Genomic DNA, 56,863 nt, shown 5'->3' on the forward strand with positions numbered 1-56,863 from the left:
ACGGCGGCGATCCGGTGGAGATGCTGCTGAATCCGCCGCAGCGCTTCGTCACCCGCACCCTCGCCGAGGGCGACGAGGTGGACGTGCTGATCCGCCTGACGCCCGGCGGCGGCTTCCCCGCCATGGGCATCACCTACGCCATCGGCCGCCCGCGCCGCGCCGACGACGAAGAGTTCGCCGCCGCGGTCGAATTGGCGCGCAACTCCGATGTCGCGGTGATCGTGGTCGGCACCACCGAGCAGATCGAATCCGAAGGCTTCGACCGCACCGACCTCGCCCTGCCCGGCCGCCAGAACGAACTGGTCGCGGCGGTGGCGGCGGTCAACCCGCGCACCATCGTGGTGGTGAATTCCGGTTCGCCCGTGGAGATGCCGTGGCGCGACGACGTGGCCGCGGTGCTGCTGGCCTGGTTCCCGGGACAGGAATTCGGCGCGGCGCTGGCCGATGTGCTCACCGGCGCGGCCGAACCCGGCGGCCGGTTGCCCACCACCTGGCCCAAGACCATGGCCGATGTGCCGGTGCTCAACACCAAGCCGAACCCGGACAACAGCCTGCCCTACGACGAGGGCATTCACATCGGATACCGGGCATGGCTGAAATCCGGTGTGGCCCCGGCCTATCCGTTCGGGCACGGCCTCGGCTACACCAGCTGGGAGCTGTCCGGGCTCACGGTATCGGGGCGCACCGCGACCGTCACGGTGCGCAATACCGGCGACCGTGCCGGGCGTCAGGTGGTGCAGGCGTACCTGTCCCGCGAGCACAGCGCCGTCGATCGCCCGGTGCGCTGGCTGGCCGGGTTCGCGCTGGTCGAGGCCGGAGCGGGTGAAACCGTCACCGCCACCATCGAATTGCCGCGGCGCGCGTTCGAGCACTGGACCGATGCCGGCTGGGCCGTCGAGCCCGGCGGCTTCACACTCCATATCGGCACCTCCGTCATGGAGCTACCGCTCACCGCCGACATCGGCTGAGCCGCGGCCGGTCCCGTGCCGCGTGCGGGACCGGCCGTTCGGAGCGGGCCGCGCGTGCGGCCCGCCATCCGGCCTGCCCGCGGCCGGAGTTCACGCTTCCGCTTCTCTCCGCTTGGGATTCACCGTGGCTGATTTCGATGCCGACGCCGTCGTCGGCGCACCACCCGTGGCCGCGCCGAACCGCGGGCAGCTGCCCCTGCTGTTCCTGGGCAACGCGGCCATGTACGCGGTGTACGTGGGCGTCGGATCGGTATTGCTGCCCTTGCAGATCGAGCACATCGATCCGGCCCACAAGGTGGCGAACCTGGGCTTGGTGGCCGGTGTGGCGGCCATCTTCGCGACCGTGTTCAATCCGGTCGCGGGCGCGCTGTCGGATCGCTCCGGGCGGCGCAATCCGTGGATCCTGGGCGGCGGACTGGCGGCGATCCTCGCCCTGGGACTGCTCGGCAGCGTGAATACCGTGCTGCTGGTGGCCATTTGCTGGTGCCTCGGGCAGGCCGTCATGAACATCTACCAAGCCGCGATCACCTCGGTGGTGCCGGACCGGGTGCCGTTGGACCGGCGCGGAACGGCCTCGGCGGCAGTGGGTTTGGGCCTGCCGGTGGGATCGATCATCGGCGTGCTGCTGGCGTCCGGCTTCTCCGACCATTACCGCACCGGATATCTCGCGCTCGGTGCGCTGGTCGCGCTGGCCGCGGTGGTGTTCACCACGCGTGCCAAGGAGCAGCGGCTGCCGCCGAAACAGGCTGCGCCACTGCGGGATCAGGTCGTCACTTTCCTGGGTGTACTGCGCGAGCACGACTTCCGCTGGGCGTTCATCGGCCGCGCGCTCATCGTGCTCGGCTACTTCGCCGTCAGCGGCTACCAGCTCTACATCCTGCAAGACCATATCCGGCTGCCCGGGAGCCTGGAACCCGCTGACGCCGTGGCGATCCTGACCCCCATCGCCGCCGTCGGCATGGCGATCTCCACCGTGATCGGCGGCGTCCTGTCCGACCGCCTGAACCGCCGCAAACTGTTCGTCGGCATCTCCGCCGGGCTCGCCGCCGGTGCCCAGCTCATCCCCGCCCTCAGCCCCACCTGGCCCGGCATGCTGGTCTTCGCGACCGTGAACGGTTTCGCCTTCGGCTGTTTCATGGCCGTGGACACCGCCCTGGTCACCATGGTGCTGCCCAAGGCCGAGGACGCCGCCCGCGATATGGGCGTGCTGAACATCGCCAATGCCGGACCGCAGATCCTCGGCCCGTTCGTGGCCTCGGCGGTGGTCGGTCTCGGCGGCTACACCCCGCTGTTCCTGTTCGGCGGCCTGCTCTCGGTGCTCGGCGCGCTCGCGGTCGCCCCCATCCGCTCGGTGCGCTGAGTCAGAACCGTTCGGCGGTCAGCGTGATGGTGGTCCAGCCGCCGACGTGAATCCGGTCGCCGGATTGCAACGGCAGCGGCCGGCGCGGCGGGATGGGCGTGGAACTCTCGTTGACGCAGGTGCCGTTGGTCGAACCCAGATCCGTCACCGCGATGCTGTCGCCGTCGACGTGCAGGATGGCGTGCGAGCGCGAGACCGCCACATCCGCCGGGGCGATGGACAGGTCGATGTGCGGGTGCACGCCCTGCGATTCGCTGCGCTTGCCGATCAGAATGTCGGTGTCGTGCAGGGGAATCCGGCGCTCCGGGTAGTAGACGGGGAAGTCGACGCGATCCAGGTCCGGGCCCTTGAGCGCGATCATGCGCTGATAGTGCGCCTGATCCGCGGTCACCGTGGCCACCCACAGCACCGTGCCCGCGGCGATGCCGTGGTCACCGGTCACCTCCGCCACGGATTCCGGTGGGGGAGCGGCAATCCGGGGCGCGGTGCCCAGCGCGGAATCGTAACCGCAGTACTCGCAGAACCGGCCCTCCAGGGGCGACCGGCACTGCGGGCACGGCGGCGCGAGCGGGGCGGCGGGCGGCGCGGCCGCGCCCATCGGCGATCCGCACACATCGCAGTAGTCGGTCGCCGTGGACGGGTGGCCTTCGGGGCAGGCGGGCATCAGTCGTCCTTTCGCACCCGGGCGGTCTTGGTGGAACGCACATCCAGGGCCATCTCGTCGGCCGGATCGATGGCCGAACGCAGCCGCACCGTGCCGGTCCGGTCATCGACTTCCACCACCGCCGCAAGGAGTTTGGCGGTGTTGTCGTTGCCGGACTCGGCGGCCAGCTGCACCGCGCGCTGAAGTTTCGCGGTGGCGGTGGTGAGATCGCCCGCCTTGCGCGCGGCCAGCCCCTCCTGCACCGCCTGCGCCAGCTCGGCCTGCCCGGTGTAATGCGCCACCCGGCGGCTGATCCGCGCCGACAGATCGGTGTCGGTGGTCCACACCGCCTTCACCAGACCCTGGCCCACCACCTCGTCGCCCAGCACCACGCTGATCCGCGCGGCCAGCTTCTCGCGGCCGGGCGCGGCCGGTTCCACCTCCAGTTGCACGTGATAGTCGCGTTCCTCCGCGCCCCACGAACCCAGCGGATACTCACCCACCTGCGGCCCCACTTGATGGCGGCGATCGGTGAGCACCTCGATGGTCGGCGCGACCTGCTTCACGAACCGGATCTGCGCCCCCACCGGTGTCCAGAGCCGCAGCGTCAGTTCGGGAATCGACTTGGCCATGGAGCTCTGCATCATGGCGGCGAAATCGGCGGCGAGCAGATCCGGGGTCTTGATCAGGTCCACGGTGCCGTGCAGCGCGGAGGCGATGGATCGCAATTCGTCCACCCGCCAATCGGTTCCGACGCCGCGGCAATCGCAGGTGAACACGCCTTCCGACGCCTGGATCTCACGGGCCAGCTGCTCCGGGGTCTCGTGCTCGTTCTGGCCGTCGGTGAGCAGGATGGCGTGCGCCATCGCCCCCGGATGATGCTGGGCGATGATGCGCGACAACCCCAGCCAGGTGCCGATGGCGGTGCCGCCGGAGGGCCGCAGCTTGTCCAGCGCGTGCCGGGCGGCGGCGCGGGTGTGCCGGTCGGCCACCGCGGACGCGCCGTCCTTGGGGAACACCACCTCGGCCTTGTCGGTGCCGGCCACGATGGCGAACCGGGTGCCGTCGGCGAGCACGTCCAGCGCGGCCAGGGTGGCGCGGCGGGCGCCGCCGAACTTGTCGTGGCCGCCCATCGAACCGGAACAGTCGATGATCAGGATCTCCACCCGCTGCTGCGGCGGGGCGGCCACGGTCAGCTCGTCGGTGGTCTCCACGGTGACGATGGCGTCCACCGTGCGGGCGCCCTCGGCCAGATATTCGTTCTGATCGACGGCGACCGAAATGCCTGCTGCGGTAACGGAACTCATCGGGCATCTCCTGCCTGTACCGGGTTGGGCACCGGAACCAGCGCCACACTGATGTTGTCCTTGCCGCCCGCGTGCAGCGCGTGATCGACCAGCGCCCGGGCGGCGGGTAGCGCCGGATACGCGGTGGCGATACGGGCCAGCGCGGCGGCCTCGGGAAGGTAGTTCCACAGGCCGTCCGTGCACAGCAGCAGCACGCCGGGATCGGTGACCCGCACGCTGCGCACGCAATCGGCGGGCCACGGTTTGCGTTCGCTGTCCGCGCCCAGCCAGCGGGTCAGCACATGCGCGTGCGGGGCGTCCATGGCGGCGTCCTCGTCCATCACGCCGGTGTCCACCAGCGCCTGGGCCAGGGAATCGTCGCGGGTGAGGCGGGTGGACTCGGCGAAGTCGGGGCGCAGCCAATAGGCGCGGGAGTCACCGATATTGACCACGGTGAGCTGGGCGCTGCCGTCCGGGGCGAGCTGGGCGACGGCCGACACATAGGTGCAGGACGGGGATTTGCCCTCCGGGGTGCCGATCTCGCGCACCGCCTGCGCGGCCGCGTCCAGCCCGGCCAGCACGGCCTCCTCGGGCGGGCGGCCCATGGTGAGCGCGGCCAGGCAGGCGTCCACGCCCGCGCGCGCCGCCGCACCCGACGCGGCCTGCGGATCCTCGGAGGTCGAGACGCCGTCGCAGACCGAGATCACCACGGTGCCGGCGTTCTCCAGCACCGCCGCCGCGACCGAATCCTCATTGTGCTCGTGCAGGATCCCGCGATCGGTGATGAGCACGGTGGCAGCCAGATCGGCCTCGAAGCGGTCCCGGCGCACGCTGAGCTGACCGCAGTCCACGCAATAGCCGTCGGTGTCGAAATGCTTGCCGCCGCAGGCTTCACACGCGGTGACACCCGAGTCGTAGGACATGGTGGTGCCGGTGAACGGCGGGATGGCGCCGCTGAGCGCGGTCGCCAGGGCCGGGGCTGCGGTGAGTTCGGGCAAGGTCTGATCCTCCGTGGACTGTGCGAGATCGGCGGGTTGCGGCGGCAGTGCGACGCGGCGGGTGCTCAGCCGGTGGCCGCAGGCCTCGCAGAAATGGTCGGTATCGGCCGCGAGCGCGCCGCAGGCCGGGCAGCGGGCGGTCACAGCGTGGTCCTGGGGCGCACCGAATTGGCCTGTTCGACCAGGGCGATGCGCTCCCACATATCGTCGGCTTCACGGGCCAGATCGCGATAGCAGCGTTCCAGGCCGGTGCGCACGCCCGGCTGATCGAGCGGGCTGCCCAGCAGCGGGGCCTGCCCGGTCGGGACGCGGCCCAGCGTGAGCCAGTGCAGGGCGGCGTCGAGGACGCGCAGACGAGCTTGGGCGGCAACGCGTTTGGAATCCAGGCGCAGTCCCTCGACGCGGCCGCCCGCGTCGCGCAGCAGCGTCTCGGTGAGCTGGCCGTCACGGTCGACGTCGAGGAGGATGCCGACCGCGGCGATACCGGCCTCGGTGTGCACGGCCGAGGCGCGATCGACCTGATCCAGCACGGTGATGGCGCCGGCGCGGTCCTGGGCCAGGCGGCGCAGGCGGGCCAGGCCGAAAGCCGCACTGGTGTAACCGCGATCGGTGCGCCACACCGCCTCGTAATAGGTGGCGGCGCGGCGGCGGGCGGGCTCCGGATCGGTGCCGTTGCCGTGATTGCCGAGGTTCTCCGCGGTGACCGCCAGCGCCAGTTTCGGCGCGGCCTCGCCGGGCAGCGCGGTGTACAGCGCGTCGAATTCGGCCGCGGCGGAAGTCCAGTCGCGTTGCAGCAGCCGGGCCAGGCCGCGATACCAGGTGAGGCGCCAATCGCCGGTCAGGGGATCCTCCAGTTCGTCCAGGCGGCGCAGCGCGTCGTCGACGGCGCCGAATTCCAGTGCGGCACGGACCAATCGGAGCGGGATCTCCACCGATTCGGCCTGGCCGGTCACCACCGAGCGCAGGCCGGCGGCGAGTTCGCGTTCCAGGATCTCCGGCTCGACCGCGCTGGTCGAGGCCAGCAGCGCCGCACCGGTGTCGTTCGGGTCCACCAGCGGGACCGGAAGGGCGGCAACGAGTTTCGCCGGATCGTCCGGCAGTTCGTCACCCACGCCGAAGACGCCGCGTGACGGGCCGAAGCGGGCGGACAGGCCGGGCCGGGGCAGGCCGTCGTCGGTGGCGAGCACCTCGCGCAGCACGCCGGTCAGCTGGTCGGCCATCTCCTCCATGGAGCTGAACCGGGCCTCCGGATCGGGGTCGGTGGCGCGCAACAGGAATCGGTACAGCGATTCGTGGCGGGCCAGCACCGGTTCGGTGGCGGGGGTGGGCAGCGGGCCCAGGCGGCCGTTCTCGGTCGGCAGGCTCATCAGCAGCACCGCCAGGGTGCGGCCCACCGTGTACACCTCGGTGGCGATGGTCGGGCCGGTCTCGGCGATCTCCGGGGCCTGATAGCCGGCGGTGCCGTAGATGGCGCTGTGCTCGTCGTTCATGGCGATGACCGCGCCCAGGTCGATGAGCTTGAGCTGTTCCTCGGTCTGCATCACGTTGTCGGGCTTGAAATCGCAGTAGGCCCAGCCGTAGGAGTGCAGATAGCCCAGGGCGGGCAGCATTTCGAGCACGTAGGCGATGGCGCGGGCGGGCGGCAGATGCGTGCCCTCGGTCTCGCGGTGGCGGCGCAGCAGCTGCTTGAGCGAGGTGCCGCCGACGTACTCCATCACGATGTAGCCGACCGGTTCCCCATCCGGTCCGGTCTCCTCCGCGAAGTTGTAGATGCGCACGATATTCGGGTGATCGACCTGCGCCAGGAAGCGGCGCTCGGCCACCGCGGCGCGCATGGCGTCGGCGTCGCCGGTATTGAGCAGGCCCTTGAGCACCACCGGGCGATCGTTCACCTTGTGGTCGACGGCCAGGTAGATCCAGCCCAGCCCGCCGTGCGCGAGGGGGCCCAGCACCTCGTACTGGCCGACCGCTTGGCCGCGGGACAGTTTGGGAGTGAAGGAGAACCGCGTGCCGCAATGGCCGCAGAAACCCTCCGCGCGCCCCGGCTGCCCATCGCGCCCCCGCCCGACCGGCCGGTCACACTTCCCGCAATAGCGCTGATGCTCCGGCACCTGCGCGTTCTCGAGCACCGCCGACACCGGCTGAATCCGGGGCACCCGTGGGACATTCACCATGCCCGCGCCCAGCCGGCCGCGGGTCGCACCCGAGGACCCCCGGCCGGTGCGGACCGAACGGCCGCTCCCACGTCCCGACCGGCTGCCGGTGCTCGCGCTCGAACCACCGGTCTGGGTGGTCGCGGACGGAGAGAAGGCGGCCGTCCCGACCGGCCCGGGCGCGGTACCGCACACCTCGCAGTAACCGTCGCTGATCTTCCCGCCGCACCCCGGTTCGGCACAGATATCGGCGGCGGTGGGCGAATGTCCGGGCGACCCACCGGCTCCGGCGGCGGAGTGGCGGGCGGCCGGATTCCCTTGCGCCCCAGCGGCTGCAACGGAGTGACCGGCGGCCTCAAATCCCGGTGTACTACCGGCTCCTGTGGCCGCGCTCATAGTGCCGGGCGTCGGCGGGGCGGCACCGCACACGTTGCAGTAGCCGTCCTCGATGACTCCCGTGCACCCGGGCTCGGTGCAGTTCACAATCCCCTCCCCGATTTCATCGCGATCAATTGGCGATAGTCCGATACGGCGCGGGTGACCGCACCCAGATCGCACGGCCGGCGCGACAGCAGCCCGGCGGCATTGCTACTGGCGGCGAGCACTTCCCGATCCTCGCTCACGCCCAGCCGCGCGGCCTTCGCCCGATAGGCAGCCAGCCGCCCGCTCAACTCCTGCCGGCGATCGAGCAGCCCCTGCGCGAGCCCCTCGGCGTCGCCGGCCACGCTCTGTGCCCCGGCGAGGCGACGCCGCAACTCCCACAGTGCGGCGGGATCGGGCGAATCGGCCTCGAGCGCAGTGAGTTCCGCACCGAACACCGCGCTGTCGTCCGCGTGCACAGGCAGCGCGGCCGTCACGATGGTGCGCTCGGCCGCGGCGCGCGCGTGATCGGCGCGCTCATAGGTGCGGTGCAGTGCCTCGACCTGCCCGCGCGTCCGCTCCACCGCGTCATCCCACCGCGCGGCAATGGCATCGAGCTCGGCGATCAGGGCGGCGGCGCGGCGCATCCGGTCGTGCAGGTCCGCGAGTCGGCGATCGATCTCGGCGGGCGGCAGCGACAAAGCGTCGGTGGCGGCACGGGTGGCCAGTTCGGCGAGATCGTGGGCCAGCTCGCGCAATTCGGGGAAGCCGGCTACGCCGTCGAAACGCGCGCTCGCGCCGCCGCCCGCCTTCCACATCCCGTCTGCCGCACCTCTGCCGGGCTCGGCCGACCGTCTCGCATCGGAGGTGCCCGCGCCCTCCGCGGGTCCGGCGCTCCTGGCGGGTGGCCGGGCGGTGCGGGTAGCGCCGATCGTGGCGAGTTGGGTTTGCAGCGGAGTGATTTCGGCCAGGACGCGGGTGTTGACGGTGTCCACGGCGTCGAGGATTTCGATGAGGGCGGGGAAGAGTTCGCGCATGCGGTCGAGGGTGTCGGCGAAACCGACGCGGGTGATCTGGTGGCTGGGGCCGGTCAGGGAGCGGCGGGACAGGGGGATGGCGTCGCGGGAGACTTCCAGGGGGCGGCCGCGCAGCAGGGCGGTGAGTTCCTCGCGGTCCAGGGCGTCCAGTCGGCGGCGGGCGCGGGCGGTGCGGACCTGATCCAGGATGGTGCGCAGGCGGCCGAAGTCCTCCCAGAGCAGATCCAGGTTCCGCTGGGCCGGGGCCCAGTGCACGGCGGTCTTGCCGGTCGGGGGGAAACGGCGCAGCAGGAGCAGGCCCGGATGTTTGTCCAATTCCACCAGAGTGGCGGCCACCGCCTCGATTTCGCGTTCCCGCTCGGCGATTTCGCGATCGATCTCGGCGACGGTGAGAATGTATCCGGAATTCCCCTGCATGACGGTCACTCGGAATACTTGGCGGCGGGCGGGCCGGGCGCGGGACCGAGCACGGTGAGGCGGGCATTGTAGAGCCGCGTCCAGGTGCCGTCGCCGCGAATGCGTTCCAGCACGCCGTTCACGAAACGCACCATATCCGTGGACTTCTTCTGCACCCCGATCGCGTAGGTGTCGAATGCCATGGCCTCGCCGACGATTTCGAGATTCGGATCCTGTTCCTTGAGCCCGTACAGAATCGGCAGATCGGTGCTGACCGCATCCACCTGACCCTGCTGCATTGCGGTCAGGCAGTCCAGCCAATTCGACATGCCGATCACCGTCGGCCGCGGGTTCAGCGCGAAGATGGCGTCCATGGTGGTGGTGCGGAATACCGCGCACACCCGTTTCCCGGCCAGATCGCCGGAGTTCCGGATACTGGAACCCTTGGTGGTCAGGATGCGCTGATCGGTCACGAAATAGGTGGTGGAGAACTGGATATCCTGCCGCCGCACACAGGTGGCGGTGAAATTCTGCACCACGATATCGACTTCGTCGCCGGTGAGCGCGGGCACCCGGTGCGCGGCGTCGATGGGATGCAGCTCGATCTTCTCCGGATCGCCGAACAGATCCTGCGCCACCTCGCGGGCGATATCGATATCGAAACCCTCGAGCTGACCGGTCACCGGATTGCGGAACCCGAACAGGTATTGGTTCTGATCCACCCCGACCCGCAACTTACCGCGCTGCACGATGGCCGCCATGCTCGAACCCGCCGGCATCGCTCCCGCGCGCGGCTGATTGCCCGGCCGCAGGCTGGCGGTGGGATCGCAGCTGATATCGCCGCGCTGGTTCGGCGCCTCGGTCACCTCGACGGCCCCCGACGGCAGCGGATCACCGGCGGGCAGTTTCAGCGACGGATCGCCCGGCCCGGCGGTCCCACAACCGCCCAGCAGCACGGCGGCCAAGGCCAGCACCGTGATTCGACCGCGCACGCTCACAGGAACTCCTTCAACCGCGGCCACACGCCGATCACCAGGGCGGCCGCCGCCGCCAGCAGCAGCGCCAGCACACCCCACGGGCTGAGCGTCAGCGCATCGCCCGCGGCGTCCACGCCGTCGCGGACATCGGTGCGCGCCGCCTCCAATTCACCGCGCAGGGTGTCGTCGAGGACGCCGAACTTGGTGGCGGAGGTGCCCGCCCCGGTGCCGATGGACTGGGCGACCGCACCCTTGTAATCATTGCCCTGATAGGCGGCGACTTCCAGCTTGTGCCCGTCCTGCCAGCTGGTCAGCGCCCGCATCGCCGGCGAATCCGCGCCCGCGGCGGCGGTGACCGCGGACTTCAGGTCACCGGTGCGGGCCTCGAAACGCTTCTCGCTCTCGGTCAGATCGCCGCGGGTGACCAATTGCAGGGTCTCCTCGGTGCGCGCCTGCTGGGCGAGAATCCGTGCCCTGGCCAGGGTTTCGAAACGCGTGGTGGCCCCGTGCGCGCCGGCGTCGATCGACTGCGTGGCGGCGACGGTGGCCACGCAGATCCACAGCAGCGCCAGCACGGTCAGGCCGAGCGCGGTGAGCACCCCGGCATTCACCCGGCGGTTGGTGCGGCGCAACAGCACCCACGACAGGTACCCGCACAGCGCGGCCACGATCAGCAGGGTCAGCAGGCCGGTGCCGGGCAGCGCGGTGATGTCGTCCTGGTCGGCGCGCAGCCGTGCCAGCCGATTCTGTTCCAGCTCTTCGGCGTTCTTCAGCACCGAGGTCTGCATGAGCGCGGACGCCTGCCGCAGATAGGCCGCGCCGACCGGCAACTGCTGGCGATTGTTGGCGCGCGCCGCCTCGACCAAGCCGGTGTAGGTGGGCAGTTCGGAGGAGATGCGAGCCACGATCTCGCGGGTCTTCGCATCGGAAGCACCGGTGGTGGCCTCGGACAGCGCCACCGCCGCATCGGTCAGCGCCTGCCGGTAGCGGGTGCGCACCTCCGGGGATTCGATGCCGCCGGAAAGGAAAGCGCTGGAGGCCGCCGCGTCGGCCGCGGACAAGGCCACGTACAAACGCTGTGCCGCGTCGGCCAATGGCTCGGTATGGCCGAGCACGGTATCGCGCCGATCGATCTTGGCATTGAGCTGATTCGCGCACACCAGACCCGATATCAGGCAGGCGATCACCAGGATCGCGGTGACCGCTCCGAGCACGCCCGGCGCGGTCCGCGCGAAACGGCGCACCCACTCCGCTGCATCGCGAGTGGCCGCCGGTAGACGACTTCGCACCGTTCCCCCGTTCGACCGGCCTGCTCCCCGTACGGCGATGGTACGGGAGGTGTCCGGTTGTGTCGATCGCGTTCCAACCAGTTGGATTGAATTGGTGTATCACGCAATTCGAAGTATTGCACTCGGGACGAAAATCCGTTGCCGCGATGCGCCTCGCACTCGTAAGGTCGGCCCGAGGAGGGGTTCGGCCGGGCCGAATCGAGTTACGCGGTAAACGGGAGTACGGAGTTTGGCGGTACGGCTGGCCTGGGGTGTCGTAGCGGAGCGGGATCGGAAGGCCTGGGTGGCCGAAACCGGGGAACCGATCGATCCACGCGCACAGGATCTTTCCGAAGGCGCGGCGGTGGTGCTGGGGCCGCGGGACAGTGAATTCCCGCATATCGATGCCGCGTGCGCGGAACTGAATCGGCTCGTGGCCGCGGGCGGGGTGGTGATCGCCGGAGCCGGAATTGATTTGGGCAATGGGTTTATCTCCGCGCGACTGGCCGGTGCGGGCGGTGATCGGCGCGATGCGGTATTGGCGGCATTGCGGGTACTGGGTATGGCCGGGGCGCCACGATTGGGTGAACGCGCGGCCACCCTCGTCGCATTGTTCGGCGTGACCGCCACCAAACCCGTCGGGGCCGCGGCCGAACGCGCCATTGCCGAAGAACGCTGGGCCGCGCTGGCTTTGGCTTCCGCGGCGGCGGATGTGCTCGGGCCCGAACAACTCGAACAGGTGCTGGGGTTCGAGGTGCCGGCGGGAATCGATCCGATTCCCGGTGCGGCGGTCTCGGCGCTGGCGGTGAATCTGCGGACCGTGCTCGGGCAGTACTCCCGCACCCGGCGCTCGGCGCTGCTGGCGGATCTGTGGCAGCGGGTGTGCGATCGGCAGTCCGAGGCGCGCTGGCGGCGGGAACTGCTGGCGGGGCAGGACTTCGAGGTGCAGGCGCGGCTGTCCGCGCGCTACCGCAAGCACGCCGAGGAACGCCTGGTGCGGCTGGCGCAGCACAACGATCATCAGCCGCTGTCGGTGTTCGACGCGCTCTGCTTCGTGCCCACCTGGCAGAACCTGTGGAAGCACCGGGCGGAATGGCTCATCGAGGACGCCATCGCCGTCACGGTGCTGTTGCGGACCGCGCTCGCCGTGCACGAACACGGTGTGGCCGAGGGGGTTTCCCGCATGCGCGAGCAGTTCGCGGCGGCCTCGGCGTTGATGAGCAACTCCGATCTGAAGCGGGCGCGCCGCCAGGAGCCGGGCGATATCGAATTGCCCGCGCGGCCCGGCTGTTACGTGCGGGAGATCGAATCCTGGCTGCTGCGGCAGCCGATGAACGCGGCGTTCGAACCGTTCCTGCGCGCCCGGCTGCATTACGCGTCCGCCTATGCCGCCGTCATCGACACGGCCTGTCATGACGCGCTGTGCAATCAGATGCCGCGCGACGAACTGCCCGAGCGCTGGACCTCCGCGGCCCTGACCGCCTGGCGGGACAAGGTGGGCTACACCGAGATTCGTCCGCCGGAACAGTGGCGGCAAGTGCCCGTACTGCGTGGCGCCACCGACGACGACTGCCTGGCCCGGCGGCGAGCGGCCGATCCCGCCGCCGTGGACCAGCCGAGCGATATGTTGTGGTATGCCGAGCTCGCCGATGCCATGCTGCGGATGCGCGGATTCGAGCGCGCCGAGATCCGGTTCGAGTACGGGTTCCCGCATTTCGAACCGAATCCGGAACCGCCGCAGCCCGATCCGCTTGCCCCGCGACTCGATTCGGTGCCGCTGGCGGTGGCCGGAGCCGCGCAGCTGCTGTCGCTGGGCGCGAGCGCCCCGCCGCGCTGCCGGGACTGGGCGAGCCTGTGCGCGGGGCTGATGACGAGCGGGACCATCGCGGCGGCGCTGACCAGCGAATTTCAGGTGCCCGAAGCGGTGATCGCCTGGGACGGGGCCGGACTGCCGGACAGCGGTGTTCGCATCGAGCTCGCGCGCAATGGCGGTCACCTGGCGGAATGGTCGGCGTACATGGGCAATTGCATTGCGGGCCAGTGGTATCAGGACGAAGCGGTGCGGGGGCGCAGTGTGCTGGTCGCCCTGCGCGACGCCGAGAACGTGATCGTGGTCAATGCCGAACTGCGCCGCACCGGTCACGGCTGGTTCGTGGACGAGATCAAAGGCCGGTTCAACGCCGAACCCGATCCGGAACTGAAGAAGGCCGTCCAGTGCTGGGCGCTGACGCTGCGTGCCGCCGACCCGGAATCGGAGCCGGAACCGGTGGTTTCGGAGGAGTCCGGCCGGGTGCGCCGGTCCCGTCCGAACCCCGTGCGCGAGATCGCCCCCGACCTGTACGCGGCCACCCGGATCGCCCTCGCCGCCGCGCAACCGGCGCTGCGCGTGCTCGCCGCCGTGGCCGGCGATTCCGGCGGGGATCCGAAAACCCTGACCGGCCTGCGCCGTTCGAGCATCGATCGGCTCACCCGCCACACCGTCGACGCCCTGGACACCGGCCGCGTCACCCTCCCGCAGCTGTTCGCGGCGACCGGAACCCACCCCCTCACCGCGGCGGTGGCGAGCCTCGACCCGGCGGTACAGGCCCGCTACCCCGGCTGCGGAGCCTGTCCGAAGACGCACCGCTGCCGTCGAAGACGCTGCGCGCCTTCGTCAAAGAACCCGAGATGGCGACCGCCCGCTCCCAGGAAATCCTCGCCCACCGCCTGCGCGCCGTACTCGCCCGGTTGAGCGGCGACGCCCATCCCGCCCTCACCCGTGCGCTGGTCGCCCACCCGGACACCGCCACCGTGTGCGCACTGGCACAGGCGATCACCTGCGCATACGACTACCCGGAGCGCACCGTCGCGGTGTCCGAACCGCGCGCGGCGACCGTCCCGGGCTTCCCCGCATCCTCGCTCTCCGACCCCGCCGGGCCATGGCAACTCGCGTGGCCGGAGGCCGTCACCCTCGGCGCGGAGAAGGAACGCTTCTGGGACCGGATCGCCGACACCGGCCTGCTGGTTCCGGCAGCATGGCTGAATACCGGCGGCTGGCAAGGACTTTGGTCGCGCGCCGCGGCGGGCGCACGCAGCCGCTGAGCGGAGCGCGGCTGCGCCCGGCGGCCCCGGCGGGGAATCCTGAGGTCCGCGGGAAGACTCAGGCCGGTGGTGCGGCGAGTTCGTCCAGGAGTTGCTTGGTGGTGGCGGTGAGACCGAGGCGAGGGAAGATCTTGGTGATCGAGTGGTCGTGGGAGGCGGTGTCGCGGTCGGCGATGGCGTCGGTGGCGACGATGACGGTGTAGCCGTGTTCGTGGGCCGCGCGAGCGGTGGATTCCACGCCGATGCTGGTGGCGATGCCGGTGAGGACGATCGCGGTGATACCCCGGCGGCGGAGTTGCAGGTCCAGGTCGGTGCCGTGGAACGCGCCCCAATGGTGTTTCGTGATGCGGATATCGGTGGGCTGCACGTCCAGTTCGGCCACGAGTTCGTCCCAGCCCTGCGGGGGAGTGCCGGTGAGCGGGCGTTCGGTGCGGCCGGGCGCGGCATCGGCGTGATCGGGTGCGAAGGAGACGCGTACCGGGAAGACCGGGAGGTCGCGGGCGCGGAAGGCGCGGGCGAGTTCGGCCGACCGGCTGATCACGTCGTCGGTGCTGTGCGGGACGGTCGGCGCGGCGACGATGCCGCGTTGCAGGTCGATGATCACCAGGGCGGTGCGCGGGTCGAGTAGGTCGGTTGTCAACGGGACTCCTTGCGGTGGCGGGGGATTCGGGTCCGGGCCGGGGCGCCGGTTCAGGATTCGACCAGGCGGGCCAGCAGCGGGATCGCTGCCAGCAGCGAATCCTGTTCGGCGGGTGCGAGTTTGGTGGCGATGGCCGTGGCCAGCCAATCCTCCTTGGCGGCGTGCGCCGATTCCAGCAGCCGCGCGCCCGCCGGGGTCAGCGACAGCAGGTTCTGGCGTTGATCGGTCGGGTGCGGTGCACGGGTGATCAAGCCGCGCTCCTCGAGGACGCCGAGGGTGAGGCGCATGGATTGCGGGCGCACCTGCTCGGCACGCGCGAGTTCGGCCACGGTGCTCGGCCCGTCCGTGCCGAGCCGGCTCATGGCCACCGCCTGGGACGGCGTGATCTCCAGGCCGGCGCGGGCGGTGCGTAGCTGCCGCAGCAATCGGCTGGTCAGGACCCGCAATTCGGCTGCCGCGGCCGTCAGTTCGTCCGGTGTCCGCCCGGTGCTCGCCCGGCGGCCGGCGTGTGCGCTCATGATCTCCACCCTGCATCACGGCAGTAAAACTTGCAAGTTTGCCTGTCTTAATTCGGGGGGGGCGGGTCACGTCACGGGCAGCCGGATGCCGTGTCTGATTCCCGCCGGTACTCACCTCCGGGATTCGGCAGATTGGTCAGTGGAAGACGACGACCGCGACGGAAGGACCTGTAATGACCGTGTACACGACCATCGACAGCCCACTCGGCGAACTGCTGCTGGCGGGTACGCCGTCGGGCGGCGGCGTGGTGCTCACCACGGTGTCGATGAGCGGCGCCAAAGCCGCGGTGATCCGGCCGGACTGGATCGCGGACCGGGCCGCGTTCACCACCGTGATCGAGCAGCTGGAGGCCTACTTCGCCGGTGAGCGCACCGGCTTCGACCTCGAAATGTCGAGCAGCGGCAGCGAATTCCAGGATCAGGTGTGGCGGGCGCTGGACGAGATCCCCTACGGCACCACCGTCACCTACGGTGAGATCGCGGCCCGGATCGGCGCCCCGCGCGCGGCGATTCGCGCGGTCGGCGCGGCCATCGGCGCGAACCCGCTGCTCATCGTGCGCCCCTGCCATCGGGTGATCGGCGCGAACGGATCGCTGACCGGGTACGCCGGCGGGCTGCCGCGCAAGCAGCAGCTGCTGACCCTCGAACACGTACTGCTCGCGGCATGAGCGCGCCCGCCCGGACCCTCGCCGATCCGGCGGCGCGGGTGCGGGAGCAGGACTGGGCGGCGCTGGCCGATGCTCTCGACGAGCACGGCCACGCGCTGACCGGCCCGCTGCTCACCGCCGCCGAATGCCACTCGCTCGCAGCGCTTTACGAGAAGAAGGAGCATTTCCGGTCCACCATCGACATGGCGCGGCACCGGTTCGGCTCCGGCGAATACCGGTACTTCACCCACGACCTGCCCGACCCGGTGCGGGAGTTGCGGGCGGCGTTCTATCCGCGCCTGCTGCCCATCGCACGCGACTGGGCTGCCCGACTGTCCCGCCCCGGCACCTGGCCGGCCGATCTGGACGAGTGGATCCGCCAGTGCCACAACGCCGGTCAGGGCAAATCGTCCCAGATCCTGCTGCGCTACGGCCCCGGCGACTGGAACGCCCTGCACCGGGACCTGTTCGGCGACCTCATCTTCCCGTTGCAGGTCGTCATCGGCCTGGATCGGCCGCAGCTGGACTACACCGGCGGCGAATTCCTCATGGTCGAACAACGAGCCCGCGCTCAATCCCGCGGCACCGCCGTCGCCCTGCCCCAAGGTCACGGCCTCATCTTCACCACCCGCGACCGCCCGGTCCGCTCCGCCCGGGGCTGGTCGGCGGCCCCGCTCCGGCACGGCGTCAGCCTGGTTCGCTCCGGCCGCCGCCATACCCTGGGCCTGGTATTCCACGAGGCCTGACCGATGCCGTACACCTTGCTCGACAGCACCCGGACGCCGTACCCGAGCCCGGCCCCGGGTGCGCTGGGCGGACATCGCCGCCTGCGCATCTACGGACGCCTGGACTGTCCCGCCGCCCTGCGCGCCCTCGCCCGCGGCCACACCTACGCCGCCCAGCGCGTGTTCTTCGCCGATGAACAGACCGCCATCGCCGCCGGATACCGGCCCTGCGCGGTCTGCCTGCGCGAACGATATCTCGAATGGAAGCGGGCGCGGCCGCAGGCCCCGCCGGCCTGAGCTATCGGCGCGCAACGCCCGGACGCCGGCCGGGCATCGCGAAATCGCCGGGCGCAATAAGCTGTGAGGGTGAGTGTGGAAGCTGTGGGGTCGCAGGGACCGTTGCCGAAGGGACGGCACGGGCTGAGCCGCGAGGAAGTGGTGGACTCGCAATATCGCCGGCTGTGCACCGCGGTACTGGAAGCGGTCGGGGAGTTGGGGTACGCGGCCACCACGGTCGCCGATATCGTGAGCCGCGCGCAGGTGGCGCGCCGCACCTTCTATTCGGTATTCGGCGGCAAGGACGAATGCTTCGCCGCCGCCTACGATCTCGCGGTATTCGCGGCCCTGGATCAATTGCAGGAAACCGTCACAGGAATGCAGGGCGTGAATTTCGCCGACCGCGCCCGGATCTCGTTCGAGATCTTCTTGAATGTACTGGCCGCGCAACCCGGGGCGGCGCGGGCGCTGTATGTGGAAACCCTCGCCGCCGGGCCCGCGCTGGTGACGCATCGGCTGCGCGTGCACGAGCGCTTCGCGGAATACATTCTGGCGGTGGCGCGGATCGGGGTGCGCGAAGGCGATCTGCCCGCCGACCCGGACCCGCGCATGATCGACATGCTGCTCGGCGGCATCGACGACCGGGTGCGCGCCTGTCTGCACGAACGCGGCGCCGCGGCCCTGCCGGAACTCGCGCCGCTGTTCACCCACACCGCCATCGCACTGGCCAGCGCGCCGCACTTCTGAATCGGCACGCTGTCGCGCACCACAAGCGCGCTCCGGCCGGGGTTTGTCACTCGGCACAGCGATCGTGACACGGGCCACAGCCGAGCCCTACCGTCGCAATCGAATTCGAATCACATCGAGTTCGGTTCCATGCGGTAGGAGATTTTCATGAGACCAGGATTCCGGGTGCTGGGCAGCGCCGTATTCGCGAGCGCCACCGCCATGGCGGTGGCATTGTCGAGCGGTGCATCGCAGGCCCAACCGGAAATCCCCGCCACCACGCAGGGATTGGCGGATTACATCAGTCAGGGATTGAATCGCGCCGCCGACGGACGACAGCCGAAAGCCATTGCGGGAACGGGCAGCAGTTCCGGATCGGCCGCCGCCAGCACCGCCTCCGACGCGATCGGTGAAGGGCCGGAGACGACGGCATTCCTGGCCGCCTTCGGATACGGGCTCACCCATCCCGATGCCGCGCCGCCGGGATCCAATAACTGGAATTGCACGCCGAGCGCCGAACATCCGCGGCCGGTCGTGCTGGTGCACGGGACCTGGCTCAATACTTACGACAGTTTCGCCTACCTGTCACCGCGCATCGCACGCGCCGGATTCTGTGTGTTCGCCTTCAATTTCGGGCGCGAAGGCGTGCTGGAAGGCGGCGGGCTCGGACCGATCCTGCCCGGGCGCTACGGGGTCGGGCCGATGGAGGATTCCGCGCGCCAGCTCGCCGCCTTCGTGGAGCGGGTGCGGACCGCGACCGGCGCGCCCATGGTCGACATCATCGGGCACTCCCAGGGCGGGCCGGTGGCCAGCCAGTACCTGAAGTTCGAAGGCGGGCAGGGGAAGGTCGGCAAGGTCGTCACCTTCGGGGCGACCAATCACGGCACCTCGCTGCTCGGAATGGCGACGCTCGGGCGCATCATCACCAATCTGGGCATCAATATTCTCGGGTTCTACGAACCGTTCATCGGGCAGGCCAATGTCCAGCAGGCGGTCGGATCGCAGTTCTACGCCACCTTGAACCGGGACGGCGACACCGTGCCGGGCGTCAGCTACACCGCCATCGGCACCACGCACGACGAGATCTCCAACCCGTACGAGTGGACCTTCCTGACCGCCGGGCCCGGCGCCACGGTGGACAACATCACGCTGCAACAGGGCTGTGAACAGGACCTGTCCGACCATCTCACCCTCATGTACTCCCCGCGCGCGGTGTCCATCGCGCTGCGGGCGCTCGACCCCGCGGCGCAGCCGGAGCTGGTCTGCACCTTCAACCCCTGGATGATCGGCGGCGGCGGCAAGCTGTAGCCGCCGGCCCCGGAAAGGACCACCATGACCCTCGGCGACGCGGTCGAACTACCCAGTCCCGGAGACGAATTCGACGCACCCGGCGGGCGGCCGCTGCTGCCGCCGGACGATCCGTTCTACGTGTCGCCGCTGGACCCGGGGCGGGTGCCGCCCGGGACGGTGCTGCGCTCGCGCCGTGTCCGGCTGGGGCTGTTCGGGATCGTGCCGCAGCGTGTCGAGGCCTGGCAGTTGCTGTACCGCACCGCCGATCTGCACGGCACGCCCGAGGTGGCGGTGACCACGGTGGTGCTGCCGTGGGGTGCGGATCCGGGGCGGTCGCGGCCGCTGGTGTCGTTCCAGTGCGCCATCGACGCGGTCGCGCCGATGTGCCTGCCGTCCTACGCTTTACGGTATCGGGCTCGTGCGTTGGGGGCGATCCCGCAACTGGAATGGCCCCTGGTCGCGGCGGCGCTGGCCCGGGGCTGGGCGGTGTCCATCCCGGATCACGGCGGGGTCGGCGGGCGGTTCGGCGCGGCCCTGGAACCCGGGTATCGCGCGCTGGACGGGGCGCGGGCGGCGCTGCGATTCGCGCCGCTCGGGCTGAATCCCCGTACGCGCGTCGGCTTGTGGGGATATTCGGGCGGGGGACTGGCCACCGCGTGGGCGGCCGAACTGGCGGCGGAATACGCGCCCGAACTCGATATCGTCGGCGCGGTCGCCGGGTCGCCGGTGGGGGATCCGGCGGCGGCGTTCGTGCGGCTCAACGGTTCCCCGTTCGCGGGGTTCGCCATGGTGTTCACCGCCGGGCTGCGGCGCGCCTATCCGCGACTGGACAAGGTGCTGCGGTGCCAGCTGTCCGCCGACTATCTGAAATTGCTTGCGCGGGCCGAGAATACGGCGACATTCCCCCTGCTGGCGCGATTCGTGGGGCGGGACGCGGACCGGCATCTGCGCGGTGGGCTGACCGACTTCCTCACCCATCCCGATGTGGTGACGGTGCTGGACCAGATCCGGCCCGGGCATCGCGCGCCGGCCATGCCGATGCTGGTGTTGCAGGGCGTGTACGACGAGGTGATCGCGGTCGGCGATATCGACGCGCACGTGGGCCGGTACCTGTCCCAGGGTGTGCACGTCACCTATGTGCGGGACCGGCTCAGCATGCATCTGCCCTTGCAGTTCATCGGGATTCCGGCGATGGCGGGCTGGCTGGCCGACCGCTTCGACGATCGGCCGCCCACGCCCGCGGGGACGCGCACGGTGTGGTCGGTGGCCTTGGATCGATCGGGGCGGGCGCCGTTGCTGGGACTGCTCGGCCGGATGCTCGCGGGGCGTCCGATTCGCGAACGGCCCGCGCCCGGTTGGCATTTCAGGTGAACAGCGGCTCGAAGTGCTTGCCGGGCAGCGCGTTCCGGTAGGTGCGGGCTACCAGCGCCGAACGCAGATACCACAGGCCCGAGGGCTGGGACGGATCGAAGCCGGTGAGCTGGCCGATCCGTTTCAGCCGGTAGTCGACCGTATTGATGTGCACACTCAGGGCGCGTGCCGTGCGGCGGCGGTTGAGGTCGTGGCCGATGTGGCGGCGCAGGGTCTCCAGCAGTTCCGGGTACTCGTCCAGCGGGTCCAGCAGTGAACCCAGGTATTCGCGGCCGGGGCCGGGGCGGGTGAGCTGGTATTCCATGGCGAGATCGTCGAACCGGTACAGGCCCGGCGTGCACTCGAGGCGGTGCACCATGTCCAGCAGTTCGTGCGCCCGCTCCGCGCCGTCGGGGATGCCGGCGGTTTCGGTGTGCATGACGGTGGCGGTGATGGAAACCTGTGCGGCGGTGGACAATCCGTCGAGGAAGGCTTCCAGGTCGGTGGCGGCCGGGTCCGAATCCGGTAGTAGCACGGTGCCGCCGTCCGAGCCCAGCAGCGACAGGGCGCGGCCCGCGCTTCGCCGGGCCAGTTCCGATTGGATCCGCCGCAGCTTGCGCCGCGCCACCACGCTGCCGTCCACGCTGGTGTCGCTCTCGCCCGGATGCGCCGGAATGCTCAGGGCCAGTACGTAATACGCGCCGTCGATCTGCACGCCGCCCGCGCGCGCCATGGTCGAGGTGGAATGCCCGGCCAGCAGTGCCGAGGTCACCGTGTGCACGGCGCTGTGGTGTTCGGCCGCCACCGCGCGGTGCTCGCGGACATAGGCGACGGCGAACGCCGAATCGATGGTGGCGAGCACTTCGAGCAGCCGCCGGGCCGTGACCGCCACGCGCGCATAGTCGTCCGGGGTGGCGGTGCCCAGGATCAGGTCGAAGCCGCGCGCGAAACCGTCGTGCACCGCGCGGTGAATGGTCCCGATCGGGATGCCCTCGCGCGCCCAGTCCGCGCCGGCGCGCTGCAGACGCTCGATCTTGGCGGTGACGTCCCGGCCCTCCAGCACGCCCGTGGCCAGTTCGAGGCAGGTCCGGGTCACCACCGTCACCTCGCCGCGCAGGGCATCGCCGGGCAGGGTGCCGCAGGGGGCGACATGGGCGGCGAAATGGTCCACCAGTTGCCGCGACAAGCCCCGGACATCGTGCAGGGGAGTCGAAATGGCCTGAACCGCGGGCTCGTTGGTGAGCTGGGCTGATCCGGAATACATAGGTGCGCTCATATCGACTCCACTACACAATTTCAGGGAACGCCTGCGTTCCTACTGGAGCGTAACTGTAGTGGGGGCGAATCCGGGTGGCAATCAACCGAAAAGATCACTTGTGCAGGTCGCAGCTCCCGTCGCAGAACGGGGCATTGGCGGTTCGCCCGCAGCGGCAGGCCGCCATCCGGGTCTCGCGGACGACGCGGGGCGCACCCTCGGAATCCTTGTCGGACAGGGAAAGCCGCAGGTCACCGCGTAGCAGCAGGGGGCCGCCCGGCCACGGCACCACGGTCGTCACCGTCTCGGGCTGCTCTGCCGGGCCGGTTTCCGGGACGTAGTGCAGCGCCCCGCTGGGGCAGCGCCGGATCACCTCGGCCACCCGGTCCGCGGTGGCCTGCTCCGGCTGGATCCACGGCCGCTTGGCGGTATCGAACACCTCGGGCAGGCCGCGCACGCATTCCGCGAAATGCACGCAGCGGGTGGCGTCGTAATAGACGGTGACGGCGTGAGCGGTGTAGGCGCGGCCGGGAGGTGTGTCCGCGCCAGAAACGGACTGGTCAGCGTTCATTCTCAAACCGTACGCCGGGTGCGGAGCGGACGCGGGTTGCGCACGGGCGAAGTCGCGGTCGGGCATGATCGCAAGGTGGTGAAGCGTCCCGGCAGTAGCGTTCTGATCGGCCGAGCCCCGGAAGTGGGGGTGCTGCTCGATGCCGTCGGCGATCCCGGCGTGTCGGCCGTGCTGGTGGCCGGGGAGGCCGGGATCGGGAAATCGCGGCTGGTCGCCGAGTTCACCGCGCGGCTCGGTGCGCGGCCGCTGGTCCTGACCGGGCGCTGCCCCGAATTCGGCTCGGCGGGCGTGCCCTTCGCGCCCTTCCTCGCCGTCATGCGCGCCCTGCTGCGGGAACTCGGGGTCGATGGTCTGGCCGCGCTGCTGCCGCCCCGCCCCGCACTGGCGAACTGGTTGCCGCGGTTGGCGCTGCGAACCGGCGGGACCGGAGCGTTCGATCGTGTGCGCCTGTTCGGTGAGATCCTGACCGTGCTGGAACACCTCGCCGCGATCCGGCCCGCGGTGCTGGTGCTGGAGGACCTGCACTGGGCCGACGACGCGACCCGCGATCTGCTGACCTTCCTGGTGGCCAATCTCTCCGGCGAGGACGGGGTGCTGGTCGGGACGTATCGAGCGGAAGCCGCCGGACCGTTTCGCGGACTGGTGGGCGAGATGCGCCGCAACCCCGGTGTCCGCGTCGTCGAACTGGCCACCCTGACGCGGCACGAAGTGGGGCGTCAGCTCGCGGCGCTGCTCGAGCGTGAGCCCGAACCATCGCTGATCACAACGGTTTTCGAACGCAGCGGCGGCAACCCGCTCTTCGTCGAAGCCTTGGGAGCCGATCCGGATCGAATGCCGGTCGGCATCAGCGATCTCCTCCTCGGATTCCTGTCCGGAGTCTCCGAAGACGCCCGGACCGTACTGCGCACAGCCGCCGTCATCGGATCCCCGATCCGCCACGAACTGCTCATCGTCGCAACGGAACTCCCTGCTGTTCAGCTCAATCCCGCCATCCGTCAAACCGTCGACCGTCAACTCCTCCTCACCACCGAAACCGGCTACGAATTCCGGCACGCGCTGATCCGACGGGCAATCTACGAGGACCTGCTGCCCGCTGAACGCACCCAGATCCACGCCCGCCTGGCCGACTGCCTCGCCGCCGACGAATCTGCCACCGGCCGAACGGAACTCGCTCGCCACGCGGCCGCCGCCGGCGACACCGAACAAGCCCTCACCGCCTACTGGGCCGCAGCCCGAGCCGTCACCGCCCCTCCGGAACGCCTGCACCTCCTCGAACAAGTACGAGACCTCTGGGATGCGGTCCCCGGAGCGGAAGCGCTGGTCGGCATCACGAAAACGCGACTGCTGGAAGACATCCTCGAAGACGCGATCGCCTCGGGCGCGACAGGTCAGGGCCTGGCCGCGGTCGACGCAGCCCTCGAACTGGCCGCCCGGAACCCCACGGCCGCGCCGGATCCGCTGCACCTTGCCGCCCTGCATCGCCGCCGCGCCGGTCTCCTCGGCTACGACGGTCGCGACCCCGGCCCGGATCTGCTGCGCGCCCTGGAACTCTCGGCCGAATCGCCGGCCGGTCTCGAACGTGCGGAGACACTGTCTCTCTCCGCCGCCACCCGGGTATTCGGCGGCAATGCGACAGGCGCCGCGGAACACGCCGCCGCCGCACTCGAAATCGCCGAACGGCTCGGAGCCCACGCACTGATCGCCCGCAACCACGCGTACCTCGGGCTGGCATCGGCCGACCGAATCGACACGGCCTTGCGGCATTTCGCCGCCGCCTATATCGCCGCCGAAGCCGGCGAGAAGGTCGAGTCCGCTGCGAACGAACCGAACGTGGTTGTGCGCGGCTCGGCTCCCGGCGACCCCGGCGTGGTTCTCGAAATCGCGACGTGGGAAGCAGCTGTCCTACAGGTGCACGGCCGCTATGACGCCGCTATCGAGACCGTCCATCGTGGATTGCGGGCCGCCCGCGATTCCTTCCGCACGTCGCCCATCCTGTTGGTCCGGTGGACTCAATGCCTGACCGCATCGGGACGCTGGGATGAGGCGCGCGACGCGGTGGATCCGGCCGAATTCGACCGGCTGCCGCCGTTGACCCGGGCTGCCCTGCTGCTGTGCTATGCCGAAATCGACCTGGCGCGAGGTAGTTTCGACAGCGCGCGAGCCCAATCCGTCATGGTCGGTCATCTGCTGGGGGACGGGGCCTGGGCCGCCGCGTATCGGCTGCGGCATATTGCCCTCGAATGCCGCTTGGCACTGGAATGCGCTGAGCCGGACCGGGCCGGTCGGATCCTGAACGGTGATACTTTCCTTGGGCCGGTGACGCTTTCGGCGCATCCGCACGAGGCATGGCCGGTGCTGGTGTTAGCGGGGCGGCTGCGGGAGCCGCCGGAAACACTCTCGGCCGCGGCGCGAACATTGCCGGTCAGCTCGGCTGTGGACGCGGCGCATCGAGCGATGTTCGAGGCGTATTCGGCCGGTACGACCGAGCATTGGGCGGCGGCGGTGCACGCCTGGCGGGAGTTGGCTCAGCCGTACGAGGAATCGGTCAGCTTGCTGGCTGCGGCGGAAGCCGCTGTGGCGCAAGGAGATCGTGACGCCGCGACCCGGGCCGTGCGCGGTGCCGTGGAGTTGGCGGGCGGACTGGGAGCACAGCCGCTGCTCGACGCTGCCGAACGGCTGAGTCGCCGTGCCCGGCTGGCGGTCGATGCCGCGGTTCCGGACGCGACTGCGCGGCCATCCGGCGGATTCGGTCTCACGGCACGTGAGCTGGAGGTTTTGCGGCTGGTCGCGCGGGGGATGAGTAATCGGGCGGTGGCGGGGGAGTTGTTCATCAGCGCCAATACCGCGGGCGTGCACGTGTCGAGGATTCTGGGCAAGCTCGGGGTTGGCACGCGGACCGAGGCGGCGGCTTTCGCCTATGCGAACGGGTTGCTGGACGATTGAACGGTGGTACGTGGCAAGCTGGGTGCATGGTGATCTTGAAATGAGCCGGGGCGTGCTGGTGACGGGCGCGTCACGGGGGATCGGGCGAGCCATCGCGACCATGTTCGCCGAACTCGGTGATCAGGTCGCCGTGCACTATTCGTCGCGGCGGGAAGCGGCCGAGGAGACGCTGCACGGGCTGCCGGGGGAGGGGCATGTGCTCATCGGCGGCGATATTTCCGATCCGGCGGGGGCGGCGGCGGTGGTCGATACCGCCGTCGCGGCGCTGGGGACCGTGCACGTGCTGGTGAACAATGCGGCGGTCAACCTGCCCAGTCCGGTGGCGTCGACGGATTACCGAGAATGGCAACGGGTTTGGCGGCAGACCGTCGACGTCAATTTGCTCGGCACCGCCAACGTCAGTTTTCTGGTCGCGAAACACATGATCGAGCGCGGCCTTCCGGGGCGGATCGTCAATATCGGCTCCCGCGGCGCGTTCCGCGGCGAACCCGACCATCCCGCCTACGGTGCGACCAAGGCGGCGGTACACGCCCTGGGCCAATCCCTCGCGGCCGGTCTCGCACCCCACGGCATCGCGGTCGCCTCGGTCGCACCCGGTTTCGTCGCCACCGAACGCGTGGCCGACCGGGTCACCGACCAGGTTCGCGCCCAAAGCCCCTTCGGCCGCGTCGCCGCACCCGCCGAAATCGCCGCCGCCGTCCGCTATCTCGCCTCCCCGGAAGCGCAATGGAGTTCCGGTGCGGTCCTGGACGTGAACGGCGCCTCCTACCTGCACTGATCACGAACTCTGTACGCTCGCGAACGAACCTGCGGCCCGGGTGCCGCTCGTTCGAGCCGAAGGAGCCCCCGTGACCGGTGCCACCACTCGCCCGAGATCCGCGGACAATGCCGCCCGCCTGCTGGCCGGCCTCGCGGTCGGCCTCGCCGTGGCCTTCGTGCTGGCCCCGGCCAGGTTGGCGGCGCGCGGATCCACCGGCGACTTCGCCGATGAAAGCGATCTGCGTACCGCTTTTCGCGCCGCGTTCGCGGACTACTGGCGCTCCGGGAAGCGGGACTTAAACCCCGCGCTTCAGCAGATTGTCGACTATTGGTTTCGCTACCACCTGGTCAAGGCGGTGGTCGCGGCGATCCTGCTGGCGGTATTGGCCAGACTCGCGCTGCTGCTGTGGCGCTCGTTCCTCGCCGCGGCCCCCGACACCGGCGGCACCACGGCGCTCGCCGCCGGAGCGACCGTCACCACGTTGCTGTCCCTGTTCTCCACGGTTCTGCTGATGGCCAATATCCAAGGCATGATCGCGCCCTTCGCCTCCCTGCTCCCCATGCTCACCAGCGGGCCCTCCGATCCCGAAACCGCTACGGTGCGAGCACAAATCACGCAATACCTGACCGATTACCCCGCCAACGGCACCCCGCCCGCCCTGGACGTGATGATCAGCGATTTCGCGCGCTATCACGTGGCCATGGCCATCATCGCCGCCACGGTGGCCATCGCCTTCATCGCAGTGAGCATCCTGCTCTGGAAGCGCTACGCGGCAACCGATTACACCGCTCGCCGACCTCGACGGCTGCTGGCCGTCTCCGCCATCCTCTCGGCATTGCTTTCGCTCACCGCGCTGGTCGTGGTGTACGCGAACGTCACCAGCGCCGCCGACTCGCCCCCGGCCCTCGCGGCCCTGTTCGCCGGCAGCTGGTAGCGGTTTACCTCGAAGATGCTGTGCCGGAAGCTGATTCGGGGCGCAGGGCGCGCAGGGCGGGTGCGATCCAGGTGGTGAGGTAGGCGCGGAGGTCAGCGCCCCGGCGGGGTGGGCGGCCCGGGTCGAGGACGAAGGATTGGACGGTGCGGAGCATGTGCTCGGCGAGTTCGTCCAGATGGGCGCTGTCGACGCCGGCTGCGTTCCAGTCGACGGCGAAGCGTTCGAGCATGGCTCGGCTGAAGGCGAGGGCGGCGTCGGAGGTGACGCCGGCGGAGAAGGTGCCGGCGCGGCCGGGGGTGAGCAGGAGGCTGATGTAGGGGTCTTGCGGGATGCGCTCCAGGGCGTAGGCGATGCCTTCGACCACGGCTTCGGCGGGATCGCGGAAGGCGGCCAGGTGCGCGGCCAGGACGTCGAGGAAAGCGCCCGCTTCCGCCAAAGCCGTTGCGGCCAGCAGGGCATCGGCATTGGGGAAGTAGCGGTACACCGTCTGGCGGGTGACGCCCAGCTCCCGGGCGATCTCGGCCATGGTGAAGTCCGCGCCCGAACGCTGGATCGCGGTGCGCGCGGCCGTCAGGATGCGCTCGACGGCCTCGGTGTCGTCGGCCGGGGCGGTGCCCGACCAGCCGTGCGTGCGCATGGGGTGCTCCTCGGGTATCGGGTGGTTCGCGGTGACCCTACCGAGAGCGACGTTTACCCGTCACCTCTTGACCATACATGTCGGTAGATGTGTATGGTCATGTCCTGACGTCGAACCTGGAGAGCGCATGACGACCCACCCGCCCCGCCCCGCCCAACTCGATTCACCGATGCTGCCGAAGATCTTCAAATACGTTGGCAAAGCCCAGGTTTGGCTCTACCGGCGCACCAACGGCCGGATCGGCGGCAAATGGCGGATCGGCGCCGGATTCCGCAAACCCGTCCCGACCCTGTTGCTCGAACACCGCGGCCGCAAATCCGGAATCACCTACACCACCCCCCTGCTCTACCTGGCCGACGGCGCCGACACCGTCATCGTCGCCTCCCAGGGCGGCCTCCCCAAACACCCGCAGTGGTACCACAACCTGCGCGCCCACCCCGACACCCACATCCAGGTCGGCCCCCGCCGCTACCCCGTCCACGCCACCGTCGCCGACCCCGCCCAACGCACCCGCCTATGGCCCCTGCTCCTCGACACCTACGCCGATTTCGCCACCTACCAGGCCTGGACCGACCGCGAGATCCCGGTCATCATCCTGACCCCCCTCACAGAACCCTGAACCTCCTCCGCCTCCGGCTACCGTTGATTCCCGTGACGCACACCGACATCGAGGTCACCGCGGAGCTGGTCCGGGACCTACTCCGCGATCAACACCCGGATCTGGCGGAATACCCGATACGGCTCGGCGCCCGGGGATGGGACAACCAGCTCTGGCGGATCGGCGACGACCTGGCAGTGCGTCTGCCGTGGGCGACGGACTCCGCGGATGCACTGTTGCGCAAGGAGTTCGCGTGGCTGCCTGGTCTCGCATCGCGGCTGTCGCTGCCGGTGCCCGTTCCGCAGCGGTTCGGGGAGCCGTCCGAACTGTTTCCGCGACCTTGGATCGTGACCACGTGGGTGCCCGGTACGCCCGCCGATATCGCGCCGGTTACCCGAGGGCGGGAGGCGGCGGCCGTGCTGGCGGAGTTTCTGACGGAACTCCATTACCCTGCGCCCGAGCACGCGCCGACCGGGCGCGATCGGGGTGGGCCCTTGGCGGCGCACGCCGACGGTTTCGCGACGCTGCTCGCTTCGGCGGTCGAACATGGGGCGATATCGGATCCCGGTGCGGTCCGCGGGGTTTGGGAGGACGCCGTCGCTGCGCCGGAGTGGGACGGTCCGGCGGTGTGGCTGCATGCGGACCTGCATCCGGCCAATGTGGTGACCGCTGATGGAAATATTTGTGGCGTAATCGATTTCGGTGATCTTTGTGCGGGTGACCCGGCGTACGATCTCGCCGCCGCGTGGATCTTGCTGCCGGACGGCGTCGCTGATGTGTTTCACGCCGGCTACCGGCATACGGTGGATGATGCGACGCTGCGGCGGGCGCGCGGGTGTGCGGTGCTGAAGGCGCTCAGTGGGATTCTGATCGGGGAGGCCGGGATCCATGGGCGGCCGGGAGGCAAAGCTACTTGGGGGCCGCCCGGTTATGCGTCGTTGCGGCGGCTGTTGACCTAGCCTCGGATGGTATGAGTGCTGCCGGTGACACGACCGCGATTATGAACTTGATCGCAAAGTATGCGGAGTTGGTTGATGACGGGGACTTCGGGGGTGTGGGGGCGTTGTTCTCGGGTGGGGTGTTCAGAGGTGGGGGTGGGGTGGTTGGTGGGGAGGAGGTGGAGGGGATGTTGCGGGGGATGGTGATTGTTTATGAGGACGGGACGCCTCGGACGCATCATGTGACGACGAATGTCGCGGTGGAGATGGAGGGGGATGAGGCTGCGGCTCGGTCGTATTTCACGGTGTTTCAGGCGCTTCCGGAATCGCCGTTGCAGGCGATTGTGACCGGGCGTTATCGGGATCGGTTCGGGCGGGTGGAGGGGGAGTGGCGGTTTCTGGAGCGGGAGGTGGATATTCGAATGACCGGTGATTTGAGCGGGCATCTGCGTCGGAAGCCTGCGGCGGACTGAGGGGCGTCAGCGTTGGGTGTATACGCCGGTGGGGGTGGCGTGGTAGCCCTTGGCGCCGATGGTGAGTGCGAGTGGGCTGCACGGCTTTCGGCCCGCGCGGACCAGGCCGGCGATGGTGGGGAAGTCGTAGCGCGGGGTCCAGTGGAGGTCTCGGCGGGCGCGGGCGTTGACGTAGACGCGGTCCAGGGTGGGGAACATGTGCCAGCCCCGGGTTCGGTAGTCGGCGGCGATCTCGGGGTAGAGGCGGGCCATTACCGCGGGTGCGTTCACGGCTAGTTCGGGGAGGTCGGCCGGGGTGAACGGTGTTGTGGCGCTGAGGATGTAGCGGCCGAAGCCGAGGGTGGGGGCCTGCTCGGCGGCCAGGAGGTGGGCGTCGACCACGTCGGCTATATCGATCCGGCGGTAGAGGAATTCGTTGGTTTTGAGGTTGGCGTCGGCGTAGCGGGCGCGGACTTCGTCGCGGTCGTCCGCTTCGGGAAAGAAGCGTGCGGTACGCAGGATCAGGATGGGCAGGCCGGAGTCACGGGCGGCCAGTTCGCAGAGATCCTCGGCAGCGATCTTGGTGGCGCCGTAGATATTGCGGACCACCGGGTGCACGTCCTCGGTGATCCATGCGGCGGGCGCACCCGGAGCAGGCGTCAACGCGCGGCCGAATGCACTGGTGCTGCTGGTGAACACGAAACTCCGCACCCCGGCCGCCGCGGCCGCCTCGAGCAGGGTGAGAGTGCCGGTCACATTGGTGTCGACGAAGTCCTGCCGGCCGTGCGAGCCCACATGCGGCTTGTGCAGGGTGGCGGTGTGCAACACCCGCGTCACCCCATCGAGCGCCCGCCGCACCACATCCCGATCGGTAACGGACCCGATGACCGTCGTGAACTCCGACCCGAGCACATCAAGCCCGATCACCTCCTCCCCACGCTCCCGAAGCACCCGAACCAGCGCCTCCCCGAGATGCCCCGCACTCCCCGTAACCAGAAACCGCTCCATACCCCTGCTCTACCAGACCGACCCCGTCCGTCTCGACCCGTTATCCCAGAGCCTTATGCTCCACTTTTCCCACCGGATACGAGGAAACCGCCCGAAACCCTGTAAAAGTGGAGCAAAAGGCTCATCGGCACGGAAGGGGTGTGTATGCCGATCGAGGAAGCCCGCACGAGCCGCCTCGTCCTGTGGGCGGTCGCCGCCTGGGGTGCGATCGCCGCCGTGCTGACCGCACCGTTCGCCGCCGGACTGGTCGGCGTACTCTTCCGCTTCCCCATCCCCTTCGGCGAGCCCGCCCGCGGCCTCGAAGACATCCTGAACGCGATCATGGCCTCGGTCTTCTACCTGATCTGGGGCGAAGGCGTCATCCTGGCCGGACTGGGCGGCACCGCAGGCTATTTCATCGCCCGCCGATTCGGCCCGGGCCTGCTCCGCTCACTGGCCCTCGCGGTCTCCGCGGCCTTCGGCCTAGCCCTGTTCGGCGGCTTGATCCTCGCGGCGATCGGCTGAACCCAGCAGCAACGGCAGCACGGCACGTACCGCCTCCCAATCGGTGCCGACCGACCGCTGCAACGCCCGGGCCAGCCACGTGCTGCGATCGGCGTGTTCACGAACGAGCCCGGGCAGATCGAGTTCCACCGACGGCGGCGCACCGGACGCGGTGAGGTGATCGACCCGCGCCTGCATCGCCGCGATCAGCCGATCGTGGAAACCGGTTATCTCCACCCACGGCTGGCCTTCCCGGCGGCCTTCGGTATCCGAGCGCTCGATCGTGTGCGCGGCATATCGCAGGAGTTCGATCCCGTCCGCTTCCAGGCAGTACCGCCCGTCGGTCAGCCCGAACCAATGGAAGGTTCGATCCCGTCCCCACGGACGCACCCGGTCGATCGGGGTGAGGTCGAATCGAATACGGAGCACCGGCTGATGGAACCGGATCAGCGGGGGAAGAGCAAGGCTCCCTCCTGGTTTACAGGAGGGAGCCTTGGGAATACTTGCGGTGGTGCAGGTTACGTGACGACCTCTACGACGTCGCCGACGTTCATGTAGTTGAAGAACTCGCGGGCCCCGTCGGGGGTCATGCGGATGCAGCCGTGGGACTGTTTTTCCACCGGTCCGATGTGGAACGCGATGTCGCCGTTGAAGAACATGGCGTATTCCATCGGGGCGTTGTGCATGGTGCTCCAGTGGAAGGGCTTCTTGAGGAAGACCTTGAAGACGCCCGGCGGGGTTTCGTAGCCGGGCATACCGTGCGAGATGGGGGTGGGGCCGAAGACGACCTTGCCGTTATCCATCAACCAGGCCTCGTTGGTGCTGAGGCGCAGGCAGGCGCGCGCGGCGCCGCTGCACGGAGCTACGACCGGTGCGGGAGCGGTGTCCGGGATGATCGATGGAACACCCGGGACATCCGGTCCGCCCGGCCATAACGGGTCGGCGTGGGCGGGCGCGGTCGCGAGACCGGCGGTGGCGACACCGACCAGTACCGCGGAGCGCGCCATCGCGCCGAGAGAACGCTTGCTCATCATCGAGATTCAGACCTCTCTAGCCTTGCCCGCCACCCTTGCTGGTTCCGCCTGCGAGGGCGAAGGGACATCACGTTGGGACAAGCATGGGACCGTGGGAGGTACCGCTGATCATTCTTAACCGTGCCGAGCGGGATTCGTGGGACAAACCGCCACGGACGCGCCGACACGCGAGCCTGCGGGGGTGGACGCGCCGGTGATCAGCGGATCGGCGGCAGGGTGCGTTCGTTCGGGTCGGCGCCGGCGGGCATGTGCGCGCCATTGTCGGGGACATTCGGGCGGGGCGCGTTGACCGAGCCCCGGATCTGCTGATCGGGCGGCGGATTGTCGCAATAGTTCCAGCGGCCGAGGGTGCCGTCCTGCACCACGTAGTGCGGGCTGGGCTTGGTCGAATACTGGCACCACGGCCGCATCCAGATGTCCACGATGGTGTAGAACTCGTTGTCGTGCGCCGGAACTCCCATGGCCTGCGTCCCGGGCACCAGCGCGGGGAACAGCGCGCGCAGCGCGGGAATGCGCAGTTGCGCCGCCCGGACGATGGCGGTCATGGTGACCACCAGCCGCTGGATCGGATCGTCATTGCGGTCCAGGGTTTCCACCGCCACGGCCAGCTGCCCGGGCGCGCGATCGAGCAGCGTGCGCAATTCGGCGTTGGCGGCGTCGGCCTGATCGATCAGCGTGCGCGAATTACGGGTCAGGGTGCCCAGATCCGGTTGCGCCTGCGAGGTGGTCGAGGCGATGGTGCGCAGGCTCGCGATCAGATTGACCGTCTGCGGCAGCAGATTGTCCAGGCCGTGGGTGGCCAGGCTGACGCCGTCGATCAGCGCCCGCAGCTGTTCCTTGCCGCCGCTGAGCGCCGTGTCGAGCTCATCCAGGATGACGGCGTATTTGTCCGGATCGATCTGGGAGATCAGGTCGTTCGTGCTGGCGAGCGCCGCCCACACCGGCGTCGGCGTGCTGATCTGCTCGGGGTCGAAACGGATCACGTCCCCGTCGTGCAGGTACGGCGCGGTATCGGTGTGCGGCCGGAAGTCCAGGTACTGCTCCCCGGCACCCGACAGCGCCCCCACCGCGATGGCGGTATCGGCCGGAATCTTGTACTTGTCGTCGATGTCCGCGGTCGCGGCGATCCCCGCCCCGCCGTCGATGATGTCGACCGCCCGCACTTGCCCGACGCGATAGCCCCGCCACGTCACGTCATTGCCAGCCTGTAGCCCACCCGAGCGATCGAGATGCACTGTGACGGCATAGGTTCCGCCCGGCAGCCGCACCCGCGCCACGTCCACCGCCAGATATCCGGCGCCGACCAGCAGGATGCCCACCAGGCTGAGATTGGAGATCAAGGTCTTGTGCTCACGCAGTACGCCCACGAACCCGCCTTCATTGCCGATCACGGACAAAAAGTTCGGTGCACAGCAAACACTCGGCGAAACTGCGGGCAATACTAGCCGGGGGTGCGGAGCAGACCCAGTTCGGCCGCGCGGACACCGATCTGGAACCGCGTGGCGACGCCGAGACGCGCCATCAGGTCGGCGACATGCCGGCGATAGGTGCGCAGCGACACGCCCAGGCGGCGAGCGGCGGTCTCGTCCTTGAGGCCCAGCGCGAGGGTGTGCAGCACGGCGCGCAGGACTTCGTCGATCTCGGGACGGACCGGGTCCAGCGCGGTGGCCAGGCCCGCCGCCGATTCCCAGGCCAGGCGCGCGAATTGATCCAGGGCGCGCAGCAGCGCCGGTTCCCGGATCAGATAGGCGTACGGGTGCGCCGCGCCCGCACCGCTCCACAGCACCGCCAGCCGCCGGTCGATGATGAGCGCGTTGTGGAAGTCGTTGCCGGTGATCCGGATCTGCGCGCCCAGCGACGAATGCCGCAGCAGCGGTTGGCGGTCGCGGGCATCGAGATAGTCGGGGGAGTACAGCAGCCGCACCTGTTTCCCGGTGGCCGGCAGGTCACCCACCACCACCTGGCCGAGCCGGTAATGCGTGGGCGAACGGGTGGGATTCGAGACCGCCACCACCGCTTCGCGTTCGGCGCGCGAGAGCAGGCGCTGGACATCGTCGTCCCAGTGCCCGTCCTGGCTGAAGCGGACGATCCCGCCGCGCGCCGGCCTCGCGTCCCGCGTCATGCTCCTGCCTCTCCGTTCACCTCATCATTACGGGCCGCGGTTCGCCGCTGTCAACGGTGATGGCAGCTTCCTGCCACGGCCCGCACCCAGGGCGCCCCGGTTCCTAGCGTCGGTGCATGCACATCGATTTCACCGACGAGCAGCGGCAGCTGCGGAAACAATTGCGCGAGTACTTCGCGGAGCTGATGACACCCGAACGCCGGGCGGGGTTGCGGCGCGGGCCGGGCGGGGAGCACGGCGACGGCGCGGTCTACCGGGAGGTGGTGCGGCAGCTCGGGGCCGACGGGTGGCTGGTGCTGGGCTGGCCGCGCGAACACGGCGGGCAGGGGCGGTCCATGGTGGATCAGCTCATCTTCAACGACGAGGCCGCGGCGGCGGGGGTGCCGCTGCCGTATCTGACCGTGAACACGGTGGGGCCGACCATCATGCGGTACGGGACGGCGGAACAGCGCGCGTACTACCTGCCGCGGATCGCCCGGGGCGAAATCCATTTCTCCATCGGGTATTCCGAGCCGGAAGCCGGGACCGATCTGGCTTCGCTGCGGACGCGCGCGGTGCGGGACGGGGACGAGTACGTGATCAACGGCGAGAAGATGTGGACCAGCCTGATCGAGTACGCGGACTATGTGTGGCTGGCCGCGCGCACCGATCCGGCGGCGGGGAAGCACGGCGGGCTGTCGATCCTGGTGGTTCCCACCGGGGCGCAAGGGTTTTCGTGGACGAAGGTGCACACGATGGCCGGGGTCGGGACGAGCGCGACCTACTACTCGGGGGTGCGGGTGCCGGCGGAGAACGTGGTCGGGGGCGTGAATCAGGGCTGGGCGCTGATCACCAATCAGCTCAATCACGAACGGGTGGCGTTGAGTTCGGCTGCGCCGCTGCGGGAATCGTTGCGGCAGGTGCGGGCGTGGGCGCAGCGGACGGCGGCCCCGGACGGCGGGCGGGTCATCGACGCCGAATGGGTGCGCCTCCACCTGGCCCGGGTGCACGCGCACGCCGAGTATTTGAAGCTGCGGAACTGGCGGACGGCGGCGGCTGCCGATGCGGGGGAGCTCGGGCCCGCGGAGGCGTCGGCGACCAAGGTGTTCGGCACCGAATTCGCCACGGAGGGTTACCGATTGCTCATGGAGGTGCTGGGCGCGGAATCGATGCTGCGGGAGGACGCGCCCGGGGCGCTGCTGCGCGGGCGCATCGAACGCTTCCACCGGTCCTCGCTGATTCTCACCTTCGGCGGCGGGGTCAACGAGGTGCAGCGCGACATCATCGCCAAGACCGCCCTCGCGCTGCCGGTCACCCGCTGAAAGAAGGAGTACGGCAATGGATTTCGAATACACCGAAGCGCAGCGGGACCTGTCCGGGCTGGCCCGCGACCTGTGCGCCGAACGGGCCTGGAACGCCACCGGATTCGACCCGGAGCTCTGGCGCGCCATGGCCGCCGCCGGTCTGCTCGATGCCGCGCTGCCCGAACCCGCCGGGGGTGCCGGGTTCGACGTGCTGGAGCAGTGCGCGATCCTGATCGAACTCGGCCGCACGCTCGCACCCGCGCCGTACGCGACCGGTATCGCGGTGGCGGCGGCGACCATCGCGCGCTTCGGGAACGAGGCGCAGGTACGGCGCTGGGTGGGGCCGGTGCTCGCCGGGGAGGCGACCATCGCACCGGCGCTGGCGCGCGGCGTGGTCGCGTTCGAAGCCGAACGGCAGGGCGAACTCTGGCGTATCGAGGGCGCGCAGTCGGTGGTCGCCGCGGGTGCGTTCGCGGGAGCGTTCCTGGTCGAGGCGCGAGCGGGCGCGGATTCGCTACTGCTGCTGGTGGATCGCGATACCGACGGTGTGAGCGTCACCGCGCAACATGTCGTCGACGGTCATGACGCGGCACTGCTGGAACTGCGCGATGTCGTCGTCGGCCCGGCGCACGCGCTCAGCGCTCCAGGAGCCGCCGCCTGGGCGTGTCGCCGCGCGACCATCGCCACCTGCGCCCATCAGCTCGGCGTGCTGACCCGCGCCCTCGAACTGACCTGCGAGTACGCCCGCACCAGAAAGCAATTCGACAAGCCGATCGGCGCCTTCCAGGCCGTGCGGCAGCGCCTGGCCGATGCCTTCATCGACGTCGAAGCCGTCCGGCTCACGCTGTGGCAGGCGGCGTGGCGCGAATCCCGGGGTCTGCCCGCCGATTCCGAAATCGCCGTGGCCAAGTTCTGGGCGGCCGAAGCCGGGCACCGGGTGGCGCATACGGCCGTGCACGTGCACGCCAGTACCGGGATCTACCAGGACTATCCGCTGCAGCGTTATTTCCTGGCCGCCAAGCGCGCCGAATTCGAGTCCGGTTCCGCGGTTGCCCAGCTGCGCGGGCTCGGCCTGCTCTTGGCCGCCGAGCCCGCGGACGCCTGAGGCGCGATCACGCGGTCGGCGAGCAGACCGGCCCACCAGGTGATGCGGGCGCGGCCCAGGACCAGGCGGTCGCCCGCCGCGGTCCAGGCCTCGGCGGTGCTGCCGCCCAGGCGTGCCGTGGTGATCCGGGCATGTGTCCACCGCATGCGCACCCCTCGTGCCCACGCGGCCATGGCCGTCGCGTTCGCCGTCACCGTGACCTCCCTTTTCATCGGTGGTGGCGTGAGGGAAACCCTGCCAGGCCCGGATAAAAAGCGAATAAACGTTCTCTATTGAGGGGGCGGGCCGAACAACGCCGCGGGGGTCGGGGCGGGGAGGCCCGCGCGGCGGAAGATCTCGGCGGCGTCGCGGAGTTCGGCTTCGGCGGCGGCGGTGTCGCCGCGGGCGGCGCGGGCGGCGGCGCGCAGGGCCATGGCGCGGGCGCGGTCGAGGGGGTCGGCGGCTTCGGCGAAAAGGTCCAGGGCGTGGGTGGCTTCGGATTCGGCGGCGGGGACGCGGCCGGCGCGCAGGTGGATCTGGGCCAGGCGGGTGCGGGCCCAGCCTTCCCAGAGGCGGACGCCATTGCGGCGGGCGATGGCCACCGCCTCGTCGCCGAGTTCACGGGCGCGCTCGTGCTCGCCGAGCATGGAGCGGGTGGCGGCCAGTTCGTGGGTGGCCCAGCCGAGCGCGACGGGGTTGGAGGCTTCCCGGGCCAGGGCGATGGCGCGGTCGGCCACCGCCACGGCCTCGTCGTATTGCCCGGATTCGCACAGGGTCCGGGTGGCCAGGGCGAGAATCCAGGCCTCCATGGAGCGGTCGCCTTCGGCGCGGGAAAGGGCCAGGGCGTTGGCGTAGTGGCGGTGCGAATCCTTGGTATTGCCCATGCGGCGGTCGGCCACACCCAGCAGGACCTCGGTCAGGATCTGCAAGCGACGGTCCGCGGCATCGGACGGCGGCGAAATCGGTTGCAGGAACTCCATACTCGCCTCGATCTCGCCCAGACCGACCTGCAGCAGCGCGCCGATGGCCACCCGCAGACGCCGGGCCGGGGTGGCGTGATCCTCCCGGATCGCGGTGTGCAGCAGGGCTTTCAACGCATCGGCGAGTTCGCGGGCGCGAGTCCCCGCGTCCATGAGTTCGGCCATCACCCAGGCCAGATCGGCGGCCACCGCGACCGCCGGACCGCCGATACGCGCGGCCTGCCGGTGCAGGGCGATGACGACGGGACGTTCGATATCGTTCCAGCACTGACCTTCCGCCCCATTGGCGAAGGTGCGCCCGGGCACTTTGGTCGGCACCAGCAGCCGGGTGGTATTGCTGTAATCGATGGCGCAGAGCAGGTTCTTGGCGCTGGCCAGGTAGTAGTCGAGCAGCCGCACCAGAATTGCGGACTCGTCCTCCCCGGAGGTCCCGTCCGGGTCGTGCGCGGCGGCCAGGCGGGCCGCGAACAGGCGCAGCAGATCGTGGAAGCGGTAGCGGCCGGGCGCGGTGGTCTCCAGCAGGTTCAGATCCACCAGGGATTCGCACAGCTGCTCGGCCCGCGCCACCGGCACCCCGAGCACCGCGGCGGCCCCGTCGGCGGGGAAGTCCGGGACGTCATTGCGGGCCAGCATGCGAAATGCCCTGGCCTGCTGGTCGTTCAACTGCCCGTAGCCGAGCTGGAAGGCGGCTTCGACGGCCAGTTCGCCGGTTTGCAGCACGTCCAGGCGCTGGTTCGCGTCGGCCAGGCGATCGGCCAGGGCGGTGAGGGTCCACTGCGGGCGCACCGCCAGCCGGGCCCCGACGATCCGGACCGCGAGCGGCAGCCGCGCGCACAGCGCGATCACGGTGTGCGCCGCATCCCGTTCGGCCGCAACGCGTTCCGCGCCTAGGATGCGGGTCAGCAGCGTCATGGCCTCTTCGGTCTCCAGCACGTCGAGGCGGGTGCGGCGCAGTGCGGGCAGTTCGGTGAGCACCGAGCGGCTGGTGACCAGTACGGCGGTGCCGGGCGTGCCGGGCAGCAGCGGAGCCACCTGGGCGCTGTCGCGGGCATTGTCGAGCACCACCAGAACGCGCTTGTCGCACAACAGGGTTCGCAATTGCGCGGCGCGGTCGTCGACAGTGGAGGGGATATCGCCTTCCGCGACGCCGAGCCCGCGCAGGAACCCGCCCAGGGCTTCCCCGGGCGAGACCGGTTCGGGATCGACCCCGCGCAGGTTCACATACAGCTGCCCGTCCGGGAAGCGATCGCGCACCCGGTGGGCGACGTGCAGGGCGAGCGCGGTCTTGCCGACCCCGCCCATACCGCCGACCGCCGAGATCACCACGGTGCTGCCGTCGCCGGTGAGTTCGGCCGCGATCTCCTCGGTGACCCGGGAGCGCCCGGTGAAATCGGCTATGTCGGGCGGCAATTGGGCCGGGGCGGGCGCGGGACGCGGGGCGCGCAGCACCGGCGGCAGATCGGCGCGCAGGATGCGGGTGTGCACGGCGCTCAACTCCGGTCCGGGCTCCACGCCGATGCCCTCCACCAGCGCCCGCCGCGCGCGCCCGTACTCCTCGAGCGCCTCCGCCTGCCGGCCGCAGTGATAGAGCGCGGTCATCAGCAGCGCCCGGAACCGTTCCCGCAGCGGATGCTCGTCGATGAGCGGGCCCAGTTCGGTGACCGCGTCGGCGCTGCGGCCGGTTTCGATGTCCAGGCTGAGCCGGTCCTCGAGAATGGCCAGCCGCCACTGCTCGAGCCGGGCCCGCTGGCGTTCGGCGTACGGTCCGGGCAGTCCGCTCAGGGGCGCGCCCTGCCATTGCGCCAGCGCCGCCTCGAGAGTGTCGCGCGCTTCGACCGGGTCGTCGTCGCGCAATTGCCCGGCCGCGGTGACCCGGTCGACGACGGCGTCGATATCGGTGCAGCCGGCCGGAACGCGCAGGGCGTAGCCGTCGCCGACCGAGACCAGCAGGTTCGACGGCCCGCGCATGGTGCGCTCGGGTTCGAGTTCGCGGCGGAGCTTGGCCACGTGGGTGCGCAACGCCGGGACCGCGCGCAGCACCGGGTCGTCGCCCCAGATGCCTTCGACGAGTTCGGCCGCCGTCACCGCCTTGCCCTCGCGCAGCAGCAGTGCCACCAGCACGGCGCGCCGTTGTGGCGGGCCCAGATCCAAGGGCGTGTCTCCGCGCCAAGCCCGGACCTCGCCCAATACCGCGAACTTCAACAAACCGACCTCCCCGTTCGGGCAGTGTAATGGTCGCCTGGCTCGTTGATCCGGCGACTATTCAACACCGATCACGGCCCCCCATCGTGGAATATCGGCCCGCTCGACGGGTTCGGTGACAAACCGGGGGAGGGAATATGGCTCATCGGGTATCCGGGGAGGCCGGAAACACGGGGGCGCGAGCGGTATCGGCGGTGGTGTGCGCGGCGTCGTTCCTGACGTTTCTGGACGTGTCGGTGGTGAACATCGCCTTTCCGAGCATCGCCCGATCCTTCAGCGGGACAGGGCAATCCGTGCTCACCTGGGTGGTGAGCGGGTACAGCGTGACGTTCGCGGCCGGGCTCGCGCCCGCCGGGCGGCTGGCCGATGTGATCGGGCGGGGGCGGTTGTTCCTGCTCGGACTGGCCGGATTCGTGCTCACTTCCCTCGCCTGCGCGCTCGCGCCGTCGGCGGCAGCGCTCATCGCGGCGCGGCTGCTGCAAGGGGTGACGGCGGCGGTGGTGGTGCCCGCGTCGGTGGGATTGCTGCTGGGGGTGGTCGCGCCGGAGCGGCGGCCGGGGGCCATCGGAACCTGGACGGCCACCAATGGATTGGGCGCGGTGCTCGGGCCGGTGCTGGGCGGGTTGCTGGTGGATCAGTTCGGATGGCGGGGGATCTTCGCCATCAATATCCCGATCGGGCTGGTGCTCTTGGTCGTCGGTCTGCGCTTCGTGCCGATGGATCGCCCCCGGACCCGCGCCCCGCTGCCGGATGCCCTGGGCGCGTTGCTCTTCGCGACCGGCACCGGGTCCATCGTCGCCGCGATCACCCGGGGCCAGGATTGGGGCTGGATCGCCCCGCTCACGGTATCCCTGCTGCTGGGCGGTCTGGTTCTGCTGCTGCTGGCTTTGCTTCGCGCCCGCACCCACCGCAGCCCCGCCGTCGATCTCGGACTGTGGCGCAACGGTTTGTTCGCGCGCACCAGCCTGGCGTCGGCGGTGATCGGCCTGGCGTTGTTCGCGCACATGCTAATCGGCCCGATCTTCCTGGCCGAGATCTGGCACTACTCCGTGGTCAAGGCCTCGTTCGTGCTCACCATCGCGGCCGTCGGCGCCATGCTGACCTCGATCGTGGTGGGCAGGATCGGCACTCCGAACAATGCGGGCCGACTGGCCGCCCTGGGCGCACTGCTGTTCGCGGCGGGCGCGACCCTGCTCGGCACGCACGCGCTCACCGCCACCGAACGCCTGTGGACGGTGTGGGCTCCGGCCGCCGCGGTCATCGGCCTCGGTATCGGATTGTCGTTCGCCGCCTTGGGAATCGCCGCGTCGGCCGCCATCCCGGAGGACGAGTTCGCGGCCGGGCTCGGCATGAATTTCACGGTCCGGCAGGTCGGGGGCGGTTTCGGCATCGCGATTCTGGCCGCGCTGGTCTCCGCGCACGGCATCCATCTGCTCGATGCCGTGCACGAGCTCTACCGGGTGGAGGCCGTGGTCCTGCTGGCCGCGGCGCCGCTGTGCCTGACCCTGCGGCCCGCCCGGACCACCGCCCCCGTCACCGTCACCTGACCGGAATCAGCCGCGCCGCTCCTCGATGCGATCGCGCGCCGATTCCGCCGCCCGCGCCCCGCGATCGAGCACGTTCTCGGCGAGCACCGCGCCGCGATCCAGGGCATCCCCGGCCAGCCGCGCGCCGCGATCCCGTGCCGTCTCGGCAACGCTCGCACTGCGATCACGCGCGAGCCTGGCCGCCTGACGCCGCCGCCCGCGCGCGGTCCGCGCGGCCCGCACACCCCGATCGTGCGCGGCGTCCGCAGCCCGCTGCCGCCGCTCACGCGCGGTCTCGGCGACCTGTGCGCCCCGATCCCGCGCGGTATCGGCCAGATCGGCCCCACGCTCCCGGGCGGCTTCGGCCAGCTCCGCACCCCGCCCGCGGGCGGTATCGGCGAAGTCCGCTCCGCGTTCGCGTGCGGTTCCGGCGAAGTCCGCTCCGCGCTCGCGGGCCGTTTCGGCGAGTTCAGCGCCGCGCTCGCGTGCGGTTCCCGCGAACTCGGCACCACGTTCACGTGCGGTCTCGGCGAACTCGGCGCCGCGCTCACGTGCCGTCTCGGCGAGGTCCGCCCCGCGGACTTTGGCCACCTCGACCAGATGCCCGCCCCGGCGTTTGGCGATATCGGCGAATTCGCGGCTGCGGTCGCCGACGGTTTCGGCCAGGTCCGCGCCCTGTTCCTTGGCGGTCTCGGCCCAGTGCGGGGCTTCCGACTGGACGGTGTCGGCCAGTTCGGCGATGCGTTCCTTGGTGTGCCCGGCCGCCACCCGGGTGTGGGCGAGGGCTTCTTCCAGGCCCTTGCGCACGGCGGCGTAGCTGTCGTCGGAGGCGTGGGTGAGCGGCAGGCTCGCGGAAACCTTTGCGGCGGCGCGTTTTCCGCGCCAGGCGAGGGACGGTTTGCCCGCGGTGTCGGAGGCCGCGATCATGAGGCCACCCAGCAGGCTGACGTCCTTGATGAACCCCAGGCGTTTGACGGCGCGGCGCTCGGGGTCCGGTTCGTCCCAGAAATTGTGTTCGATGGCGGTGGCGGGGACGAGGGTGGCGGCCAGCACCGTGGACGCGATGCGGGGCACCCGGCCGAAGGCGAGCAGGGCGGCGGCGCCGACCTGGACCATGGCATTGACCCGGACCACCTGGCCGGGATCGGAGGGGAGTTTGGCGGCGTACTGCTCGGGCAGCCGCCGCTCTCCGTGCTGGACGAGCGTGGCGGCCATCTTGGTGCGGGGCTCGGGGTTGGCGAGGGTGGTGAGCCCGTCGGCGATGAACGCGGACGCCAGCAGTGGACGGGCGATTCGTCGAATCAGCATGTTCGGATTCCTTTCCGACCAGGCAGTGCCCACTGGCGAACCTGGCAAACCCCCGCTCGGCGGCGCGTCGGCAGCGAATCACCGGGCCATTGGTCATCCATTGGTACATCCGGAGCGAACCGGCCGATCCTTATGGTGAGCACCGGGCAGAGGCGGTGCCGGAATATCGGGAGGGATCGTGCGCATCACCACAGTCGGCCTGATCACCGCCGCCACGCTGGCCGTGGCGGTAACGGGTTGTGCCACCGACGGAACGTCCACGGTGCCCAGCACCGGCCGCCCCACCGTCGTGCAGACCGTGGAATCGTCACCGCCCAGCGACGCCTCGGTAATCACCGCGACGACGGTGCGGGTCAACGGCAAACAGGGGACGCTCACCTACGACGTCGAGGTGCCGCAGCTGGAGGGCACCGGCAGGGACGCCGCCGTCAAGGAATTCAACGACGGTATGCGGACCACCTTGCAGAGCATCATTGCCGCGCGGTCCGATGCGGTGAAGCTGACCGGGGTCACCGATGAGAACAAGGTCGAATATCTCGGCACGAAGGTCGCGTCCGGCATCATGTGGCTCACCCTCGATTTCGGCGGCGCGCATCCGATCGCGGTGCTGGCCACCCATGTGACGAACCTGGACACCGCCAAGCAGATCCGGATCGCGGACCTGTTCGGCACCGAACAGGACGGGCTGGCCAAACTGTCCACGCTGGCCACCGAGAAGCTGAAGAAGGGCAAGTACGCGAGCGTCATCGACACCGACGGCCTGACCCCGACTCGTGATCACTTCCAGTACTGGACGGCCACTCCCGAGGGCATGCACATCTATTTCGATCAGGGTCAGGCTGCGCCGCCCGTGGCCGGTGTGGTCGATGTGACCATCGACTGGTCGGCGCTGAGCAGCGTGCTGAAGCCGGGCATGAAAGAGGTGCTCGCCAGCTGATTCACCAGAAGTGCAGTACCGACACCGGACCGGCGATCAGGCAGTAGAGCGCGAACAGCAGCAGCGTGCGGGTCTGGAAGAACCGCTCCAGGAATCGCACGGCGACCCACGACGACAGCCCTGACACCAGCGCGCCGAGCAGGATCGGCCCGCGAAACCCGGCGGTGTCCGGGCCGACGAGTTCGGGCAGTTCCAGCACCCCCGCGCCCAGAATCGCGGGGGTGGCGAGCAGAAAGGCGAATTTGGCGGCGTGCTCGTGTTCCAGGCCCCGCCACAGCCCGCCGACCATGCTCAATCCGGCCCGGCTGAAACCGGTGATCAGCGCACCCGCCTGCGCGCAGCCGATGCCGACCGCGTCGGTGGCGCTGAGCGCGGCCAGGGGCCGATCGGTCTGGCGCAGCGCGCGGGTATCGGCGGTCCGGGTGCGATGCAGGACGAAGCGCCGGCCGTACTGCGCGAGGGTGGGCTCGTTGCGGCGGCGCAGACCCTCCCCGATGATCAGCACCACGCCGTTGAGGGTGAGGAAGACCGCGGCGTAGATCGGCGCGGAGAACAGCGCGTGCAGTGAATGTTCCAGCAGCGGACCGAGTATCGCGACCGGCAGCGTGCCCAGTACCAGCAGCCAGGCCAGCCGCTGCGGGACGGTATCGATCCGCCGGGTGCGCAGCGTGTCCAGGAACCCGCCGCCGATGGCCAGCCAATCGTGGCGGTAGTGCGCCAGCAGTGCCACCGCCGTCGCCACGTGCAGTGCCACCACGAACGCCAGATACGGTGTGCCCCCGCTCGATTCGTCTTCGGTGAGCCGTGCCCAGTCGCCGCCGAGCCAGGCCGCGACCAGGACGGAATGACCCAGGCTGGAGACGGGGAAGAGTTCGGTGAATCCCTGCACCGAGCCGATGACAGTCGCTTCGAAGTAAGTGAGCATCGCGAAGGAGTTTTACATGGGGGTGCGGGCCGATTCCTGGCAGGTAGCTGTGATCCGATATGTCCGAATTCCTTGGTGAACAACGGGTTTCGATCCGGCGACCGCAAAACCCGGACGGTTGGTCCAATGTCCAGCTAGGCTCGCGGCGCGAATGCGCAAGATCGCATTCCGAGGATTCGGCAAGAGTTGAGGCGTGGATGAGGACGAGTCGTAGAGAGCTGCTGCGGGTGGCGGTGGGTGCGGCGCTGGTCGCCGGAGTCGGGACGGGCCCGGCGTGGGCGGCCCCGGTGCGCCGGGCGGCCGAGACGCCACAGGCCTGGATGACGGGTCTGGCCGACAGCACTTCGCTACTGCGACTCACGATTCCGGGCACTCACGATTCCTGCTGCACCGACCCCGCGAACGGCACCGAATGGGCGCACACCCAGAACTGGTCTCTGCCCGAGCAATTCGCGCACGGCATCCGCTTCCTCGATATCCGCTGCAATGGTTTGCAGGATCACGTCAAGGATTCGTTCGGCATCTACCACGGGCCCGCGTATCAAGGGATCACCTTCGACGAGGTCTTGAACCAGTGCCGGGATTTCCTGTCCCGCAATCCCGGTGAGGTCCTGATCATGCGGGTGAAGAAGGAGGACGGCACCGGCAATGACGTCGGCACCGACTTCGCCCGGATCTTCGACGGCTACCTGGACGCGAAGGGCTACCGTTCCCTGTTCTGGATCGGCGAGCACGTCCCCGCACTGGGCGAGGCGCGCGGCAAGGTCGTGCTGATCACCCAGTTCGCCAATCAGCTACCGGCGCTGCGCTGGCCGGGCGGCGACAATGGCAATGTCTCCAATTCGACCTTCTACGTGCAGGATCGATACCAGGGCCGTGGTCTGATGGGCCTGGACTCCGGCACCTCGGCGGGCTCGTCCGGCTCGTCCGGAACCGGCTCCTCCGGCGGCGACAAGTTCGATTATGTCCGCGCCTGCTTCGACAAAGCCGCCGCCGATGCCGCCAATACGCTCATGTACATCAACTTCACCAGCTATGCCGACCGTGCCTGGCCCAAGGACAATGCCGCCGCCATCCTCCCGAAGGTCGAGAACTACCTGACCGAACATCGCGAACAGCCCGGCCACTTCGGCATCGTGCCGATGGATTTCCCCGACCGGTACCCGAACGTCCTGAACCTGCTGCTCGAGCGCAATCCGTAAGCTGGCAGCGGCGCTATCTGAACTCGAGGAGACGGTATGGGTGCTGGGCTGGACGTGCGGTGGATTCACGGGTCGCCATCGGCCAAGCACAATACCGATCCGGATATCCAGGCGTACGCCTACGACGAGCGCACCGTGATCCTGCGGCAGAACATGGCGATCGATTACGAAGCGCCGTTCCTGTTCCTGCTGTTCGGCTCCGAGCGTGCGGTGCTGATCGATACCGGGGCGACCGCCGCGGCGGAGTTCTTCCCGCTGCGCCGGGCGGTCGACGAGCTGGTCGAAGGATGGCTGGCGCGCAATCCCCGGCCGGGCTACGAACTGCTGGTGCTGCACACGCACCCGCACGGTGATCATGTCGCGGGCGATGCTCAGTTCGCCGATCGCCCGGGCACCACCGTGATCTCCGGTGACCTCCGAACCGCCTGGCGGTACTTCGGATTCGACGAGCAGCCCGATGCGCTGGCGACAGTTGACCTGGGCGACCGGGTGCTGGAGGTGCTGGCGACGCCGGGGCATCACGAGGCGGCGGTCACCTACTACGACCCGCGCACCGGCTTCCTGCTCACGGGCGACACGGTCTATCCGGGCCGGCTCTACATCAAGGACTGGGCGGCGTTCTCGCGCAGCATCGACCGGTTGATCGAATTCGCCGACGAGCGACCGGTCACCTACGTGCTGGGCTGTCACATCGAGATGACCACCACGCCCGGCGTGGACTACCCGGTGCGCACCACCTATCAGCCCGACGAGCCGCCGCTGGAGATGACCCCGGCGGTGCTGCGTGAAATCCGTTCCGCCATAGCCGAAGTCGGCGAGACGCCGGGCCGTCTAGTCCGCCCGAACTTCATCCTCTACCCCCTGTCCTGAAAATCGCTGGCGCGCAGTCCGTCCACGCGTCATGATCGTCCCCATGTTCTCGCAGTCCATCGCCGCATACCCCGCAGTCGCGGGTGCGATGGCTGCTGTCTGGGCACAGTCCGCATTCGACGGCGCACGAAGCTGACCTTCTCCGGGACGTCCCGGGACCTCAGACGGGGAAGGTCGGCTCGTTGCTTGAGGTCCCCTCGAAACCTGGACTCCCGGACGGAGATTCGTCATGGCCAAGCAGGCCTACATTCGTAACAAGCCGCACCTGAACATCGGCACCATGGGTCACGTCGACCACGGCAAGACCACGCTGACGGCCGCCATCACCAAGGTGCTCGCGGAGCGCGACGGCGGGAAATTCGTGCCGTTCGATCGCATCGACCGGGCCCCGGAGGAGATCGAGCGCGGCATCACCATCAATATCGCGCACGTCGAATACGAGACGGCCACCCGGCATTACGCCCACGTGGACATGCCCGGCCACGCCGACTTCGTGAAGAACATGATCACGGGGGCGGCGCAGCTGGACGGCGCGATCCTGGTGGTGTCGGCGCTGGACGGCATCATGCCGCAGACCGCCGAGCACGTGGTGCTGGCCCGGCAGGTCGGGGTCGAGCACATCGTGGTCGCGGTCAACAAGGCCGACGGCGCGGACGCCGACCTGCTGGAGCTGGTCGAGCTCGAGGTGCGGGAACTGTTGTCCGCCAACGGATACGACGGCGACGAGCTGCCGGTGGTGCCGGTATCGGGGCTGAAGGCGCTCGAAGGCGACGGGCACTGGTCGCGGGAGCTGCTGCGGCTGCTGGACGTCATCGACGAGTACATCCCGCTGCCGGTGCGCTACACCGACGCGCCGTTCCTGATGCCGGTGGAGAACGTGCTCACCATCACCGGGCGCGGCACCGTGGTCACCGGCGCGGTGGAGCGCGGGCAGGTCCGGATGGGCGACCGGGTCACCGTGCTCGGCTTCGGCGAGACCATCGAATCGGTGGTGACCGGCGTCGAAACCTTCGGGCGCACCATGGAATCCGCGGAGGCGGGCGACAATGTCGCGCTGCTGCTGCGCGGGGTCCAGCGCGGGCAGGTGCAGCGCGGGCAGGTGGTCGCGGCCATCGGCAGCATTGCCGTGCACCGCGGCTTCACCGCCCGGGTGCGGCTGCTCAGCGCCGCGCAGGGAGGCCGGCGCACCCCGATCGCCTCGGGGTACCGCCCGCAGTTCTTCCTGCGCACCGGCGATGTGTCGGGGCAGGTGGTGCTGCCGCAGGGGCGCGCGGTGCCGGGGGAGACCGTCGAGATGACGGTGACCCTGGATCGCGCGGTGCCGCTCGAGCCCGGCCTGGGCTTCGCCGTCCGTGAGGGCAACCTGACGGTGGCGGCCGGGACGGTGCTCGCCGTCGACGGCTGACCCCGGCCGCAGGTCCCGGTTCCGAGCTGTGTGCTCGGGACCGGGACCATTCCCCGACACACCGATACGGTCGCTCAAATCGGCGTTTCACACGGCGTGTCTCCTAGTCTGGCGCAATGACCACCCGTTGCCAGAAGTTCGCCGCCGCCGTGGGCGTGGCCGCCGTCGCGCTCGCCGGATGCTCGAGCGGATCGAAGTCCGAGAGCTCGGACAAGATCGATGTCGGGGTGCTGGTCATCACCATGTTCGATCCCGAGAACAAGGTGTGGCTCGACAAGGAGCAATTGCCCACCACGGTCGAGGTGCCCGGCGCGTACAAACCCGTGCGCTGCAATGCGGACAAGCTGTGCGTGGCCGAAACCGGTCAGGGCAAGGCCAATGCCGCCACCACCATGATGGCGATTCTGGGCAGCGATAAGTTCGACTTCTCCGACGCCTACTTCCTCACCGCCGGAATCGCGGGCACCCCGCCGGATCAGGGCACGCTCGGTGCGGCCGCGTGGGCCCGCTGGGTGGTGGATTTCGACCTGGGCAATCACCTCGATCCGGCCGAGGCCCCCGAGGTCCCCTACGGGTACCGCCCCGTCGAGGACTACAACACCGCCGCCTACCGCCTCGATGATGCCTTGGTGGACAAGGCATTCGAGCTGTCACAAGGCGTGCAGCTCGCCGACACCCCCGAAGTAGCCGCCGCCCGTGCGCAATACCCGGGCCAGGAGGGCCGCAAGCCCGCGGTCATGAAGTGCGACACTATGACCGGCGACGACTTCTACTCCGGCAAACCGCTCTCCGACACCGCCCGCTACATCATGGAGCTGCGCACCAAGGGCCAGGGCGTCTACTGCACCACGCAGATGGAAGACAACGCCACCGCCACCGCGTTGCAGGCGCACGGCTACCTCAACCGCTACCTGTCGCTGCGCACCATGAGCAATTTCGATCAGCCGTACCCGGGTCAGACCGTGGTGCAGCACCTGGACAGTTCGACCGGCGGCTTCGAGCTCGCCTGCGAGAACGCCTACACGCTCGGCAAAGTCGTCGCAGGCTACCTGCTGAAGAACCCGCCCCAGCGCTGACTCCGGCCGGAATTCTCTGCCCCGGCGGCGCGGGCAGCGCGGACCATGGGTGCCATGGAACGCGGACATTACGGCGACGACCACCTGGCATTCGCGGAACTGGCGCGCGGGTTCGCGCGCAAGGAGGTCGCGCCGCGCTATGCGGAGTACGAGGACGCCGGGATCGTGCCGCGCGCGGTGTTCGCGCGGGCGGGTGAACTCGGGCTGCTGGGTTTCGCGGTGCCGCAGAGTTACGGCGGGCTGGGGGTGGCCGACTTCCGGTTCAACCAGATCCTCATCGAGGAGTTCATGGAGGCCGACTGTGCGGGCGTGGGCCTGAACTTCGCCCTGCACAACGACATCTGTACGCCATACTTGCTGCAGTTCACGACCGGAGAACAGCGCGAACGCTGGCTGCCGGGCTTCGTCGCGGGCACCCGCATCGCCGCCATCGGGATGACCGAGCCGGGCGCGGGCTCCGATGTCGCGGGCATCCGCACGGCCGCTGCGGATTGCGGCGACCACTACCTGGTCAACGGCGCGAAGACCTTCATCACCAATGGCATCAACGCCGACCTGGTCATCACCGCGGTGCGGACCTCACCGGAACGGCATCGCGGGCTCACCCTGCTGGTGATCGAAAGCGGGATGGACGGTTTCGCGCGCGGCCGCAATCTCGACAAGCTGGGCCTTCACTCGCAGGACACGGCCGAGCTGAGTTTCACCGACGTGCGGGTGCCCAAGGCCAATGTGCTCGGTGAACCCGGCCGCGGTTTCGAATACCTGATGCGCAACCTGCCCCAGGAGCGCATGCAGATCGCCGTCGCCTGCCTGGCGCGGGCGCGCGCCGGACTGCGCTGGACCATCGAATACGTCGGTGGCCGAACGGCTTTCGGGCAGCCCATCGGCGGCTTCCAGCACACCAAATTCAGCCTGGCCGACGTGGCCACCGAGGTCGCGGTGACCGAGGCGTTCATCGACAAATGCGTCCTGGAATTGAATGCCGGCCGTCTCACGCCCGCCGATGCGGCCAAGGCCAAACTGTGGGCCTCGGAAACCGAATTCCGCTGCCTGGACCGCTGTCAGCAGCTGTTCGGCGGCTACGGCTACATGCGCGAATACCCGATCGCCCGCGCCGCCGCCGACGCCCGGGTGACGCGGGTGTACGGCGGGACGTCGGAGATCATGCGCGAGATCATCGGCCGCGACCTGAAACTGACCGAACTTTAGCGGTCAGCGCTTCAAGCCGTGGCTGGCGGCGATCAGGCGCTCCATGACCGTGCGCGGCACCAGCCGGCGCACCGCGAACATGAGCGGCGCGTTACTGCCCACGGCGTACAGCGGTTTCGGCCGATCCGCCGCGGCGGCGGCCACGATGGTCTTCGCGACCTGTTCCGGCGCAATGCCTTTGGACATCTTCTCGTCCAGGGTCGCCATGAACTTGGTGAAATCGGTTGTGTGCGGCGAACCTTCGTCCAGGTACTTGGTGCGCCGCTCGCTCAGCCCGGTATCGATCTGCCCGGGTTCGACGGTGGTCAGCCACACCCCGAACGGCGACTCCTCGAACCGGGCCGCTGTCGCGAAGGCGCGCACGGCCGCCTTGGTCGCGGCGTAGGAGGAGCGGTACGGCATCGGGAAACTGCCGATCATGGAGCCCACCATGATGATCCGCCCGTACCCGCGCTCGCGCATACCCGGCAGCAGCCGCTGGGTGAGGGTGACCGGACCCAGCACATTGAGCTGGAACAGCCGCTCGACCGCCGCCGTGGGCAGTTCGGCCAGCGGCCCGGCCTGGCTCTCGCCCGCATTGTTGACCAGCACGTCCACCGCGCCCAGCGCCGCCACGAAACGGTCGATCGAGCCGGCGTCGGTGAGATCCAGCGCCCGGTAGTCCACTCCGGGCAGCCGGTCGGCGGCGGCGATCGAATCAGGATTGCGGCTGGTGCCGATCACCTTGTGGCCAGCGGCCGCGAAAGCCGCCGCGGTCGCTCTGCCGATGCCGGACGAAGCGCCGGTGACCACCACGGTGCGGGTCGAATTGCTGCTCATGGTCAGGAACGCTAGCCGCTGAACGCACCCCGAGCCACACTCCGACACCGAACGATACGGCGAAGACCGGCACGAACAGAACTGCTTGGGTGCTCATGCCGGGCCATCGGGGACACGCAGGATCGCTGTTACGTGACGATTTGCGATGAATTCGCAGCATACCTACCGGTTCTCGGCCGAGCCGGTCACTTGGGCAGCGGGTACGCCTGCTGCGGCATGCCCTCGGCCATGACCGTGAGCTGGGTGAAGTATCCGTCGACGGGCTTGGACAGGGTCACCGCGGCGGGCGTGGTGTCGCGGCGGCCGTCGGCGCAACTGGGTTCGCAAGTGTTGCTGTTCTCGATGCCGCGGCCGTGCGCGGCGTCCGCGGTCCAGTCCGTCCAGGTCAGTCCGGAGACCGACAGATTGCCGTCGGCACAGGTGATGGTGATCTGCGAGGGCCGGATCTCGGGCTCGGAGACGCAGTTCTTCATCTGCGGGAGCGCGGCCGGGGTGGACGCGGACGACGCGGCGGTCGAGTCGTCGCCGGAACCGCAGCCGGTCACCGCGGCGGCGAGTAGGAGCGCGGTGGCGAGGGCGACGGGCAAACGCATTGATCCTCCTGATCGTTCGGCTATCAATGGGCGGGAAATCGCATACGGAACTCGGCGCCGCGACCCGGTTCGGACTCGACCGAGAGCGTGGCGGCATGGGCGTCGGCCACCTGCGCCACGATCGCCAGGCCGAGACCGTGGCCGGGGGTGGCGCGGGCGGTGGGGGAGCGGTAGAAGCGATCGAAGACGTGCGGCAGGTCGGCGGCGGCGATGCCGGGACCGGTATCGCGGACGGTCAGGGTTCGGTCGTGTAGTGCCACTTGGACTTTCGCGCCGGACGGGCTGAACTTGGCGGCATTGTCCAGGAGATTGGTGATGGCCCGGCCCAGGCGCGCGGCGCTGCCGGTGACGGTGGTGGGTTCCAGGTCGGTCGTGAAAGTGATTGCGGGCCAATGCCTGCGGGCGATTTCGAGACGGTCGGTCACGAGGGTGTCGAGGCGCAGGTCTTCGAAGCGTTCCGGGACGGCGTCGGGGTCGTCGGCGCGCGCCAGATCGATGAGATCGGTGACCAGGCCGGACAATTCCTCGGCGCGATTGCGCAGCGCGGCGGCGGTCTCGGTCAATTGCCCGGCGCTCAGCCGGTCGGCGCGGCGCAGCAGGTCGATATCGGTGCGCAGGGCGGTGAGCGGGGTGCGCAGTTCGTGCGAGGCGTCGGCGATCAGGCGTTGTTGTGCCGCACGGGAATCGCGTTCGGCCGACAGCGCGGCATCGAGTTCGGCCAGCATGGTGTTGATGCTGGCGGCCAAGCGGGCGAGTTCGTCGGAGCCGGTCACCGCGATGTGCTCGCCCGGATCCCGGGTGCGGGCCACCCGTTCGGCGGCGGCGGTGAGGGTGGCCACCGGTGCGAGCGCGCGGCGGGCCAGCAGGATGCCGATCCCGGCCGCCAGCAGCGTGCCGGCCAGTGCCGCCACCAGCAGCGCCGAGCCGACCCGGCGCAATCCGGTGTCGATGGTGTCCGAGCGTTGCGCGATCTGTACCGCACTGCCGGGGCGCAGCGGTGCGGTGTACATGCGCAGGGGGTAGCCGTCCACGGTGACGTCACTGAAGAACGCGCCGGTGGATCCCGCTGCCACCGCGCGGGTTCCGGCGTCCACCGGCAGGCTCTGCTCCGGATCGTGCTCGGATTCGATGCCGCCGTCGGCGGCCACCACCTGTACGCAGCTGGGCGCGGCCAGATACCGGCAGGGCCCGGAGATGGTGGCCAGGGACGGTTCGGTCGGAAACTGCCGTTCGATGCGGGTGGCCTGGCGGCGCAGGTTCAGGTCCAGGGTGCTGTTGAACTCGTGCCCCACCACCACGTAGGCGGCGGCCGCCATGCCCGCCAGCGCCAAAGCCATTGCTAGCACGAAGAATACGGCGATTCGGCCGCGCAATCCGAGCCGGGTCACGCCGGTCCCAGCCGGTAGCCGACGCCGCGCACGGTGTGGATGAGCGGCGGGCGGTCTTCGGCGTCGAGTTTGCGGCGCAGATAGCGGATATAGACCTCCAGCGAATTCGACGTCCGGTGCCCCCACACCCGATCGATGAGGGTTTCGCGCGGCAGCGCCTGCCCGGCATTGCGCAGCAGCACTTCCAGCAGCGCGAATTCGGTTCGGCTCAGCTCGATTTCGGTCCCGGCGCGGCGCACGGTGTGTGCGGCGGTGTCCATCACCAGATCGCCCGAGGACAGCACCGCGCCGTCTTCGGGGTACGTGCGGCGCACCAATGCGCGCACCCGCGCCAGCAGTTCGTCCAGATCGAACGGTTTGACGAGGTAGTCGTCCGCGCCGGCATCCAGGCCCGCGATGCGATCGGCCACCGCGTCGCGGGCGGTGAGCATGAGGATCGGGGTGCGGTCACCGCGCCCGCGCAGCGTCCGGCAGGTGGCCAAACCATCCATGAACGGCATGAGCACATCCAGCACCACCACTTCCGGCTGCCACCTGGCAACCTCGGTGAGCGCGGTGGCGCCGTCCCCGGCGGCCTGGGTTTCGTAGCCTTCGCTGCCGAGGGCGCGCACCAGCGCGTCCCGCACCGCGGGCTCGTCGTCCACCACCAATACGCGCACCCCACGAATATACGGATCGACCGCACCTGGGCATTCTCATCCGGCTCTCATGTCGGCTGTCCAGGGTGACCGGTATGGAACATCGGAAACTGCGCCGGGCCGGGGCGGTCATCGCCATTGCGGGGGTCGCCGCGACCGGTCTCGCCGCGTGCGGGAACGAACCGGTTTCGGCCGTGCCACGCCTCGAGGGCAATCAGGTGGTTATCCCTATCGACGGCGGTATGGCCGAGGTGGACACCACCTCGCTGGCCGTGGGGGCGACCGCTTCGGGGCAGCGGATGGAATTGTCCGGCCCGGCGGACGGCGGACTCGGCGCGCCCGGACCGGTGCGGGTCGAAGGGACGGCGGCGGCCTGGAGCTATCCCGAGCGCGGGCTCGCGGTCCGGGCCGACGCGGCCGACGGGCGCCTGCGCATCGAGGTGAGCGGCGAGCGCGACGGGAAACTGGTGTGGCCGGTCACCGGCGGCGACCGGGACGCGCGATCGCTGCAACTGCCGCGCGGTGAGGGACTCTCGCTGCCGGTGCGCGACACCTTCTGGAACGGTCCGGACACCGGTCTCGTCGGTGAAAACCTCTCCCTCACTTCGGGATTGACCATGCCGTTCTGGGGTTACCGGATCGGCGAGCGCGGTGTCGGCTACGTGGTGCCCACCGATATCGGCAGCAGCGTGACCGTCGAGTCTGAGGACGGCCGGCTGCTGGCGCGGGGCGAACACGACTTCGCCCCCGGGCGCGGCACCGGTGCGTACCGCGTCGATTTCGCGCTCACCGACGCCTCCCCGGTCGCGGCGGCGCGGGACTACCGGGACTGGCTGCTGCGGCACGGTGAGTTCCGCGCGCTGACGGACAAGATCGCGGAGAACCCGGCGGTCGGCAAACTGCTCGGCGCGTTCCACGCCTACCTGTGGGGCGACGGCCGCGGTCCGGAAGCCGTTGCGCAGCTGCGCAAGCTGGGCATCGATCGGATGTGGCTGGGCTACGACGCCGACGGGGACCCGATGTCGGCGGACGCGGTCCGGGAGGCCGAACAGGCCGGGTACCTGGTGGGCCCGTACGACTCGTTCGACAATGCCCAGGACCCCGCCACCGCCGACAATCCCTCGTCGCGCTGGCCCGGCCGGCTGTGGCCCGACGGCTGCGTGCACGATGCCGACGGCACACCGGAGACCGGATTCGGCGGGCGCGGTTGCTATCTGAGCACCGAGGTGCTGCAACAGGACCCGAAGCTCTACCGGGACCGCTACGCCACCATGACCGCCAACGGCGCGGACAGCTACTTCCTCGACGTGGACGCCGCCGGAGAATTCTTCGACGACTACAGCGCCGGGCACCCCATGACCCAGACCCGGGACCGGGAGAACCGCCTGGAACGCATGCGCTGGCTGGCCTCCGACCGCAAGACCGTGCTCGGCTCGGAATCCGCCGGGGCCTGGTCCGCGCCGGTGCTGGCCTTCGATCACGGCGCCCAGAACCCGATCTCGGACCGGCTGTGGAAACTCCAGCGCGACAAGCAGACCTGGGGCGCATACTACCCGGCGCAGGCGCCCAAGGCGTTCTTCCAGCCCGTGGACCTGCCCGCCGATCTGGTGAAGGCGATGTTCGATCCGGTGTACCGGGTGCCGCTGTACGAAACCGTGCTGCACGATTCCCTGGTCAACGTCGACAGGTGGGAGCTGTCGTATTACAAACTGCCGCAACAGCGGACGATGCGGGCGCTCACGGCGATCCTGAACAACACCCCGCTGAACTTCGCGCTGGACCGGGCGGCCATCGACGCGCACGGTGCGGAAATCGCACGGCTGCAACAGTTCTTCGCGCCCCTGCACGAAGCGGCGGGCACCCTGGCGATGACCGACTTCCGGTGGCTCACCGACGACCATCTGGTACAGCGCAGCGTCTTCGGCGCCGGCAAGCTCACCGTGACCGCGAACTTCGGCACGCAGGACCGCGACGGGCTGCCCGGCGGTTGCGTGGACGCACAGCTCGCGGGCGACGAAACGCCGCGGCGACTGTGCCCGGCGCAGTGACCGGCGTGCGCCCGGCGCACAGGGCGCTCGTATTCGGCAGTGCCGCAGCGGTTCTCACCGTGCTGCTGATCGGCCACGAATGGATTCCGGATATCGCCGGGTCCGGCATGCTCCTGGACGCGGCCGCCCCGTGGCTCGGCCTGCTCGTCCCGCTGCTCGCGGTGCTCGCGATCCTGCTGCGCAGTCCGGCGGGCGCGGTCACCATGCTCGTGCCGTTGCTGGCTTGGGCGTACGCCTTCGGTTCGTGGTGGGCCCCGCATCCCGGGGCCGCCACCCCGGGCGGCGGGCTGACCATCGTGTCGCAGAATCTGTTCGCGGCCAATGGTTCTCCGGTGGCGACCGCTCGGGCACTGCTCGCCGCCGATGCCGACCTGGTCGCGGTCCAGGAGTTCGCGGGCTCGAATCGCGCACCGGTGCAGCGCATTCTCGATACCGCCTACCCCTACCGCGAGGAGCTCGGCACGGTCGCGCTGTGGAGTCGTTTCCCGACCTCCGATACCGAGATCGCCGACGTCGGCATCGGCTGGACGCGCGGCCTGCGCACCCGGATCGCCGCGCCCGACGGGGCGCTCGTCGTCTATGTCGTGCACCTGCCCTCGATCCGCCCGGGGGAGACCGCGGTGCGTGATCGCGGCTTGGCGGTGCTCTCCCGTCAGCTCACCGCCGATCGGGCCGAACGAGTGGTGGTAGCGGGCGATTTCAATACCGCGACTACCGACCGGCGCTGGACCGGGTTCGCTCCCGGATATCGAGATGCGTTGTCCACCAGTGCTTCCGGACCCGGATTCACCTGGCCGTCGGCCTTTCCGCTGGTCCGCCTCGATCATGTGCTGGTGCGCGGCGGCGTCATCGGCTCCGCCGCGGTCCTGCACACGCCAGGCCCCGACCACCGCGCCGTGCGCGCCACCATCGCCTTCGGCTGAGTCCACCGCCCGC

53 protein-coding genes (1 of these 53 running past the window's edge) are annotated in these 56,863 nt (G+C 69.6%); 29 read left to right on the plus strand and 24 right to left on the minus strand.

The window, feature by feature from the left end:
• Window positions 1–968: the 3' end of a beta-glucosidase gene (locus tag NY1_RS18175; protein WP_067714285.1), read on the plus strand. 1,408 nt of this gene lie to the left of the window's left edge; the window shows 968 of its 2,376 coding nt (coding positions 1,409–2,376); the start codon falls outside the window, past its left edge; it ends in the stop codon at window positions 966–968.
• A gap of 124 nt (window positions 969–1,092) precedes the next feature.
• The gene (locus NY1_RS18180) at window positions 1,093–2,328 is read left to right on the plus strand and encodes an MFS transporter (RefSeq protein ID WP_067714573.1); all 1,236 of its coding nucleotides are present in this window, start codon (window positions 1,093–1,095) and stop codon (window positions 2,326–2,328) included.
• A gap of 1 nt (window position 2,329) precedes the next feature.
• Here NY1_RS18180 and NY1_RS18185 read toward each other — a convergent pair whose 3' ends face one another.
• The 4 genes from NY1_RS18185 to NY1_RS18200 are packed head-to-tail and all read right to left on the minus strand — an operon-like array spanning window position 2,330 to window position 7,429.
• Window positions 2,330–2,992 (minus strand): FHA domain-containing protein, encoded by a 663-nt coding sequence (locus tag NY1_RS18185; RefSeq protein ID WP_067714288.1) that lies wholly within the window; start codon window positions 2,990–2,992, stop codon window positions 2,330–2,332.
• Entirely contained in the window at window positions 2,992–4,278 is a 1,287-nt protein-coding gene (locus NY1_RS18190; protein WP_067714291.1) for a vWA domain-containing protein, read from the minus strand. Before NY1_RS18190 ends, NY1_RS18185 begins: the two co-directional genes overlap by 1 nt.
• On the minus strand, window positions 4,275–5,399 hold the full coding sequence (locus NY1_RS18195; protein ID WP_067714294.1) for a PP2C family protein-serine/threonine phosphatase: 1,125 nt from the start codon (window positions 5,397–5,399) through the stop codon (window positions 4,275–4,277). Before NY1_RS18195 ends, NY1_RS18190 begins: the two co-directional genes overlap by 4 nt.
• Complete coding sequence (locus tag NY1_RS18200) at window positions 5,396–7,429, minus strand: serine/threonine-protein kinase (RefSeq protein WP_439956020.1); 2,034 nt, start codon at window positions 7,427–7,429, stop codon at window positions 5,396–5,398. Before NY1_RS18200 ends, NY1_RS18195 begins: the two co-directional genes overlap by 4 nt.
• On the opposite strand from NY1_RS18200, the gene NY1_RS45555 reads away from it, so the two are divergent.
• Window positions 7,428–7,613: a hypothetical protein gene (locus NY1_RS45555; protein ID WP_439956021.1), complete on the plus strand. Its 186-nt coding sequence runs from the start codon at window positions 7,428–7,430 to the stop codon at window positions 7,611–7,613. The genes NY1_RS18200 and NY1_RS45555 overlap by 2 nt on opposite strands.
• A gap of 274 nt (window positions 7,614–7,887) precedes the next feature.
• Here the strand turns inward: NY1_RS45555 and NY1_RS43015 are convergent, their stop codons facing one another.
• The 3 genes from NY1_RS43015 to NY1_RS18215 are packed head-to-tail and all read right to left on the minus strand — an operon-like array spanning window position 7,888 to window position 11,467.
• Window positions 7,888–9,231, minus strand: a complete 1,344-nt coding sequence (locus NY1_RS43015; RefSeq protein ID WP_439956022.1) for a hypothetical protein — start codon at window positions 9,229–9,231, stop codon at window positions 7,888–7,890.
• Window positions 9,228–10,199: a glutamate ABC transporter substrate-binding protein gene (locus tag NY1_RS18210; RefSeq protein WP_233434374.1), complete on the minus strand. Its 972-nt coding sequence runs from the start codon at window positions 10,197–10,199 to the stop codon at window positions 9,228–9,230. The genes NY1_RS43015 and NY1_RS18210 overlap by 4 nt, the downstream gene beginning before the upstream one ends.
• Complete coding sequence (locus tag NY1_RS18215) at window positions 10,196–11,467, minus strand: GlnX family signal transduction membrane protein (RefSeq protein ID WP_233434375.1); 1,272 nt, start codon at window positions 11,465–11,467, stop codon at window positions 10,196–10,198. The genes NY1_RS18210 and NY1_RS18215 overlap by 4 nt, the downstream gene beginning before the upstream one ends.
• A gap of 229 nt (window positions 11,468–11,696) precedes the next feature.
• Between NY1_RS18215 and NY1_RS18220 the strand changes: the two genes are divergently transcribed.
• Both NY1_RS18220 and NY1_RS18225 read left to right on the plus strand, forming a co-directional pair.
• Entirely contained in the window at window positions 11,697–14,177 is a 2,481-nt protein-coding gene (locus NY1_RS18220) for a hypothetical protein (protein WP_067714300.1), read from the plus strand.
• Window positions 14,114–14,527: a hypothetical protein gene (locus NY1_RS18225; protein ID WP_067714303.1), complete on the plus strand. Its 414-nt coding sequence runs from the start codon at window positions 14,114–14,116 to the stop codon at window positions 14,525–14,527. The genes NY1_RS18220 and NY1_RS18225 overlap by 64 nt, the downstream gene beginning before the upstream one ends.
• A 58-nt stretch (window positions 14,528–14,585) precedes the next feature.
• On the opposite strand, the gene NY1_RS18230 is transcribed toward NY1_RS18225, so the two are convergent.
• Both NY1_RS18230 and NY1_RS18235 read right to left on the minus strand, forming a co-directional pair.
• On the minus strand, window positions 14,586–15,167 hold the full coding sequence (locus tag NY1_RS18230) for a hydrolase (RefSeq protein WP_067714306.1): 582 nt from the start codon (window positions 15,165–15,167) through the stop codon (window positions 14,586–14,588).
• A gap of 50 nt (window positions 15,168–15,217) precedes the next feature.
• Window positions 15,218–15,685, minus strand: coding sequence for a MarR family winged helix-turn-helix transcriptional regulator (locus tag NY1_RS18235; RefSeq protein ID WP_067714583.1), 468 nt, complete (start codon window positions 15,683–15,685; stop codon window positions 15,218–15,220).
• 173 nt (window positions 15,686–15,858) lie between these two features.
• Between NY1_RS18235 and NY1_RS18240 the strand changes: the two genes are divergently transcribed.
• From NY1_RS18240 to NY1_RS18265, 6 genes are all read left to right on the plus strand, one after another.
• Window positions 15,859–16,353, plus strand: coding sequence for a methylated-DNA--[protein]-cysteine S-methyltransferase (locus tag NY1_RS18240; protein WP_067714309.1), 495 nt, complete (start codon window positions 15,859–15,861; stop codon window positions 16,351–16,353).
• On the plus strand, window positions 16,350–17,078 hold the full coding sequence (locus tag NY1_RS18245; protein ID WP_067714311.1) for a 2OG-Fe(II) oxygenase: 729 nt from the start codon (window positions 16,350–16,352) through the stop codon (window positions 17,076–17,078). The genes NY1_RS18240 and NY1_RS18245 overlap by 4 nt, the downstream gene beginning before the upstream one ends.
• A 3-nt stretch (window positions 17,079–17,081) precedes the next feature.
• Window positions 17,082–17,354, plus strand: a complete 273-nt coding sequence (locus NY1_RS18250; RefSeq protein ID WP_067714314.1) for an Ada metal-binding domain-containing protein — start codon at window positions 17,082–17,084, stop codon at window positions 17,352–17,354.
• 69 nt (window positions 17,355–17,423) lie between these two features.
• On the plus strand, window positions 17,424–18,080 hold the full coding sequence (locus NY1_RS18255; RefSeq protein WP_067714317.1) for a TetR/AcrR family transcriptional regulator: 657 nt from the start codon (window positions 17,424–17,426) through the stop codon (window positions 18,078–18,080).
• 147 nt (window positions 18,081–18,227) lie between these two features.
• Complete coding sequence (locus tag NY1_RS18260) at window positions 18,228–19,367, plus strand: esterase/lipase family protein (protein ID WP_067714320.1); 1,140 nt, start codon at window positions 18,228–18,230, stop codon at window positions 19,365–19,367.
• A 24-nt stretch (window positions 19,368–19,391) separates the two neighbouring features.
• Window positions 19,392–20,720 carry a lipase family protein gene (locus NY1_RS18265; protein WP_084535074.1) on the plus strand — a complete coding sequence of 443 codons (1,329 nt, stop codon included), beginning with the start codon at window positions 19,392–19,394 and terminating at the stop codon, window positions 20,718–20,720.
• Here the strand turns inward: NY1_RS18265 and NY1_RS18270 are convergent.
• Both NY1_RS18270 and NY1_RS18275 read right to left on the minus strand, forming a co-directional pair.
• Window positions 20,713–21,975, minus strand: coding sequence for a PucR family transcriptional regulator (locus NY1_RS18270; protein ID WP_233434376.1), 1,263 nt, complete (start codon window positions 21,973–21,975; stop codon window positions 20,713–20,715). The genes NY1_RS18265 and NY1_RS18270 overlap by 8 nt on opposite strands.
• Before the next feature lie 94 nt (window positions 21,976–22,069).
• Window positions 22,070–22,525, minus strand: a complete 456-nt coding sequence (locus tag NY1_RS18275; protein ID WP_067714326.1) for a (4Fe-4S)-binding protein — start codon at window positions 22,523–22,525, stop codon at window positions 22,070–22,072.
• A gap of 18 nt (window positions 22,526–22,543) precedes the next feature.
• On the opposite strand from NY1_RS18275, the gene NY1_RS18280 reads away from it, so the two are divergent.
• The 3 genes from NY1_RS18280 to NY1_RS18290 all read left to right on the plus strand — a co-directional run bounded on the left by NY1_RS18280 (window position 22,544) and on the right by NY1_RS18290 (window position 27,162).
• Window positions 22,544–25,468, plus strand: a complete 2,925-nt coding sequence (locus NY1_RS18280) for a helix-turn-helix transcriptional regulator (RefSeq protein WP_169815368.1) — start codon at window positions 22,544–22,546, stop codon at window positions 25,466–25,468.
• A gap of 40 nt (window positions 25,469–25,508) precedes the next feature.
• Complete coding sequence (locus NY1_RS18285; protein WP_067714332.1) at window positions 25,509–26,246, plus strand: SDR family NAD(P)-dependent oxidoreductase; 738 nt, start codon at window positions 25,509–25,511, stop codon at window positions 26,244–26,246.
• 70 nt (window positions 26,247–26,316) lie between these two features.
• Window positions 26,317–27,162: a hypothetical protein gene (locus NY1_RS18290; RefSeq protein ID WP_218028382.1), complete on the plus strand. Its 846-nt coding sequence runs from the start codon at window positions 26,317–26,319 to the stop codon at window positions 27,160–27,162.
• A gap of 4 nt (window positions 27,163–27,166) precedes the next feature.
• On the opposite strand, the gene NY1_RS18295 is transcribed toward NY1_RS18290, so the two are convergent.
• Window positions 27,167–27,799: a TetR/AcrR family transcriptional regulator gene (locus NY1_RS18295; RefSeq protein ID WP_067714335.1), complete on the minus strand. Its 633-nt coding sequence runs from the start codon at window positions 27,797–27,799 to the stop codon at window positions 27,167–27,169.
• Between the two features lie 127 nt (window positions 27,800–27,926).
• On the opposite strand from NY1_RS18295, the gene NY1_RS18300 reads away from it, so the two are divergent.
• From NY1_RS18300 to NY1_RS18310, 3 genes are read left to right on the plus strand one after another with little or no spacing between them, the layout of a single operon-like run.
• Window positions 27,927–28,418, plus strand: coding sequence for a nitroreductase family deazaflavin-dependent oxidoreductase (locus NY1_RS18300; protein ID WP_067714337.1), 492 nt, complete (start codon window positions 27,927–27,929; stop codon window positions 28,416–28,418).
• Between the two features lie 32 nt (window positions 28,419–28,450).
• Window positions 28,451–29,356, plus strand: coding sequence for an aminoglycoside phosphotransferase family protein (locus NY1_RS18305; protein WP_067714592.1), 906 nt, complete (start codon window positions 28,451–28,453; stop codon window positions 29,354–29,356).
• Window positions 29,357–29,367: 11 nt separating this feature from the next.
• On the plus strand, window positions 29,368–29,808 hold the full coding sequence (locus NY1_RS18310; protein ID WP_067714340.1) for a nuclear transport factor 2 family protein: 441 nt from the start codon (window positions 29,368–29,370) through the stop codon (window positions 29,806–29,808).
• A gap of 6 nt (window positions 29,809–29,814) precedes the next feature.
• On the opposite strand, the gene NY1_RS18315 is transcribed toward NY1_RS18310, so the two are convergent.
• Complete coding sequence (locus tag NY1_RS18315) at window positions 29,815–30,795, minus strand: NAD-dependent epimerase/dehydratase family protein (protein ID WP_067714342.1); 981 nt, start codon at window positions 30,793–30,795, stop codon at window positions 29,815–29,817.
• A gap of 144 nt (window positions 30,796–30,939) precedes the next feature.
• Between NY1_RS18315 and NY1_RS18320 the strand changes: the two genes are divergently transcribed.
• Window positions 30,940–31,299, plus strand: coding sequence for a hypothetical protein (locus tag NY1_RS18320; protein WP_067714345.1), 360 nt, complete (start codon window positions 30,940–30,942; stop codon window positions 31,297–31,299).
• Here NY1_RS18320 and NY1_RS18325 read toward each other — a convergent pair.
• The 4 genes from NY1_RS18325 to NY1_RS44040 all read right to left on the minus strand — a co-directional run bounded on the left by NY1_RS18325 (window position 31,258) and on the right by NY1_RS44040 (window position 34,434).
• Window positions 31,258–31,707 (minus strand): DUF5984 family protein, encoded by a 450-nt coding sequence (locus tag NY1_RS18325; protein ID WP_067714348.1) that lies wholly within the window; start codon window positions 31,705–31,707, stop codon window positions 31,258–31,260. The two genes, NY1_RS18320 and NY1_RS18325, sit on opposite strands and share 42 nt — an antisense overlap.
• Before the next feature lie 89 nt (window positions 31,708–31,796).
• Entirely contained in the window at window positions 31,797–32,309 is a 513-nt protein-coding gene (locus NY1_RS18330) for a L,D-transpeptidase (protein WP_233040675.1), read from the minus strand.
• Window positions 32,310–32,509: 200 nt separating this feature from the next.
• Window positions 32,510–33,703, minus strand: coding sequence for an MlaD family protein (locus NY1_RS18335; protein WP_233434377.1), 1,194 nt, complete (start codon window positions 33,701–33,703; stop codon window positions 32,510–32,512).
• A gap of 50 nt (window positions 33,704–33,753) precedes the next feature.
• Window positions 33,754–34,434: a helix-turn-helix transcriptional regulator gene (locus NY1_RS44040; RefSeq protein ID WP_067714353.1), complete on the minus strand. Its 681-nt coding sequence runs from the start codon at window positions 34,432–34,434 to the stop codon at window positions 33,754–33,756.
• Between the two features lie 116 nt (window positions 34,435–34,550).
• On the opposite strand from NY1_RS44040, the gene NY1_RS18345 reads away from it, so the two are divergent.
• Window positions 34,551–35,735, plus strand: coding sequence for an acyl-CoA dehydrogenase family protein (locus NY1_RS18345; RefSeq protein ID WP_067714356.1), 1,185 nt, complete (start codon window positions 34,551–34,553; stop codon window positions 35,733–35,735).
• Between the two features lie 16 nt (window positions 35,736–35,751).
• On the plus strand, window positions 35,752–36,822 hold the full coding sequence (locus tag NY1_RS18350; protein ID WP_067714359.1) for an acyl-CoA dehydrogenase family protein: 1,071 nt from the start codon (window positions 35,752–35,754) through the stop codon (window positions 36,820–36,822).
• A gap of 269 nt (window positions 36,823–37,091) precedes the next feature.
• Here the strand turns inward: NY1_RS18350 and NY1_RS18355 are convergent, their stop codons facing one another.
• On the minus strand, window positions 37,092–39,986 hold the full coding sequence (locus NY1_RS18355) for an AfsR/SARP family transcriptional regulator (protein ID WP_084535076.1): 2,895 nt from the start codon (window positions 39,984–39,986) through the stop codon (window positions 37,092–37,094).
• Between the two features lie 134 nt (window positions 39,987–40,120).
• Here NY1_RS18355 and NY1_RS18360 point away from each other — a divergent pair, with 134 nt between their 5' ends.
• Window positions 40,121–41,530, plus strand: a complete 1,410-nt coding sequence (locus NY1_RS18360; RefSeq protein ID WP_067714365.1) for a DHA2 family efflux MFS transporter permease subunit — start codon at window positions 40,121–40,123, stop codon at window positions 41,528–41,530.
• 6 nt (window positions 41,531–41,536) lie between these two features.
• Here NY1_RS18360 and NY1_RS18365 read toward each other — a convergent pair whose 3' ends face one another.
• A complete protein-coding gene (locus NY1_RS18365) occupies window positions 41,537–42,817 on the minus strand; it encodes a DoxX family membrane protein (RefSeq protein ID WP_067714367.1) in 1,281 nt (426 codons plus the stop codon).
• A 178-nt stretch (window positions 42,818–42,995) separates the two neighbouring features.
• On the opposite strand from NY1_RS18365, the gene NY1_RS18370 reads away from it, so the two are divergent.
• Entirely contained in the window at window positions 42,996–43,754 is a 759-nt protein-coding gene (locus tag NY1_RS18370) for an RsiV family protein (RefSeq protein WP_067714370.1), read from the plus strand.
• 1 nt (window position 43,755) lies between these two features.
• Here NY1_RS18370 and NY1_RS18375 read toward each other — a convergent pair whose 3' ends face one another.
• Complete coding sequence (locus tag NY1_RS18375; RefSeq protein ID WP_067714373.1) at window positions 43,756–44,679, minus strand: undecaprenyl-diphosphate phosphatase; 924 nt, start codon at window positions 44,677–44,679, stop codon at window positions 43,756–43,758.
• A 197-nt stretch (window positions 44,680–44,876) separates the two neighbouring features.
• On the opposite strand from NY1_RS18375, the gene NY1_RS18380 reads away from it, so the two are divergent.
• The 5 genes from NY1_RS18380 (at window position 44,877) to NY1_RS18400 (ending at window position 50,441) form a co-directional block, all read left to right on the plus strand.
• Window positions 44,877–45,881, plus strand: a complete 1,005-nt coding sequence (locus NY1_RS18380) for a phosphatidylinositol-specific phospholipase C (RefSeq protein WP_067714376.1) — start codon at window positions 44,877–44,879, stop codon at window positions 45,879–45,881.
• A gap of 36 nt (window positions 45,882–45,917) precedes the next feature.
• Window positions 45,918–46,751 (plus strand): MBL fold metallo-hydrolase, encoded by an 834-nt coding sequence (locus NY1_RS18385; RefSeq protein WP_067714379.1) that lies wholly within the window; start codon window positions 45,918–45,920, stop codon window positions 46,749–46,751.
• Between the two features lie 229 nt (window positions 46,752–46,980).
• Complete coding sequence (tuf, locus tag NY1_RS18390; RefSeq protein ID WP_067714381.1) at window positions 46,981–48,156, plus strand: elongation factor Tu; 1,176 nt, start codon at window positions 46,981–46,983, stop codon at window positions 48,154–48,156.
• A 116-nt stretch (window positions 48,157–48,272) separates the two neighbouring features.
• Window positions 48,273–49,232, plus strand: a complete 960-nt coding sequence (locus NY1_RS18395; protein WP_084535078.1) for a purine-nucleoside phosphorylase — start codon at window positions 48,273–48,275, stop codon at window positions 49,230–49,232.
• Between the two features lie 54 nt (window positions 49,233–49,286).
• A complete protein-coding gene (locus tag NY1_RS18400; protein WP_067714597.1) occupies window positions 49,287–50,441 on the plus strand; it encodes an acyl-CoA dehydrogenase family protein in 1,155 nt (384 codons plus the stop codon).
• A 3-nt stretch (window positions 50,442–50,444) separates the two neighbouring features.
• On the opposite strand, the gene NY1_RS18405 is transcribed toward NY1_RS18400, so the two are convergent.
• From NY1_RS18405 to NY1_RS18420, 4 genes are all read right to left on the minus strand, one after another.
• Window positions 50,445–51,260: an SDR family NAD(P)-dependent oxidoreductase gene (locus NY1_RS18405; RefSeq protein WP_067714384.1), complete on the minus strand. Its 816-nt coding sequence runs from the start codon at window positions 51,258–51,260 to the stop codon at window positions 50,445–50,447.
• Between the two features lie 185 nt (window positions 51,261–51,445).
• Entirely contained in the window at window positions 51,446–51,853 is a 408-nt protein-coding gene (locus NY1_RS18410; protein WP_067714386.1) for a hypothetical protein, read from the minus strand.
• A 23-nt stretch (window positions 51,854–51,876) separates the two neighbouring features.
• Complete coding sequence (locus NY1_RS18415; RefSeq protein ID WP_067714389.1) at window positions 51,877–53,190, minus strand: HAMP domain-containing sensor histidine kinase; 1,314 nt, start codon at window positions 53,188–53,190, stop codon at window positions 51,877–51,879.
• Window positions 53,191–53,237: 47 nt separating this feature from the next.
• The gene (locus NY1_RS18420) at window positions 53,238–53,900 is read right to left on the minus strand and encodes a response regulator transcription factor (protein ID WP_067714392.1); all 663 of its coding nucleotides are present in this window, start codon (window positions 53,898–53,900) and stop codon (window positions 53,238–53,240) included.
• Between the two features lie 74 nt (window positions 53,901–53,974).
• Here NY1_RS18420 and NY1_RS18425 point away from each other — a divergent pair, with 74 nt between their 5' ends.
• A complete protein-coding gene (locus tag NY1_RS18425) occupies window positions 53,975–55,927 on the plus strand; it encodes a glycoside hydrolase (protein WP_067714394.1) in 1,953 nt (650 codons plus the stop codon).
• Window positions 55,924–56,850 carry an endonuclease/exonuclease/phosphatase family protein gene (locus tag NY1_RS18430; RefSeq protein ID WP_157762313.1) on the plus strand — a complete coding sequence of 309 codons (927 nt, stop codon included), beginning with the start codon at window positions 55,924–55,926 and terminating at the stop codon, window positions 56,848–56,850. The genes NY1_RS18425 and NY1_RS18430 overlap by 4 nt, the downstream gene beginning before the upstream one ends.
• Window positions 56,851–56,863 lie beyond the last annotated feature (13 nt).

Origin of the sequence: Nocardia yamanashiensis NBRC 100130, assembly GCF_001613325.1 — a bacterium.
Classification (GTDB): Bacteria; Actinomycetota; Actinomycetes; order Mycobacteriales; family Mycobacteriaceae; genus Nocardia; species Nocardia yamanashiensis.

What these genes read in the sequence shown, in the direction of transcription:
- NY1_RS18200 (WP_439956020.1), bottom strand. Translation starts at nt 7,429, where the DNA reads ATGGTGAATGTCCCACGGGTGCCCCGGATTCAGCCGGTGTCGGCGGTG.
- NY1_RS18260 (WP_067714320.1), top strand. Translation starts at nt 18,228, where the DNA reads ATGAGACCAGGATTCCGGGTGCTGGGCAGCGCCGTATTCGCGAGCGCC.
- NY1_RS18375 (WP_067714373.1), bottom strand. Translation starts at nt 44,679, where the DNA reads ATGCTCACTTACTTCGAAGCGACTGTCATCGGCTCGGTGCAGGGATTC.
- NY1_RS18315 (WP_067714342.1), bottom strand. Translation starts at nt 30,795, where the DNA reads ATGGAGCGGTTTCTGGTTACGGGGAGTGCGGGGCATCTCGGGGAGGCG.
- NY1_RS18320 (WP_067714345.1), top strand. Translation starts at nt 30,940, where the DNA reads ATGCCGATCGAGGAAGCCCGCACGAGCCGCCTCGTCCTGTGGGCGGTC.
- NY1_RS18345 (WP_067714356.1), top strand. Translation starts at nt 34,551, where the DNA reads ATGCACATCGATTTCACCGACGAGCAGCGGCAGCTGCGGAAACAATTG.
- NY1_RS18240 (WP_067714309.1), top strand. Translation starts at nt 15,859, where the DNA reads ATGACCGTGTACACGACCATCGACAGCCCACTCGGCGAACTGCTGCTG.
- NY1_RS18270 (WP_233434376.1), bottom strand. Translation starts at nt 21,975, where the DNA reads ATGAGCGCACCTATGTATTCCGGATCAGCCCAGCTCACCAACGAGCCC.
- NY1_RS18190 (WP_067714291.1), bottom strand. Translation starts at nt 4,278, where the DNA reads ATGAGTTCCGTTACCGCAGCAGGCATTTCGGTCGCCGTCGATCAGAAC.
- NY1_RS45555 (WP_439956021.1), top strand. Translation starts at nt 7,428, where the DNA reads ATGCCCGCGCCCAGCCGGCCGCGGGTCGCACCCGAGGACCCCCGGCCG.
- NY1_RS18365 (WP_067714367.1), bottom strand. Translation starts at nt 42,817, where the DNA reads ATGCTGATTCGACGAATCGCCCGTCCACTGCTGGCGTCCGCGTTCATC.
- NY1_RS18225 (WP_067714303.1), top strand. Translation starts at nt 14,114, where the DNA reads ATGGCGACCGCCCGCTCCCAGGAAATCCTCGCCCACCGCCTGCGCGCC.
- NY1_RS18185 (WP_067714288.1), bottom strand. Translation starts at nt 2,992, where the DNA reads ATGCCCGCCTGCCCCGAAGGCCACCCGTCCACGGCGACCGACTACTGC.
- NY1_RS18415 (WP_067714389.1), bottom strand. Translation starts at nt 53,190, where the DNA reads ATGGCTTTGGCGCTGGCGGGCATGGCGGCCGCCGCCTACGTGGTGGTG.
- NY1_RS18400 (WP_067714597.1), top strand. Translation starts at nt 49,287, where the DNA reads ATGGAACGCGGACATTACGGCGACGACCACCTGGCATTCGCGGAACTG.
- NY1_RS18250 (WP_067714314.1), top strand. Translation starts at nt 17,082, where the DNA reads ATGCCGTACACCTTGCTCGACAGCACCCGGACGCCGTACCCGAGCCCG.
- NY1_RS18330 (WP_233040675.1), bottom strand. Translation starts at nt 32,309, where the DNA reads ATGAGCAAGCGTTCTCTCGGCGCGATGGCGCGCTCCGCGGTACTGGTC.
- NY1_RS18300 (WP_067714337.1), top strand. Translation starts at nt 27,927, where the DNA reads ATGACGACCCACCCGCCCCGCCCCGCCCAACTCGATTCACCGATGCTG.
- NY1_RS18425 (WP_067714394.1), top strand. Translation starts at nt 53,975, where the DNA reads ATGGAACATCGGAAACTGCGCCGGGCCGGGGCGGTCATCGCCATTGCG.
- NY1_RS18395 (WP_084535078.1), top strand. Translation starts at nt 48,273, where the DNA reads ATGACCACCCGTTGCCAGAAGTTCGCCGCCGCCGTGGGCGTGGCCGCC.
- NY1_RS18265 (WP_084535074.1), top strand. Translation starts at nt 19,392, where the DNA reads ATGACCCTCGGCGACGCGGTCGAACTACCCAGTCCCGGAGACGAATTC.
- NY1_RS18245 (WP_067714311.1), top strand. Translation starts at nt 16,350, where the DNA reads ATGAGCGCGCCCGCCCGGACCCTCGCCGATCCGGCGGCGCGGGTGCGG.
- NY1_RS18295 (WP_067714335.1), bottom strand. Translation starts at nt 27,799, where the DNA reads ATGCGCACGCACGGCTGGTCGGGCACCGCCCCGGCCGACGACACCGAG.
- NY1_RS44040 (WP_067714353.1), bottom strand. Translation starts at nt 34,434, where the DNA reads ATGACGCGGGACGCGAGGCCGGCGCGCGGCGGGATCGTCCGCTTCAGC.
- NY1_RS18405 (WP_067714384.1), bottom strand. Translation starts at nt 51,260, where the DNA reads ATGAGCAGCAATTCGACCCGCACCGTGGTGGTCACCGGCGCTTCGTCC.
- NY1_RS18350 (WP_067714359.1), top strand. Translation starts at nt 35,752, where the DNA reads ATGGATTTCGAATACACCGAAGCGCAGCGGGACCTGTCCGGGCTGGCC.
- NY1_RS18410 (WP_067714386.1), bottom strand. Translation starts at nt 51,853, where the DNA reads ATGCGTTTGCCCGTCGCCCTCGCCACCGCGCTCCTACTCGCCGCCGCG.
- NY1_RS18380 (WP_067714376.1), top strand. Translation starts at nt 44,877, where the DNA reads ATGAGGACGAGTCGTAGAGAGCTGCTGCGGGTGGCGGTGGGTGCGGCG.
- NY1_RS18310 (WP_067714340.1), top strand. Translation starts at nt 29,368, where the DNA reads ATGAGTGCTGCCGGTGACACGACCGCGATTATGAACTTGATCGCAAAG.
- NY1_RS18385 (WP_067714379.1), top strand. Translation starts at nt 45,918, where the DNA reads ATGGGTGCTGGGCTGGACGTGCGGTGGATTCACGGGTCGCCATCGGCC.
- NY1_RS18360 (WP_067714365.1), top strand. Translation starts at nt 40,121, where the DNA reads ATGGCTCATCGGGTATCCGGGGAGGCCGGAAACACGGGGGCGCGAGCG.
- tuf (WP_067714381.1), top strand. Translation starts at nt 46,981, where the DNA reads ATGGCCAAGCAGGCCTACATTCGTAACAAGCCGCACCTGAACATCGGC.
- NY1_RS18235 (WP_067714583.1), bottom strand. Translation starts at nt 15,685, where the DNA reads ATGAGCGCACACGCCGGCCGCCGGGCGAGCACCGGGCGGACACCGGAC.
- NY1_RS18285 (WP_067714332.1), top strand. Translation starts at nt 25,509, where the DNA reads ATGAGCCGGGGCGTGCTGGTGACGGGCGCGTCACGGGGGATCGGGCGA.
- NY1_RS18275 (WP_067714326.1), bottom strand. Translation starts at nt 22,525, where the DNA reads ATGAACGCTGACCAGTCCGTTTCTGGCGCGGACACACCTCCCGGCCGC.